General features: G+C 71.3%; 37 protein-coding genes and 2 pseudogenes (1 of these 39 only partly in view). 13 read left to right on the top strand and 26 right to left on the bottom strand.

Going from position 1 to position 41,157, the window contains the following annotated elements; genetic code table 11:
* Positions 1 to 69 precede the first annotated feature (69 nt).
* From RMT89_RS21235 to RMT89_RS46015, 14 genes are all read right to left on the bottom strand, one after another.
* Positions 70 to 1,245 (bottom strand): hydroxymethylglutaryl-CoA synthase, encoded by a 1,176-nt coding sequence (locus RMT89_RS21235; protein ID WP_315885328.1) that lies wholly within the window; start codon positions 1,243 to 1,245, stop codon positions 70 to 72.
* A gap of 4 nt (positions 1,246 to 1,249) precedes the next feature.
* Entirely contained in the window at positions 1,250 to 2,308 is a 1,059-nt protein-coding gene (locus tag RMT89_RS21230; protein ID WP_315885327.1) for a hydroxymethylglutaryl-CoA reductase, read from the bottom strand.
* Positions 2,305 to 3,396 carry a type 2 isopentenyl-diphosphate Delta-isomerase gene (gene fni, locus RMT89_RS21225; RefSeq protein ID WP_315885326.1) on the bottom strand — a complete coding sequence of 364 codons (1,092 nt, stop codon included), beginning with the start codon at positions 3,394 to 3,396 and terminating at the stop codon, positions 2,305 to 2,307. Before fni ends, RMT89_RS21230 begins: the two co-directional genes overlap by 4 nt.
* Positions 3,393 to 4,466, bottom strand: coding sequence for a phosphomevalonate kinase (locus RMT89_RS21220; protein WP_315885325.1), 1,074 nt, complete (start codon positions 4,464 to 4,466; stop codon positions 3,393 to 3,395). The genes fni and RMT89_RS21220 overlap by 4 nt, the downstream gene beginning before the upstream one ends.
* Positions 4,463 to 5,509, bottom strand: a complete 1,047-nt coding sequence (mvaD, locus tag RMT89_RS21215) for a diphosphomevalonate decarboxylase (RefSeq protein ID WP_315885324.1) — start codon at positions 5,507 to 5,509, stop codon at positions 4,463 to 4,465. The genes RMT89_RS21220 and mvaD overlap by 4 nt, the downstream gene beginning before the upstream one ends.
* Complete coding sequence (gene mvk / locus RMT89_RS21210; protein WP_315885323.1) at positions 5,499 to 6,494, bottom strand: mevalonate kinase; 996 nt, start codon at positions 6,492 to 6,494, stop codon at positions 5,499 to 5,501. Before mvk ends, mvaD begins: the two co-directional genes overlap by 11 nt.
* 20 nt (positions 6,495 to 6,514) lie before the next feature.
* Positions 6,515 to 7,783, bottom strand: coding sequence for a cytochrome P450 (locus RMT89_RS21205; protein WP_315885322.1), 1,269 nt, complete (start codon positions 7,781 to 7,783; stop codon positions 6,515 to 6,517).
* A gap of 5 nt (positions 7,784 to 7,788) precedes the next feature.
* Positions 7,789 to 8,685, bottom strand: coding sequence for an aromatic prenyltransferase (locus RMT89_RS21200; protein WP_315885321.1), 897 nt, complete (start codon positions 8,683 to 8,685; stop codon positions 7,789 to 7,791).
* 113 nt (positions 8,686 to 8,798) lie between these two features.
* The gene (locus tag RMT89_RS21195) at positions 8,799 to 10,385 is read right to left on the bottom strand and encodes a class I adenylate-forming enzyme family protein (protein WP_315885320.1); all 1,587 of its coding nucleotides are present in this window, start codon (positions 10,383 to 10,385) and stop codon (positions 8,799 to 8,801) included.
* Positions 10,386 to 10,423: 38 nt separating this feature from the next.
* Positions 10,424 to 11,419, bottom strand: a complete 996-nt coding sequence (locus RMT89_RS21190; protein ID WP_315885319.1) for a class I SAM-dependent methyltransferase — start codon at positions 11,417 to 11,419, stop codon at positions 10,424 to 10,426.
* The gene (locus RMT89_RS21185; protein ID WP_315885318.1) at positions 11,416 to 12,567 is read right to left on the bottom strand and encodes a DegT/DnrJ/EryC1/StrS family aminotransferase; all 1,152 of its coding nucleotides are present in this window, start codon (positions 12,565 to 12,567) and stop codon (positions 11,416 to 11,418) included. The genes RMT89_RS21190 and RMT89_RS21185 overlap by 4 nt, the downstream gene beginning before the upstream one ends.
* Positions 12,568 to 12,572: 5 nt before the next feature.
* A complete protein-coding gene (locus RMT89_RS21180) occupies positions 12,573 to 13,124 on the bottom strand; it encodes a cupin domain-containing protein (RefSeq protein WP_315885317.1) in 552 nt (183 codons plus the stop codon).
* 31 nt (positions 13,125 to 13,155) lie between these two features.
* Positions 13,156 to 14,226 carry a type III polyketide synthase gene (locus tag RMT89_RS21175; protein ID WP_315885316.1) on the bottom strand — a complete coding sequence of 357 codons (1,071 nt, stop codon included), beginning with the start codon at positions 14,224 to 14,226 and terminating at the stop codon, positions 13,156 to 13,158.
* Between the two features lie 354 nt (positions 14,227 to 14,580).
* A complete protein-coding gene (locus RMT89_RS46015; protein ID WP_399498451.1) occupies positions 14,581 to 14,721 on the bottom strand; it encodes a BTAD domain-containing putative transcriptional regulator in 141 nt (46 codons plus the stop codon).
* A 100-nt stretch (positions 14,722 to 14,821) separates the two neighbouring features.
* Here RMT89_RS46015 and RMT89_RS46010 point away from each other — a divergent pair, with 100 nt between their 5' ends.
* The gene (locus RMT89_RS46010) at positions 14,822 to 15,136 is read left to right on the top strand and encodes a hypothetical protein (RefSeq protein WP_399498450.1); all 315 of its coding nucleotides are present in this window, start codon (positions 14,822 to 14,824) and stop codon (positions 15,134 to 15,136) included.
* 247 nt (positions 15,137 to 15,383) lie between these two features.
* Here RMT89_RS46010 and RMT89_RS21165 read toward each other — a convergent pair.
* Positions 15,384 to 15,647, bottom strand: a pseudogene (locus RMT89_RS21165) (serine hydrolase); the annotation flags it as partial.
* Between the two features lie 451 nt (positions 15,648 to 16,098).
* Between RMT89_RS21165 and RMT89_RS21160 the strand changes: the two are divergent.
* Positions 16,099 to 16,923 carry a methyltransferase gene (locus RMT89_RS21160; RefSeq protein ID WP_315885315.1) on the top strand — a complete coding sequence of 275 codons (825 nt, stop codon included), beginning with the start codon at positions 16,099 to 16,101 and terminating at the stop codon, positions 16,921 to 16,923.
* Positions 16,924 to 16,937: 14 nt separating this feature from the next.
* On the opposite strand, the gene RMT89_RS21155 is transcribed toward RMT89_RS21160, so the two are convergent.
* Entirely contained in the window at positions 16,938 to 17,330 is a 393-nt protein-coding gene (locus RMT89_RS21155) for a VOC family protein (protein WP_315885314.1), read from the bottom strand.
* A gap of 287 nt (positions 17,331 to 17,617) precedes the next feature.
* Between RMT89_RS21155 and RMT89_RS21150 the strand changes: the two genes are divergently transcribed.
* A complete protein-coding gene (locus RMT89_RS21150; RefSeq protein WP_315885313.1) occupies positions 17,618 to 18,988 on the top strand; it encodes an MFS transporter in 1,371 nt (456 codons plus the stop codon).
* A gap of 63 nt (positions 18,989 to 19,051) precedes the next feature.
* Here RMT89_RS21150 and RMT89_RS21145 read toward each other — a convergent pair whose 3' ends face one another.
* The 4 genes from RMT89_RS21145 to lnt form a co-directional block, all read right to left on the bottom strand.
* Positions 19,052 to 20,974 (bottom strand): GAF domain-containing protein, encoded by a 1,923-nt coding sequence (locus RMT89_RS21145; RefSeq protein WP_315885312.1) that lies wholly within the window; start codon positions 20,972 to 20,974, stop codon positions 19,052 to 19,054.
* A gap of 233 nt (positions 20,975 to 21,207) precedes the next feature.
* Positions 21,208 to 22,008, bottom strand: a complete 801-nt coding sequence (locus RMT89_RS21140; protein ID WP_315885311.1) for a 3-hydroxybutyrate dehydrogenase — start codon at positions 22,006 to 22,008, stop codon at positions 21,208 to 21,210.
* A gap of 55 nt (positions 22,009 to 22,063) precedes the next feature.
* Positions 22,064 to 22,543, bottom strand: a complete 480-nt coding sequence (locus tag RMT89_RS21135; protein ID WP_315885310.1) for an NUDIX domain-containing protein — start codon at positions 22,541 to 22,543, stop codon at positions 22,064 to 22,066.
* Between the two features lie 10 nt (positions 22,544 to 22,553).
* Entirely contained in the window at positions 22,554 to 24,164 is a 1,611-nt protein-coding gene (gene lnt, locus RMT89_RS21130; RefSeq protein WP_315885309.1) for an apolipoprotein N-acyltransferase, read from the bottom strand.
* Between the two features lie 221 nt (positions 24,165 to 24,385).
* Here lnt and RMT89_RS21125 point away from each other — a divergent pair, with 221 nt between their 5' ends.
* A complete protein-coding gene (locus RMT89_RS21125; RefSeq protein ID WP_315885308.1) occupies positions 24,386 to 25,453 on the top strand; it encodes an O-antigen ligase family protein in 1,068 nt (355 codons plus the stop codon).
* 2 nt (positions 25,454 to 25,455) lie between these two features.
* On the opposite strand, the gene RMT89_RS21120 is transcribed toward RMT89_RS21125, so the two are convergent.
* Positions 25,456 to 26,001, bottom strand: a complete 546-nt coding sequence (locus tag RMT89_RS21120; RefSeq protein WP_315885307.1) for a hypothetical protein — start codon at positions 25,999 to 26,001, stop codon at positions 25,456 to 25,458.
* 77 nt (positions 26,002 to 26,078) lie between these two features.
* The gene (locus RMT89_RS21115) at positions 26,079 to 26,864 is read right to left on the bottom strand and encodes an aspartate/glutamate racemase family protein (protein ID WP_315885306.1); all 786 of its coding nucleotides are present in this window, start codon (positions 26,862 to 26,864) and stop codon (positions 26,079 to 26,081) included.
* A 39-nt stretch (positions 26,865 to 26,903) separates the two neighbouring features.
* Here RMT89_RS21115 and RMT89_RS21110 point away from each other — a divergent pair, with 39 nt between their 5' ends.
* Positions 26,904 to 28,085: a glycosyltransferase gene (locus RMT89_RS21110; RefSeq protein WP_315885305.1), complete on the top strand. Its 1,182-nt coding sequence runs from the start codon at positions 26,904 to 26,906 to the stop codon at positions 28,083 to 28,085.
* Here the strand turns inward: RMT89_RS21110 and RMT89_RS21105 are convergent, their stop codons facing one another.
* Positions 28,086 to 29,366 (bottom strand): TerD family protein, encoded by a 1,281-nt coding sequence (locus RMT89_RS21105; RefSeq protein ID WP_315885329.1) that lies wholly within the window; start codon positions 29,364 to 29,366, stop codon positions 28,086 to 28,088.
* A gap of 300 nt (positions 29,367 to 29,666) precedes the next feature.
* Between RMT89_RS21105 and RMT89_RS21100 the strand changes: the two genes are divergently transcribed.
* From RMT89_RS21100 to RMT89_RS21085, 4 genes are all read left to right on the top strand, one after another.
* Positions 29,667 to 30,095 carry a DUF6643 family protein gene (locus RMT89_RS21100; protein ID WP_315885304.1) on the top strand — a complete coding sequence of 143 codons (429 nt, stop codon included), beginning with the start codon at positions 29,667 to 29,669 and terminating at the stop codon, positions 30,093 to 30,095.
* Between the two features lie 41 nt (positions 30,096 to 30,136).
* Positions 30,137 to 30,964, top strand: a complete 828-nt coding sequence (locus RMT89_RS21095; protein ID WP_315885303.1) for an MOSC N-terminal beta barrel domain-containing protein — start codon at positions 30,137 to 30,139, stop codon at positions 30,962 to 30,964.
* 161 nt (positions 30,965 to 31,125) lie between these two features.
* Positions 31,126 to 31,734 (top strand): hypothetical protein, encoded by a 609-nt coding sequence (locus RMT89_RS21090; protein ID WP_315885302.1) that lies wholly within the window; start codon positions 31,126 to 31,128, stop codon positions 31,732 to 31,734.
* 142 nt (positions 31,735 to 31,876) lie between these two features.
* Positions 31,877 to 34,318 carry a right-handed parallel beta-helix repeat-containing protein gene (locus RMT89_RS21085; protein WP_315885301.1) on the top strand — a complete coding sequence of 814 codons (2,442 nt, stop codon included), beginning with the start codon at positions 31,877 to 31,879 and terminating at the stop codon, positions 34,316 to 34,318.
* On the opposite strand, the gene RMT89_RS21080 is transcribed toward RMT89_RS21085, so the two are convergent.
* Complete coding sequence (locus tag RMT89_RS21080) at positions 34,288 to 36,621, bottom strand: hypothetical protein (RefSeq protein ID WP_315885300.1); 2,334 nt, start codon at positions 36,619 to 36,621, stop codon at positions 34,288 to 34,290. The genes RMT89_RS21085 and RMT89_RS21080 overlap by 31 nt on opposite strands.
* 289 nt (positions 36,622 to 36,910) lie before the next feature.
* Between RMT89_RS21080 and RMT89_RS21075 the strand changes: the two genes are divergently transcribed.
* Together RMT89_RS21075 and RMT89_RS21070 are read left to right on the top strand one after the other, a co-directional pair.
* Positions 36,911 to 37,741, top strand: a complete 831-nt coding sequence (locus RMT89_RS21075) for a DeoR/GlpR family DNA-binding transcription regulator (RefSeq protein ID WP_315885299.1) — start codon at positions 36,911 to 36,913, stop codon at positions 37,739 to 37,741.
* 52 nt (positions 37,742 to 37,793) lie between these two features.
* Positions 37,794 to 38,270 carry an SRPBCC family protein gene (locus RMT89_RS21070; protein WP_315885298.1) on the top strand — a complete coding sequence of 159 codons (477 nt, stop codon included), beginning with the start codon at positions 37,794 to 37,796 and terminating at the stop codon, positions 38,268 to 38,270.
* A gap of 1 nt (position 38,271) precedes the next feature.
* Here the strand turns inward: RMT89_RS21070 and RMT89_RS21065 are convergent, their stop codons facing one another.
* The gene (locus RMT89_RS21065; RefSeq protein WP_315885297.1) at positions 38,272 to 39,396 is read right to left on the bottom strand and encodes a PLP-dependent cysteine synthase family protein; all 1,125 of its coding nucleotides are present in this window, start codon (positions 39,394 to 39,396) and stop codon (positions 38,272 to 38,274) included.
* 325 nt (positions 39,397 to 39,721) lie between these two features.
* On the opposite strand from RMT89_RS21065, the gene RMT89_RS21060 reads away from it, so the two are divergent.
* The gene (locus tag RMT89_RS21060) at positions 39,722 to 40,045 is read left to right on the top strand and encodes a hypothetical protein (protein ID WP_315885296.1); all 324 of its coding nucleotides are present in this window, start codon (positions 39,722 to 39,724) and stop codon (positions 40,043 to 40,045) included.
* A 185-nt stretch (positions 40,046 to 40,230) separates the two neighbouring features.
* A complete protein-coding gene (locus tag RMT89_RS21055) occupies positions 40,231 to 40,770 on the top strand; it encodes an ATP-binding protein (protein WP_315885295.1) in 540 nt (179 codons plus the stop codon).
* Between the two features lie 292 nt (positions 40,771 to 41,062).
* Here RMT89_RS21055 and RMT89_RS21050 read toward each other — a convergent pair.
* Positions 41,063 to 41,157 (bottom strand): annotated as a pseudogene (locus tag RMT89_RS21050) (FtsX-like permease family protein) (its annotated part continues 190 nt past the right edge of the window); the annotation flags it as partial.

Here is a 41,157-nt window from a genome sequence, read left to right as displayed (position 1 = left end):
TCTTTGGCCGGTGCGGCGAGGGTGCGTGCCGGGCGCCGTGGGTGCTGTGCGGGACTTTCAAAACACCCCCTAGCGCGTCTCGTACACGCGCTTGTGGTCGCGCAGGGCCGCCAGCCGGTAGGGGCCCGTGGTCTCGCACGGGGTGCGGTGGTCTCCCCCGTCGGGCGGGAACGCGTACGCGTGCAGCCCTCGGTAGCGGGCGTAGTCGACGGGTGTGCGCCGGTCGACCGCCTCTCGGTGCGCCTTGGTGCGCAGGTGTTCCCGGTAGCCCGGTACGGGGGTGCCGGCGAAGAACTCGGCGACGCTGCCCGAGCCGTAGCTGAGGAAGCCGATGTGCCGGTCGGTCAGGTCGTCGGCCTGGTCGAGCAGCGCGGCGAGTGCCAGGTACAAAGAAGCGGTGTAACTGTTGCCGATGACGTTGTTGTAGGCCGTGGTCAGTCCGAGGTCCCGGGTGACACGGTCCTCGTCGACGCCGTGCCCGCAGTAGTTGAGCAGCTGGCGGTGGGCCTTGTACGCCATCTTCGTGAAGGGCTGGTGGTAGCAGAACGCGGCGAACTCGTCGAGCGCGCGCCCGCCCTGCTCGGTGTAGTCCTTCCAACTGCCCTGCACCGCGAGCAGATACGCCCCGATGGACTCCTGGCCGTCGACCAGGGCGGCCTCGCGGTAGTTCGGCCGCCAGAAGTCCATGACGTCGGCGGTGAACACGCCCGAGGGCTCCTCGATGCGCACGAGTGCGGGATCGGCACCGACCAGCATGGCTACGGCGGCGGCGCCCTGGGTGGCCTCGCCGGGGCTGTCCAGCTCGTACTTGGAGACGTCGGCGGCGACCACGAGGACCCGCTGCGCCGGATCACGGCGCACCAGACCGAGGGCGAACTGGAGGGCCGCCGTCGCCCCGTAGCAGGCCTGCTTGAGTTCGACGACCCGGGTGGCGGAGGGCAGTCCGAGGAGTGTGTGGACGTAGATCCCGGCCGACTTCGCCTGGTCGATCGAGGACTCCGTGGCGAGGATGACGGTGCGGATCCCGTCGCTGCCGTGTCGCTCGACGATCGGCGCGGCGGCGGTCGCGGCCATGGTCACGATGTCCTCGTCGGCGGCGGGCACGCTCATCGACCGCTGGCCGATGCCGTGGTGGTACTTGCCGATGTCGGTGCCGTTGTGCTCGGCGAGGACGGTGTGCGCAAGGACGAACTCGGTGGTCGCGAACGACAGATCGTGCAGTCCTACGGCAAAATCGTTGGCCATTTCCCTAGACACCGGCCTTCGCTGTCTCGTTGGCGCGCTCCAACTGGACGTGTGCGCGCATGAGTTCGCCCGGGTTGGTCTGGGCGGCGAGGAGGGAGAGTTCGCCGCAGAGCACTGTCGCCGCCGCGAGGACGGCGAGCCGGCGGGCGTTTTCGCCGGGGGCGCGCTCGGCCCGGCAGCCGAGCCGGGCCAGGTTCGACTCCACGAAGTCGAGGCCCTTGCCGTTGCCGACGGAGCCCACGATCAGGTTGGGCAGGGTGCAGGCGAAGTAGAGGTCCCCGTCCCGGTCCTCGGCCATGACGACGCCCTGGGAGCCCTCGACGATGTTGGCAGCGTCCTGGCCGGTGGCGAGGTAGAAGCCGAGCAGCATGTTCGCGAAGTGGGCGTTGGCCGAGCGGATGCCGCCGGCGAGCAAGGTCCCGAGCAGGTTCTTGCGGATGTTCAGCGCGACGACGTCGGCGGCCGTGGTCCGCAGCACGCCCTCGACCACGGCACGCGGTACGAGCAGCTCGGTGACCACGTTCTTGCCGCGGCCGAGGATGCCGTTGACGGCGGTCGCCTTCTTGTCGGTGCAGTAGTTCCCGGAGATCGATCCGTAGGAGATGCCCGGGATCGTCTCCAGCAGGTGCCGCAGCAGCGCGTCGGAGGCGAGGGTGGCCATGTTGTGTCCTGAGGCGTCGCCGGTGCTGAACTCGAAGCGGATGAACAGCAGGTTGGCGTTGATCTCGTGGCGGACGCCGATCAGTTCGGCGTACCGGCTGCCGGTGCGCACCACGTCGCGCAGCTCCCCGATGCGGGCGTCGATGGTCCGCGCGGCCGTCAGCGCGGTCTGCGCGTCCAGCGCCTCGACGAGCACGGACCGGGTCATGCGCTCGTCGACGAGGGTGGCGACGATGCCCCGCTCGGACAGCATGGAGACCTTCGCGCCCCGGCCCACGGAGGGCCACAGCGGCGACTCGTAGGTGGCGAGCGGGACCGGGGTCTCGGTGGTGGCCACGTTTCCCGAGATCCGCAGGGGTCCCACCCATCGCATCGGAACCCCGGCGGTCGCGTTGTCGGTCATCGTGTGTTTCCCGTCATCTCGTGGCGGACGTCAGGGCTGCTGGAACGTCGGGCGAGGGACCCGGTGTCGATGCCCCGGTCGGCGCAGAAGTCGCGGAGCTCGCCGTGGATCAGCAGGTCGCAGTGCGTCAGTGCGGCGGGGGTGTGCGCGCCGAGCAGGGTCTGGAGGGCGGCCAGTTGGTCGAGCCACGTCCGTATCCGTGCGATCAGCGCGGTCACCCCGTCGTCGAGCAGCGTGCGCAGGAAGGTGCCGGAGACGCCGACGCCACCCGCACCGAGCGCCAGCGCGCGGGCCACGTCCAGCGGGTGGCGCACTCCGCCGGAGGCGAGGACGGGGATCGGGGCGTCCCGCGCGTCCAGCAGACAGGCGGCGGTGGACTGTCCCCAGCCGTTGAGGCAGGCGTAGTCGGCGAGTTCGCGGCGGCCGTTCTCGATGCGGGCGAAGTCGGTGCCGCCCCGGCCGCCGAGGTCGGCGATCCGGACGCCCAGCCCCTCCAGCAGACGGACGGTCTCACGGCTCAGCCCGAAGCCGACCTCCTTGACGATCACGGGGACGTCGACACCGGCCGCGATCTTCTCGATCTGCGGGGCCCAGGACGCGAACGACCGGTCCCCTTCCGGCATCACCGTTTCCTGCACGGTGTTGAGGTGGATCTGAAGGGCATTCGCCCGGAGCAGGTCGATGGCCCGCCGTGCTTTGTCGACGGAGGCCGTGGCGTTGACGTTGGCCATGACGAACCCGTCCGGGTTCTCCTTGCGCAGCACGCTGAACGTCTCCGCGCAGTCCGGGTCCTTGAAGTAGGCGCTCATGGACCCGGACGCGATGGGCACGCCGGTCTCGCGGGCGGCGATGCCGAGGTCCCGGTTGATGGCGCCGGTCCGCTCGCTGCCGCCGGTCATCGCGTTGATGTAGAGCGGCACCGGCCAGGACAGGCCGGCGAAGGTGGTGGCGAGTGAGACGTCCGGCCGGTCGAGCCCGGCCAGGGCGTGGTGGACGAACGAGATCTCGTCGAACTGGTTGCGTCCGCTGTGCTGTTGCTGTTGTTCGACAGCGAGCCGGACGTGGTCGTCCTTGCGTTGAGCGATCATTCCTCGTTCCCTTCCGCGGCGGGACGGATCGGCAGGGGCACCACCCCGGCCGAGGCCCATCGTTCGCGCAATCGGGCGATGTCCCGCGTGGCCGAGGCGTCCAGCAGCGCGATGCCGCAGTCACCGCCGCCCGCCCCTGAGGGCTTGGCCGCGCCTCCGACGGCTTCGGCGGCCTCGCACAGCGCGGTCAGCCGGGGCGTGAAGACACCGAGGGCGACCGCGTCGTCCAGCAGGGCCAGCTCCTGCCGGGCCTGCCGGACGCGGTCCATCAACTCCTGGCCGTCGCCGCGCTCCAGTGCCGTGATCGCCGCGCGCACGCAGTCGGTGGTGGTGCGAACGAACCTTCGGTGGGCGGCCGTTCCGCGCCAGGGACGCCGGTGCAGCTCGGACACCAGGGACACGGTGGAGGCGGGGTGCCCGGTCCAGCCGACCTCCAGCCAGAGCCCCTCGGGCGCCGGCAGCCGTCGTATCGCGAAACCGGGCCAGGGTGCGCGCAGGGCCTCCGCTACGCCCTCGCTGCGGGCGAGTTCCAGCACCGCCGGCCGGTCGGGCGCCCGGTAGGCGATCCAGCCGCCCCAGGTGCTGGCGGCGAGGTCACCGCCGGATCCCTTGGGGTCGAGCTCGGCGGTGGCGAGCAGGGCCAGCCGGAACCGTTCCTCGGCGGACAGGGTGAGACCGCAGTACGCGGCGACCGCGGCCACGGTCGCCACGGTCACGGCGCCGCTGGACCCCAGGCCGTATTTGGTGCCGTTGTCGTGCAGGCCGCTTTCGACCGACAGGCTGAACTCCGGTGTGGCAAGGCCGCGTTCGGCCGCCAGCCGGGCCACCGTCTCGATGGCGGACACCACATGAGCGAGTCCCGTGTGCGGGCCGAGCCGGCCGTTCCGCCACCCAAAGCGCTCGCCGCGCGGGCCGAGGTCGGAGGAGATCTCGACGCCCGCCTCGACCGGGGCGGTCACCGTGACGGTGACACAGCGGTCGACCGCGACGAGAATCGCCGGGTTGCCCGGCTCGACGACCGCGTACTCCCCCGCGACGAACAACTTGCCCGGAGCGCACCGCCGGATCACCGACCGTCCCCGGGCAACAGGCGGGCGCCCGGGCCCGGTTCGGCGATGTGCACCGAGCCGTCCGGTACGGCGTCGCGCACCGCCTCGGCCACCCGGTCGGCGTCCGCGCGGCGACACAGCACCTTCACGTTGGGCCCGGCGTCCATGGTGGCGTAGGCCGGGATGCCGTCCTGTCGGAGCCGGAGCACGCGGTCGAGGGCGGTGAGCGTGGCGGGCGCCAGATAGCGCACGGCGGGGCGTGCCGCGAGCATGGTCGCGTGCATACCGAGCGCGTTGCGTTCCGCGATCTCCCCGACCGTCTCGATGTCCCCGGCGAGCAGAGCCGCCCGCATCTCGTCCAGGTCGGCCTTGCTGGAGACGGCCCACGGTTCGTACAGCGGGGAGGTGTCGACGGTGCGCCGCATGGCCGCCCGGCTGGACACGGGCTTCGGGCCCGCGTCGACCACGGCGATGACCAGCGCCGGATCGAGGTCACCCACGCGCAGGGGCTCGGCGTAGGAGCGGAGGTCGGCCTCCTGCGCGGTGCCGGAGGCCGGGCCCGCGTGCCACACCGCGAAGCCGCCGAAGACCGACCGGGACGCCGATCCGGAGCCGCGCCGGGCGAGCCGGGACAGGGCGGTGGCGTCGAGGGGAAGACCGTACGCGGCGGCCGCGGCGACGGCGAGGGCGGCGAATCCACTCGCGGACGAGGCGAGGCCCGCCCCGGTCGGGACGGTGTTCTCGCTGTCCACCACGGCCCGGTGCGCTTGCCCGGCCCGTTCCCGCACCACGTCGAGGAAGTGGACGACGCGGCGCAGCGCTTCACCCTCGGCGGGCTTGCCGTTGAGGGTCACCACGTCCCGCGCGGCGTCAGGGTCGAGGCGGACGGAGGTGGTCGTAGGGAAGACGTTCAGGGTCATCGACAGGCTGTCGACGCGGGGCAGAACCAGGTGCTCGTCCCGCTTGCCCCAGTACTTGATCAGCGCGATGTTCGGGTGCGCGACGGCCGTGGCACTGCCGGCGGCGCTCGGCTCCGGCGCAAGGACCTGGGGTTCAGGGCGCATGCTCGGCACGCCCTCTCAGCGGTACGACCCAGGTCTGTACGGCGCCTGCCGCGTAGAGCTCCTGGCTGACCTCACCGGCCTGCTCCATGCGCGTCAGGGCGAGGACGCAGCCGCCCAGGCCACCGCCGGTGATCTTGGCTCCGAGGCTGCCCGCCGTGAGCGCGGCTTCCACGAGGGCGTCGATGGGGTTGGTGCTGAGTCCGGCCGCCCGCAGCAGATCGTGATAGTCCGTCAGCCGCGCGCCGAGCTCCTCCGGCCGACCGTCGGCGAGGGCGTACCGGGCCTCCTCGGTCAGCCGCGAGGCCCGGCGCACGAATCTCTCCTTCGCTCCGGCGTGCCGCTCGAATCCTTCGCGCAACAGCTCGACCGCGTCCTTGGTACGGCCGACCAGGCCGCTGTCCGCGATGACGAGCAGGCCGTAGCAGCCGATGCTCAGTTCCTGCACCTCGCCGTTGTGGAACAGCAGCGGGGCGCGGGCGCCCACGGTCCGTGCGTCGACGCCGCTGGAGCGGCCGTGCGCCATGTTCTCGGCCGTCTGCACCAGGTCGAAGGTCTCGTTCTCCGTGACCTCGCGGTCGTGGAGATCGGCGAGGGCATGGACGACCGCACGGGCGCAGGCGGCGCTGGAGCCGAGGCCGCGGCCGTGGGGGATGGCGCCGTCGATGGTCACGTCGAGGCGGGGGCTGTCGTCCACGCCCATGGCCGAGGTGAACTCCGTGATCAGCCGGCGCAGTCCGTCGGAAGCCTGCGTCACCATCGGCCGCGACGGGGAACCGGTCATCGTGAAGGACACCTCGCCCGGCCCGCCGGTCGCCCGGGCGGTGGCCGTCACCGTCAGCTGGGGAAGGGGGACGGCGAGCGCCGGAGCCCCGTACACGACCGCGTGTTCCCCGAGGAGCACGGCCTTGGCGTGAGCGCGGCCGATGCCGGCGGAACGGCTCCGTCGGTCTGTTGGCACCCCCTCCGCCGACGTCGAAAGAGTCACAGCACTCAACTCCCTTGTCGTTACCGGGGCCTCGGGACCATGAGAAGGCGGCGTGGATGGAGCGTGGTCTCCGGCGCCGTGCGAATGTGGTGGTCGGGCTCGGTGCCGAGTTTCCATTCCTGGGTCACCACATCGAGGATGGCCTGGAGTTCCTGCCAGGCGAACATCTCCCCGACGCAGCCCTTCGATCCGATGCCGAAGGGAATGTAGGAAGCGTCGACCTTGCCGGGATTGAGGGAGAGCCATCGGTCGGGATCGAAGCGTTGCGGATCCGGATAGCAGTCGGGGTCCCGGTGCAGCAGATAAGAGCTGAAGACCACATTCGTCCCCGCGGGGAGCGAGTGGTCGCCGAGCGTGACGTCCACAAGGGTCTTTCGGCAGGAGATCCATACCGGCGGATAGAGGCGCAGAACCTCCATCAGGAACCGGAGCGTGTAGCTGGACGTGTCCAGCCCCTGGGCGGCGCTTCCCCTGCGCATCAGGTCCTTGAGGAGCCGCTCCTCGACGAGGGGATTCCCGGAAAGCACATACAGCGCCCAGGACATGACGGAAGCCGTGGTGACCGTGGCCGCGGTCATCATCATGACCGCTTCCTCGCACACCTGCTCCGGCGTGAGGAGGCGGTTCCCCTCGTCATCGCAGTCCATCAGCAGCACCGAGAGGTAGCCGCCCGCCGAGTCGGGATCATCCGGGAGGCCGGCAATGCATTCCGCGAGCAGGTCCCGGAACTCCTTGCGCGCCTGGGAAAGCCTCTTGGACGCGCCCGGCCGGGCCGCTCGGGCCGCCGATCTCCCGTACAGCGGCTTCCTGATCATTTCCCAGGCCAGGCAGGAAAGGCGCTCGCTCAGCGCATCCGTCATCCGGGGCGAGAGCCCGGGTATGAGTGTGCTCACCGAGATGGCACAGGTGATCCGGCACATCTCGGCCTGAATGTCCACGGCATCGCCGACGCGCCACGAGGACACGACGTCACGGACGATGTCACGCATGGTGGGAACGTATGCGTCGACCTTCGTCGACCGCAGGAAGGGATTGGCCAGCCGCCGGTAGTGCCGGTGCATGGCCTCGTCCTCCGAGAGCATTCCGACCCGGCTGAGGTTCCTGGCCTTCCGGAACAGCTCACCCTTGCCGTAGTTCCTGCTCTCGCTCACCAATATCCTGCGGACCAGGACCGGATCCCTGACGAACACGGCGTCGACGCCGTCCACGGTCAGACGGCGCAGCCGGCGGCCTCGCAGGAGGCTCTCCATGCGGCTGAACTGGAAGACTGGACTGCCCTGCTCGCTCATCGCGGTTACCCCTCGTGCACGGTGTCGCGAGCGGCGATATACGCGGCATTCAGACGGCTGACAGGGCGCCAGCGGTAGTAGGACTGGAGTTTGTAGTACTCCTCGCCGGACGACGTCACGGCCGCGTAGACCATCTTGGGTTCGTCGACACCGTAGGGAACGCTCTTCACGAAGTGCTCGATCTTGGTGCCGAGCCGGGCGAAGTAGGCCATCGGGTTCTCGGTCTTCACCCCGTAGGAGATCCGCTCGATCTCGGTGGAGTCCCAGTTGTGGGTGGTGTAGATCCCGAACGCCTTCTCACAGAAGGCGAACATCTCCTCGCTCGGGCTCGGCAGCCCGATGTCCCGGTGCATCGCCAGGACGGTGTCTTTCTCGTAGCACTCCGCGGGCGCCCTGAGGTAGGCGTTCATCGTGCGGCTGCGGTAGTCGATCCCGATGACGTCCACCTTGTCGGCCAGGCCGTACCGGGTGAAGAAATCCATGTTCTCGGCCAGGCTCGCCGGCAGCGACGGCAGACCGGTGAGCCGGGCCAAGGTCTCGTGCTCTCCGGCCGGGAAGTACACCCAGATCTTCTTGAACCCGGAGGTGACGCCGAAGTCGATGCCGTAACTGTCGATGGGGCAGAGCTGCTGGATGTCCTCAAGCAGGCTGCCGATGGGGTGGTCCGGCTTCTCCATCAGGCCCTTCGACAGGGCGACGGCGTACGGGTCGACCTCCTTGGGCAGCGTGAAGCGGGCGTCGAAATCTCCTTCGTGCTTCGCGTTGGTGGCCACCCTGAAGGCGATCACGGCCTGGGCGAGTTCCTCCTCGAACGCGGCCAGAATGGGCCGGACGACATCACGCGAGGCGGTCACGTCCAGCAGGCCGGCTGACTTCTCGATGGCGGAATAGAAACCTGCCACAGAGACATCGACTGCACCCGACATCATTGCTCCAAAGAGTCAGTCTCGGTTCCTGTTTGCCTTGCACATGCGAGAAGCGGCGGCACCGAGGCCGCCGCTTCTCGGTTTCTGGATCAGGCCCCGTGCTTGAACTTGTCCTTGAGCCGGTCCGCCAGCGCCAGGCGCTGCACCTTGAGCGTGCCGGTGCGCGGGAGTTCGGCCTCGGGGATCTGGACCGGGTCGGCCAGCTGGGGGAAGTCGGCGACGGCCGCGCGCCAGCGCTCCAGGTCCAGCGGCCGGTCGCCGTGGGTGCACAGCACCGGGACGGCCTCGGAGTCCGGGCCGTGGACCACGACGAGTTCGCTCAGTTCCTGCATCTTGGCGAGGACCAGATCCTCGACCTCAAGGGAGCTGCGCACGCCGGGGATCATGTCGACCTCACGGTCGAGCATGTGCAGACAGCCGAACCGGGTGAAGTAGCCGACGTCTCCGGTCGGCCACCAGTCGCCCTCCCGATTGCTGTCGTAGCGCTCCTGCTCGCCGAAGTACGTCTTGGCCAGACCGGGCCAGGCGACCTGGATGCGGCCGGGGTTGTGCTCCGTAGGCCGCTTTCCGTCGCGGCTGACGACCCGGACCTTCGCCGAGCCCAGGGGCATCTGCCAGCCGACGCAGCGGCCGTTGGCCTTGTGGGCGGAGTGGCGGAAGTAGGCGCGGCCGACGGCGGGGCCGACCTCGCTCTGTCCGTAGATCTGGAAGAACAGGGCGCCCTGCCGCTCGGACGACTTGAGCAGCCGGCTCATCGTCCTCGGGTGGATCGCGTCGAAGGTGCTGCTGAAGTACTTCACCGAGGCGAACGGCTTGCGGGGGTCCTCGGCCAGACTCTCCCACGCCATCAGCGAGTTGGGCAGCGCCTCGATGAGCCCGGGCCGGTTCTCCAGGAGCAGCTCGGCGACCGTGTCGGGCTCCGACCCGTTCATGAGCAGCACCGGCATCTCCCGCAGGAGGGCCAGGGCCATCGCCGCGACGATCCGGGAGTGCACGAAGGGGATGGCGATCGCCACGTTCTCCCGCTGCCGCATGAGCGAGAGCAGCCGCCACTGCGGTTTGAGCCGGATGCCCTGGGTGCGGGGCGTGTGCACGACCAGCTTGGGCACTCCGGTGGTGCCGGAGGTGTGGGTGATGACGGCGGCCTCGTCGATGTGCCGCACCACGGGCTTGACCCGCGGCGCCCTGGCGAGCCCGGCCAGCGAGACGGTCTGTGGCCGCTCGCCGTTGACGAGGATCACCTGCCGGGTCAGCTGTGCCAGGGGCAGTTCGGCGAGCACATCGAGCTTGTGTTCATCGGTGAGCAGGTTCGGCCGGTCGACCCTCTTGAGCAGTGCGCCGACCGTCACCGCGTCCAGGCTCGGCGAGAGCAGCACGGGCACCGCGCCGATCCGGGACGTGGCGCAGGCCAGCACCCACACATCGGCGTTCGCCTTCTTGTGGATCACGACATGCTCGTCGGGCCGGACACCGGCGGCCCACAGCCGGCTGGCCAAGTCGTCGGCCAATTCAGCTATCTGAGCGATCGTCACATTCCGGCCGACCTCGGGAAGTACGTCGAGATCGTGGTCGAGCGTGAGGGGCGTCGTCCCGTTGACGGCCGCGGCCATGGCCGGCAGCAGGCCGATGTGCAGACCGCGCTTCTGGATCGATCGATAGGCCACGGAGCCCTTCATCGGGCTGCCTCCTTTACCGGCTGGGTGGATGGCGTCGCTCATCGGGCGATGACCAAGGTGGCGGGCGGCGCCGAGTGGAAGGAGACGCTCGTGAATCCGGCCTTGGTCAGCCACTCCTGATAGTCGGAGCGACGCCAGGTGCTGCCCTGCTTGCTCTTGAGGAGCATTTCGGCGGCGAAGATCAGCGGGAAGGCCGGGCCGCCGCGGTCGTCGTCGACGACGTAGTCGTTGACGACCAGAGTGCCGCCGGGCTTGAGGGCCTGCCGGAGTCTGGTGAAGACCTCGACGTTGCTCTCCGGCCCCTCCTGGTGGGCGATGTGGGAGTACACCGCGACGTCGAACTCGGCGGTGCCGAAGTCGGTGCTGTGGAAGTCGCCGTCGACGGTGGTGAACCGGTCGGCCACGCCGCGCTCCGTCAGCAGCCGGCGGGCGATGGCGTTGATCGGCTCCCAGTCGAGCTGGGTGGCGCGGGCCTCGGGGTTGGCCTCCAGCCAGATGCCCGAGTAGATGCCCGAGCCGCCGCCCACGTCGAGGATGGAGATCTCACCGGCCCCGGCCAGGCCCAGCATCTCGGCTGCGATCGTCGCGGCGGGCCTCGACTGCGCGGCGATGGCCGTGACGATCCCCTCCCAGTGCGGGTTGTTGGCCACCTCCACCACCGACTTCGCCACCGGTCCCCCGACCCGGACCACCTCGGCCAGGTCGGCCAGGCTGCCCATGTGGGTCAGCTTGAGCTTGGCGAAGCCGCTCAGCGAGGCGGGCTTGCCGTCGACGAGGTAGGCGGACGCCTCGGCGGTGTTGCGGTACCGGCCGCCGGACACCTCGACCAGGCCCACGCTGACCAGCCCGTCGAGCAGGGTCTGCGCGCCCCGCTCGGAGATCCGGGCGCGGCCGGCCAGTTCGGCGGCCGTGTCCGCGCCGTTCTCCAGGTGGGTGAAGAGCGAGTGGGTCGCCGAGGCGGCGAGGATGCCGGTGGCCCAGTAGCCGTTGATCAGCCGCATGACGGTGTCGGGTGACGGCTGAGGGCTCGTCATGCTGCCCCTCCCAGGGTCCGGCCGGAAGCCGAGCGGAGCGCGCCGCGCAGCGTCCCGGCGACCCGTTCGACCTGGTCCGAGGTGAGTTCCGCGTGCATGGGTATGGCGAGGTTGCGCGCGAACAGGTCCGCGGAGACCGGGCACTTCTGCTCCGACCGGAACACCGGCTGCGCATGGGTCGCCCACGCGCCCTGACCGCAGCCGATGCCCTGCCCGCGCAGTTCGGCGGCGACCGCCGAGCGGTCCACGCCCGCGTCCAGCGTCACGATGTACGACTGCCAGGCATGAGTGCGGTCCTTTGGCACGTACGGCGGCGTCAACAGCTCCTCGTCGACGAGGAGTTCGGCGTACTGCGCGGCGACGGCGTTGCGGCGCGCCAACAGCTCGTCGATCCGGCCCAGTTGCACCTGGAGGATCGCAGCGGCGATGTCGGAGAGCTTGTAGTTGAAGCCGATCTCGGTGAACTCCGGGATGGGCAGGCCGACGACCTTGCCCAGGTCGAAGATGCTGCCGATGCCGAAGGAGGAGCGCAGCCGCGCGTCGGCCCCGATCCTCGGGTCCCGGGCGAGCAGCGCGCCGCCCTCACCGCTGGTGGCTCCCTTGCGTCCGTGGAAGGACAGACAGGCCACCTCGGCGAGCGCACCCGCCTGCCGGCCCTGGTAGGTGGCGCCGACCGCGCAGGCGGCGTCCTCGACGACGAACAGGCCGTGACGGTCGGCGATCGCCTGCAGTTCCGTGTAGTCGGCGGGGAGGCCGAGCGTGTCCACCGCGATCACGCCGACCGTGCGGGATGTGATCAGGTCGGCGACCGCCTGCGGGTCGACGGTGCCGGTGTCGGCCCGGACGTCGGCGAAGACGGGTACGGCGTCGACGTAGCGCACGGCCTGGGCGGGTGCCGGGAAGGTGTAGTCGGCGACGATCACTTCGTCGCCCGGCTCCACGCCGAGCGCGAGCAGGGCCAGGTGCAGCGCGGCACCGCAGTTGCTCGTCGTGACGGCGTCCCCGGCACCGTACTTCTCGGCCAGCTGAGCCTCCAGCGCCTTGCCCCGTGGGCCCTGCCCGGCCGGCCAGCCGGAGGCGAACACCTCGGCGACGGCGGCGAGTTCACGCTCGCCGAGGCTTGCGTGGACGAGGGGAATCGGTTGCATCACGGTCACCTCTCGCTCTGGCTGGGTATGCCGGCCGCCGACGGCGGCTGGAAGCGCAGCGGCGTGATCTGTCCGACGTCGTACCGCCGCCGCATCGCCTCCACGGCCGCGGGGTCCACCGCGGTACCGCGCGACCAGATCTCGGCGATCTCCTCGAAGTAGGCCTCGTGTTCGGGCGAGGGGTAGCTCTGGAAGAGCATCTTCACCGGCTTGTCCGTGGCGTTGCGGAACGCGTGCGGGATCCCGGGCGGGACGAACATGCAGCTGCCCTCGCCGGCTCGCACGACCCGGTCTCCCTTGGGCGACTCCCAGTGGTGCCAGGTGTCCGCCGTGCGCTCGGCCGGCTCGAAGCACAACAGGTCCAGCTCGCCCTGAAGGACGTAGAAGAACTCCTGGGAGCGTTCGTGGACATGGGCCCCCACATCGAATCCGGGCGGCACGATCACCTCGAAGACCGATACGGAGGAGCCCATCTCGTGGGTGGCCTTGAAGGTCACAGACTGGGCCGGGGTGACCAGCTTTCGCCCGGCACCGGCCGGGATGATGAGGTCGGTCATGTGATCCGCTTCCTGTGTTCGCGCGCTGCGTTCAGGCGAAGGTCTGCGGGACGCCGTCGGCCGCCCAGGTGCCGAGCGCCATCTCGGCGGTGATCCCGGGACCGAACCCCGCGATCAGACCGGTGGCACCGGGCGCGGGGGGCTCCTCCTCGAACAGCCTTCGGGCGGCTTCGAGTACGACGGCGCTGGCGATGTTGCCGTACTCGTTGAGGGTCGACCAGCTGTGCCGGAACACCTCACGGTCGACGTCGAGGAACTTCGCGAGGTCGTCGAGGATGCGCGGACCGCCGGCGTGAATGATGTAGAAGTCGAGCTTTCCGGCGTCCCAGCTGTGGTCCTTGGCCAGTTCGCGCAGGACCGGAGCGAGTGGCTCCATGGTGCCGGGCACCCGCCGGTCGAGCCGGAAGTGGAATCCGGTGTCCTTGACCGCGTACGAGATCCAGTCCTCGGTGTCCGGGATGAGATAGGAGGCGTTGCGCTCCAGGTCGATGCCGACCCCGCCTTCACCTCGTACGACGGCGGCGGCGACCGCGTCGCCGAACAGACCGTCGGAGAGCAGCGAGCCGATGTCGTCCTCGTCGGGCTGGTAGCAGAGCGAGCACAGTTCGCAGGAGACGATCAGGACGTTGCTGCCGGGGTGGGCGACGCAGAAGTCGTGGGCGCGGTTGATGGCCGCTCCGCCTGCCGCGCAGCCCAGTTGGGCGATGGGTATCTGCCGGGTGTCGGAGCGGAAGCCGAGGGTGTTGATCAGCCATGCCGTCAGCGACGGCATCAGGAACCCGGTGCAGGACACGTAGATGATCGCGTCGATGTCACGGGTCCTCAGTTCGGCGTTGGCCAGGGCCTGTTCGATGACCTGAGGGGTGCGCTTCTTCGACTCGGCCTCGTAGATGCGGTTGCGCGCCTCGAAGCCGGGATGGTGGAGCGTCTGCTCGATGGGCTGGACGATGTGCCGCTTCCTGACCCCGGTGTTCCGGATCAGCCGGAGCGCCAGGGCGAGTTGTGGCTTGCCGGCGTGTGCTCTTGCCGCGAATTCCAGAGTCTCTTCCAGGGTGATGACGTGTTCGGGCGCGTTCATCGCCGGCTTGCATAGCCTCGGCATATCTGGGATCCACTTCCTCAGAGTCTCGACAGCAAGGGCAGTGGAGCGTCGCGCTGAAGGCAGACCGGCCCGCCGATATGTCAGGCGGGCAGCGCTGACTCCCGGTTGCTGCCGGACAGCACCGGTCACGGCCGCGATGGCCGGGCTACGGGAGGAAGCGTGGGTGGTGACGGCCGGTCAGACAGAGAACGCTGACGGCGAGTTGCGCCTGTCCTTCAACGGAAGGGGACTTCAGCTGCTCGGACCAGACAGCCGTGCGGGCTGTTTTCGGGCAGGGAAGGCGTGCGGAAATCGTGACACGGGAGGGGTGTTGACGCCAAGGAGACCCTGGGGTGACTCAGGTCACACCCTCCGCTAGGCCGTCGTCAGCTCGCGGATCAGCTCGGTCATCCGCTGGGACGGCGAGACCCTCAGTTCCTGCTGCAGGAGTCTGCGGTAGTCCAGGTAGTGCTTGACCGCGCAGGCGACATTTCCCTCCGCCGCAGGGACCTCGATGGCGATGCGGTGGGCGGTCTCGCGGTAGGGGTCGACGGCGGTCCATCAGCCGGGCAAGGATCAGCTGGCTGAGGATGCCGTTGCCGAGGTCGTCACACCGTTGGGCGGTCACCACGGCGTCCCGTCGGTCCGGCGGTACGAGGAGCCGGCCCACCCGCAGCGCGGGCTGACGCTGACCGTTCTCGGGGTGACGCTGGAAGGGCCTTCGGCCGTGCGGGAGGTGGCCGGATCCCCGTGGGCGGCTGTCGCCTCCGCCGCGGCGGGTACCGGCATGCCGGGGCCGTGGGTCTGGCAGGGCATCGCCCTGGTGATCGCCGGCCTGGTCGTCGGCCTGCGGCCGGGAGGCGCCCCGGAGTCCGCTCCCGCGGTCGCCAAGTCACCTCTCCCCATCCGGGCATGGCGGCCGCACACATAGCCACAGCCCGAACCATGGTGCTTGGGGTGGTCGGGGCAAGCGCGGCGGCGATGCGCTGGGCGATCGTATGGGCCGTGTGGCCGTCCTGCGCGCTGGGGCCCTCAGTGGTGGAGACCGCGATGGACAGGCGCTCGGACGGGAGGTAGGCCATGGAGGCGGAATAGCCGAAGAAGAGCGGGTGCTGGGCGATCCAGTCGTCAAGGACCACACGCGACTTCGAGGAGCGGTCAGCCCGCCCCCCGGGTGGCTAGCGCGTCGGGAACGGGCGGTCGTACACGTTCTTCGGGGTCACGATCTCGGTGATCGCCCGGGCGACCAGCGAGGACGGCTCCTGGCCCTGGTGGGTGATGTCCGTGTTCATCATCAGCACCAAGGTCGCCTTCTTCGAGGGCAGGTAGACGGTCACCGTCTCGTAGCCCGGGATGGAGCCGTTGTGCCCGATCCAGCCGCCGCTGTTGAGGATGCCCAGGCCGTAGCTGGTGCCGGGGAAGCCCGTCGGCAGCGTTCTGAGCAGCCCGACGACCAGGCCGGGGATGTCGGCCTTCTTGCGGACGTCCTCGATGGCCTTGTCCAGCCGGGCGGTGAGGTCGGGTCCCAGACCGTGCTGAGGGGAGTCGTCGTTGTCGTACCGGGGGGCGTTCGCGGCGGGAACGGCTGCAGCGGGCGTCACCGCGAAGGGGGTGAGCATGGAGGCCACGAGCAGGGCCGTGGCGAACAGGCGGCGGGAGGGTGATCGCCGCACGGCGGGGCCACCTCTTCTGGTTCAGGGGGGATCTGACGGGAACATCACCCATCGGTTACCGGGCTGAGGCCCGGCCGCAGCACCCGTTCAGGCGAGTCCACTCAATCGGAGCCGCCCAAGTCGCTGAGGCGGCCCTGCCGGGCCCGGCAGACGGCCCCGCCATGCCGTGACCCTCCAGGCCCCGATGGCCGCGCCCCGGCGGCGGCTCTAGCGTCGGATCATGCACTCGACCGACCCCTCGGCCCACGGTGGCGCGGATGCCGCACACGGCCGGTACGGCGAGGCCCTGTTCGCCCCCGAGCACCCGCGCGAGACGGAGCGGATCGACGATGCCGCGGTGGTCTACGACCCCGTCACCACCCACCGGCTCCGGGCCCTGGGAGCCGGGCCCGGCCTCCGCTGCCTTGAGGTGGGGGCCGGCACCGGCACCGTGGCGCGCTGGCTGCTGCGGGAGGCGGGCGCCGCGGAGGTGGTCGCCGTGGACCGGGACACGGGCGCACTGGAGGGACTGGCGGAACCCGGCCTGCGGGTGGTCACCGCGGACCTCACCGACGAAACCCTGGACCTGGGCACCTTCGATCAGATCCACGCCCGGTTCGTGCTGATGCACCTCCCCGAACGCCGCCGCCTCGTCTCAAGGCTGGCGGGTTGGCTCAACCCAGGTGGCAGGCTCCTCCTCGGCGACGCCGTGGACCTGCCCGACGGCCTCGACGCCTCCTCCGCCTACCGGCGGACCATGGACGCCATGTGGGAGGCGCTGCGCACGACGATCGGCACCGACATCTCCCGCGTACCGGCCTACCCGCATTTCCTACGGGAGGAAGGCCTGGCGGACGTCGCCGCGGAACTGTACTGTCCGCCCCTGGTCGCCGACGGCCCACTCGCCCGCTTCTGGTCCCAGACCTGGCAGCGGATGCGCCCCGCGCTGGAGGCGACCGGCCAGGTGGACGCCGCCACCGTCGACGCGGCCCTGGCCTACTTGGCCTCGCCCGGGCTCGCCGAACTCGGCCCGGGCATGCTCATGACCTGGGGGCGCCGACGCTGACACTCAACGGCCCGTCAGTTCTCCTGGAGCACGGAGAGAACGTTCCCCGCGGGGTCGGTGAACCACGCGATCGCCGCGGGGCCGCCTCCGCCGACCCGGACGATGCCCTTCGCGTCGTGGTCGAATTCGGAGTAGCGCTCCAGGGTCACGCCGCGCCGCTCCAGGTCATCGACTGCGGACTCGATGTCGTCCACCGGGAAGTTGAGGATCGTGAACGACGCGGGGGTGTGCGTTTCCTTGGGATAGACGAAGACCTGGGCGCCGCTGCCGAGCTTGATGATCAGCATCTCCATGTCCCCCTGCCCGGCGTTCTCGACCTGGAGACCGAGGGTCTCGCCATAGAACTGGCGGGCCTTGCCGAGGTCGTCGACGGAGAAGCCGCTGAACGCCTTCGATTGTCCGAGCATGCCGTGTGTCTCCTTCACGCGTGAGCCGTCCTGACGTCTCAGAGCACCCCACCCCCGCCACGCCCGGACACGCGCCGCGCGGGCGACGTCCGGATGACCGCCCGAACTTCACCCTCACGATGCGATGGCCGACCGCCGCTGGTACGCCGCGGGGCGAGCAGGCATGGCGGCCGGACGCATAAGCTGGCCCCGAACTATGTTGTCCCGCCACATGTGCGCCTGACCTGCGTGTTTCTACGGTGTGCCGACACGTACCCGTCCCCACCGCACACGAGGAAGTGGCGCACATGGCCTCCGCAGCATCCGCTCCCCCAACTCCCGCCAGTCTGAAGCGCATCGTCGCCGCCAGCCTCATCGGCACCACCATCGAGTGGTACGACTTCTTCCTCTACGGTGCCGCCGCCGCACTGGTCTTCAACACGCTCTTCTTCCCCGATTCCGACCCCCTCGTCGGCACCCTGCTCTCCTTTCTCACCTACGCCGTCGGCTTCGCCGCCCGGCCCATCGGTGCCCTTGTGTTCGGGCACTACGGCGACCGGCTGGGGCGCAAGAAGCTGCTCGTTCTCAGCCTGCTGCTGATGGGCGGCGCCACTTTCGCCATCGGGCTGCTGCCCACCCACGACACCATCGGCACCGCCGCTCCCGTGCTGCTGACCGTGCTGCGCCTCGTCCAGGGCTTCGCGCTCGGCGGTGAGTGGGGCGGTGCCGTGCTGCTGGTCTCCGAGCACGGGGACGCGCGGCGGCGCGGCTTCTGGGCGTCGTGGCCGCAGACCGGGGCGCCCGCCGGTCAGCTCCTCGCCACCGGCGTGCTGGCCGCCCTGACGGCGCTGCAGAGCGACGCCACATTCGAGTCCTGGGGCTGGCGGGTGCCGTTCCTGCTCTCCGGTGTGCTGGTGATCGTCGGGATGTGGATCCGGCTGTCGGTCGACGAGTCGCCGGTCTTCAAGGCGGCGCTGGCGCAGGCCGAGGCACGCAAGGCCGAGCAGGTCGTCGAGAAGATGCCGCTGGTCGCCGTGTTGCGGCACCACTGGAAGGACGTGCTCATCGCGATGGGCGCGCGGATGGCCGAGAACATCTCGTACTACGTGATCACGGCCTTCATCCTGGTGTACGCCGTCGAACACACCGGTCTGGAGAAGCAGACCGCCCTGAACGCCGTCCTGATCGCCTCCGCGATCCACTTCGCGGTGATCCCGGGCTGGGGCGCGCTGTCCGACCGGTGGGGCCGGCGTCCGGTCTATCTGCTGGGCGCGCTCGGGATGGGCGCGTGGGCGTTCCCCTTCTTCGCCCTCGTCGACACCGAGAGCTTCGGCCTGCTGATCGTCGCGGTGACGGTGGGCCTGATCTTCCACGGGGCGATGTACGCGCCGCAGGCGGCGTTCTTCTCCGAGATGTTCGCGACCCGCATGCGCTACTCGGGCGCGTCGATCGGCGCGCAGTTCGCCTCCGTCGCGGCCGGCGCTCCGGCACCGCTCATCGCGACGGCGCTGCTGGTGGAGTCCGACGGCTCGACGCTGATCTCGCTGTACCTGCTGGCCGCGGTGGCCATCACGCTCGTCGCCCTCGCCGCGGCCCGCGAGACACGGCACCGCGACCTGTCGCAGATCGGCGCCACCGACTCCCCGCAGGACGCCACGGACCCGGCCTCGGTCCGCTGACGTCGAGCGGCTCAGCCCCCAACCATCACCACGGTTGGGGGCTGAGCCATGTGCGCGAAGCGCTCAGCCCGCCAGCCGGTGCAGCCGCAGCGCCAGCTGGATCTCCAGGGCGCGGGCCGGGCTCTGCCAGTCGTCGCCGAGCAGGCGGCCGACGCGCTCCAGGCGCTGGGCGACCGTGTTCACATGGACATGGAGGTCGTCCTTGGTGCGAGCGGGGCTCATCCCGCTGGCGAAGTAGGCGTCGAGGGTGCGCACCAGGTCGGTGCCGCGCCGTTCGTCGTAGGCCACGACCTGGCCGATGGTGCGGTCGACGAAGCCGGTGATGTCCCGGTCGCCGGCCAGGAGCAGGCCGACGAAGCCGAAGTCCTCGGCCGCGGCGCCGTCCCCTCGGCGCCCCAGGAGCCGTAGGGCGTCAAGGCAGCGGCGGCCCTCCTCGTAGGCGGGGGCCACGGCGTCGGGGTAGGTGGCGAGGTCCTCCACCGGGGCGGAGGCGCCGACGGTGACCGGCTCGTGGACGGCGGTGCCCAGATGGTGGGCGGTGCGGCGGGCTGTGTCGGTGGCGGTGTCGCCCGCTTCCAGGGGCAGCAGCAGGACGGTGCCGCCGTCCCGGGCCGCGGCCAGGCCGTGCCGGGTCGCGGCGAGATGCGAGGCGGCGGACCACAGCCGCCGGCGGGCGGCGGCCTCCGCGTCGGCGCCCGCCTTGGGGCCGTCGAGGCGGGCGGCGAGGACCACGTGGGTGGCGTCCAGGTCGGCGTCGAGGCGGGCGGCGCGCTCGCGCAGCAGGCGCGGGTCGCGGTCACGTCCGTCCAGAAGGTCGTCCAGCAGCTCGCCGCGAACCCGCTGTTCGGCCTCGGCGGCCGAGCGCCGGGCGAGCAGCAGCAGCGAGGTGACCATGGCGGCGCGCTCCAGCGTGCGCTGGTCGACGGGGTCGAGCCCGGGATGGCCGCGCAGCACCAGCGCGCCGAGCAGTTCGCCGCCCGCGGCGACGGCCGCGATCCAGTCTTCCTGGTGCCGTACGGCATGTCCTTCGGCGCGGGAGGTCTCCAGGGCACGGGCGGGGGCGCTCTCGGTGAACTCGACGGTGCCGTCGAGGACCTCGGAGACCGCCGCGGCCACGTCGTGCACCCCGCCGCCGCGCAGCACGAGCTCGGCGAGCCGGTCGTGGACGTCGGAGGCCCGCTCGATGACTCCGCTGCGGTCCCGGATGATCTCGTTGGCCCGCTCCAGGTCGGCGAGGGCCGAGCGGGTCTCGGTGAGGAGGTTGGCGGTGTCGATGGCGGCGGCGGCCAGGGCGGCGAAGGAGCCCAGCAGAGCGATCTGCTCTCGCTCGAAGACCCGGGCCCGCCGGTCCGCCGCGAAGAGCACGCCGATGACGTGGTGCCCCAGCATCAGCGGCACCCCGCAGATCGCCACCAGGCCCTCGTCGCGGACACCGGCGTCGATGCTGAGGGTGTGCCGGAACCGGTCGTCCTGGAAGTAGTCGTCGGTGACGTACGGGCGCGCCGTCTGGGCGACGAGGCCGCCGAGCCCCTCCCCCATACCGAGGCGCAGCTGCTGGAAGCGGGCGGCGACCGAGCCCTCGGTCACCCGCATATAGGTGTCGCCGCGCTTGGGGTCGTTCAGGCTGAGGTAGGCGACATCCGTGCCGAGCAGCGACCGGGCGCGCTGCACGATCGCCTGGAGTACGGCGTCCAGGTCCCGCAGGCCCGCCAAGTCGTGGGCGGTCTCGAAGAGCGCGGACAGTTCGGCCTCGCGGCGGCGCCGGCCCTCCAGCTCCGAGCGGACGCGCAGCGCGAGCCGCTTCGCCGCTTCGAGCGCGGCGATCCGCTCGGCGGGCTGTCCCTCGGCGCGCGCGAGCAGCACCGGCTGCTCGTAGGCCTCGGCCGAGGCGCCTCGGGCCAGCAGTTCGAGGAAGGGCGCCTCGGTGCCGCCGTCCGGCGGAAGGCCGGCGGAGCGCTCTGCGGACTGCACGTGATCGCGGGACATGCTCACAGGATTCCTCATCACACCGCCACCGGGTCAGCCCCTGTGGACAACCCGGGGCGCGCGATCGCCTAGGGGGTGTTTTGAAAGTCCTGTGCGGTGCCCGCGGTGTTCGGTGCGTGCCCTCGGCGTGCCGGACGAAGGCCCTCGTACTGGACGTACTTGGGTCTTTGGCCGGTGCGGCGAGGGTGCGTGCCGGGCGCCGTGGGTGCTGTGCGGGACTTTCAAAACACCCCCTAGTGCGCCGTCCAGCCGCCGTCGAGGACGAGCGACGTACCGGTCACGAAGGAGGCCTGCGGACTGCACAGATACGCCACCGCCTCGGCGACCTCGTCCGGTTCGATGAGCCGCTTGAGCGCGCTGTCCTGGAGCATGACGTCGCTCAGGACGCGTTCCTCGGGGATGCCGTGCGCCCGGGCCTGGTCGGCGACCTGCTTCTCGACGAGGGGGGTGCGCACATAGGAGGGGCACACACAGTTCGAGGTGACGCCATGGGGGGCGCCCTCCAGGGCGGCGGTCTTGGAGAGGCCCTCAAGACCGTGCTTGGCGGACACGTAGGCCGCCTTGTAGGCGGAGGCACGCAGCCCGTGCACGGAGGACACGTTGACGATGCGTCCCCATCCCTGGCCGTACATATGGGGCAGGGCGCCGCGGATGAGCCGGAACGGCGCTTCCAGCATCACGGTGAGCACCGTGTGGAAGACGTCGGGCGGGAACTCCTCCAGGGGCCGTACCAGTTGCAGTCCGGCGTTGTTGACGAGGACGTCGGTGCCGGCCGCGGCTAGTTCGGCGGCGTCGAGGTCGATGAGGTCGAGGGGGTGCGGCTCGACGGTGCCCGCGAGGCCCCGGCACAGCTCGGCGAGCGCCTCCAGGCCCTCGGCGTCCCGGTCGACCGCTCTGACCTTGGCCCCGGCGGCCGCGAGCCGCAGCGCGCAGGCGCGGCCGATACCTCCGGCGGCGCCGGTGACAAGGGCGGTGCGGCCGCCGAGGTCGAGCGAGGGGGCGGGGGTGGCCGGGAGGGCGTTGGACGCGGTCATGCCCCCGACCCTAGGCAGCGCTTTCGCCCCGCCCCATGTGGTCACAACCCATACTTCAGGCGGAGCTCGTGGGTTCGAACCATGTGGGTTCATCGGACAGGGCCTGTTTGATGCGGAACAGTTGGCGCTCGCCCATCTTCGGCAGCGCATCCACCTCGAACCAGCCGACGTCCAGCGATTCGTCGTCGTTCACGCGCGCCCCGCCGCCGACGGCTCGGCAGCGAAAGGTGATGTCCATGAACTGGCATCTGTCGCCGTTGGGGTAGGCGACTTCCTTCCCGGACCGGATGAGCACGACCCGCTCGACGACGCAGCGCACTCCCGTCTCCTCGTACACCTCCCGGACGGCCGCGGTCGCGGGCTGCTCACCGGGGTCGGGGATGCCTGAGATCACCGTCCACTTGTGGTTGTCCGCGCGCTGGCCCAGCAGGACCCGCCCTTCGTCGTCGAAGACGACGGCGCTGACGCCGGGCAGCCACAGGAGCTGGTGCCCCGCGGAAGCCCGGATCGTACGAATGAAGTCAGGTGTAGGCATGGCCCCGACCCTAACGGGCCGGTGCGGCCTGCCTCTTGCGCACACCGGCGCCGATCGCCCAGCCCAGCCCGCCTGCGGCGATCAGCACGAGGGCGATCTCCGGCAGGATGCCGAGCCGCGTGGCGGGCGTCTCGGAGGAGCGCAGGGGAACCTTCTGCACCAGGGAGTCGGCGACGAACATGCCGGTCTTCTGGGTGATGGTCCCGTCCGGCATGATGATCGCGCTGACACCGCTGGTCACCGGGACCGTGACGGTCCGGCTGTGCTCGACGGCCCGCACCCGGGACATGGCGAGCTGCTGGTAGGTCATCTCGCTGCGGTCGAAGGTGGCGTTGTTGCTCGGCACGGTGATCATCTGCGCGCCGTCGGTGACGGTGTCACGCACCGCCCAGTCGAACGCGGCCTCGTAGCACGCGGCCAGTCCCACCTTGGTGCCGTCGATGGTGAACACACCCGGCTTGCTGCCCCGGCTGAAGTCCTGGCGGACCATTGACGTCCAGTCGGAGTTGATCGCCCCGATCATCGACCGCAGCGGCAGGTACTCGCCGAACGGCTGGATCTGCCGCTTGTCGTAGGTCTGGAGCGGGCCCTTGACCGGGTCCCACAGGATCTGCTCGTTGAGCAGCTTGCCGTCGCGTTCCACGACTCCGCCGACCGAGATCGGCGCACCGATGGCCTTGGCCGCGGTGTCGATGACCGTGCGCGCGTCGGGGTTGGCGAAGGGGTCGATATCGGAGGAGTTCTCCGGCCACAGCACGAAGTCGGGCTTGGCGGCCTTGCCCGCCTTGATCTCGGCGGCCAGCCGCTCGGTCTCCCGCGCGTGGTAGTCGAGCACGGCGCGGCGCTGGGAGTTGAAGTCAAGCCCCGCGCGCGGCACGTTGCCCTGTATGACCGCCACGGTCACCGTGCCGTTCTCGGCCTTGTCGCTCACCAGCGGCCGGGCGGCCAGGGCGCCGACGACGGGGACGGCGACGCTCAGCAGGGCCACGGCCGCGGCGGACCGCTGCACGGCCCGGGTGCGCCGCCGGCCCACGGCGAGCCGGACGATCTCGAACAGGCCGAAGCCGCACAGCACGACCGCGAAGCCGAGCACCGGGGTGCCGCCGACCGCGGCGAACGGCAGGAAGACGCCGTCGGCCTGACCGAAGGCGATCTTGCCCCAGGGGAATCCGTTGAACGGCGCACGCGCGCGTGCCGCCTCTCCGGCGATCCACAGCGCCGCGGCCCACACGGGCCAGCCCGGCAACCGGGAGACCGCGGCTACGCCGGCGCCGACCAGCGCGACGAAGACCGCCTCGATGACGACCAGCGCGATCCAGGGGCCGGGGCCGACCTCCACGCCCGTCCACACCAGCAGGGGCAGCAGGAAGCCCAGGCCGAAGAGGTAACCGAGACCGAGGCCCGCCTTCCAGCTGCGGCCGCGCAGCACCCAGCCGAAACCGGCGAAGGCCGGGAGGGCCAGCCACCACAGGGTGCGCGGCGGGAAGCTGATGTAGAGCAGCACTCCGAAGAGCGCCGCGGCGAGAGCCGGAAGCAGGCGCGCGAGCCACGCCCGGCGCGGGGCGGGCGCGAGCGGATTCACCTGGTCCGACTCATCCACGGAGGTTGCGGTGACGGTCACGGTGGGAGTGTACGGCGGTTGACCTTGACGCCGACAGCGCGGTCCATGGGCGGCGGCACCGTGTAGCGCATCGCTCCTGCCCAAGACGTCCACAAATCGTCCATCAGCCGTTACGGTGTGCCGGAGCAAGTGTCGTACGAGCCGGTCAGGGCCGTGTCGGAACGTTTCGCCATGGTTCGGGGGCCGACCGGGTAGCGGGGGTCGGGGTGGGTGCCACGGGGATGACGTCTGCGGCCGGTTCTGAGGGCACCAGAGACATCGGCGAAAGACGAAACGTTTCTGACGCGGCGGGCGTCGTCGTGCTCGGCGCCTGCGCCACCTGGTCCCTGGTCACGGCCGCGGTCCAGGACGGCCGGCCCGAGGGCGTGCTGCTCGCGATCCTGGCGGTCGCCGCCGGTTACGCGGCGGGCCGGATCGGCGGAGCGCTGCTGCCGGTCGCCGCCCCGTGCGCCGCGGCGCTGGCCGGAGTGGCCCTGACGGTCACCCTCCCCCGTCTCGGCCCGGACCCCGAGATCATCCCGCCGCTCGGCCACGCCGGTGCCACCGCCGCCCTGCTCACCCTCTCCGCGGGCGCCGCCTGCTGCGCGGCCTGGGCCGCCACCGCACCCGCCCTGCGGCTCACCCTGCGCCTGCTGGCCGCCGCGGTCGCGGTGACCGCGGCCGCTCTCGGCTCCACCACCGGCCTCGTCGCCTGTTCCGCGGTGCTGCTGTGCTCGCTGGCCGCCGGCCGTATGCACCACCGGGGTGTCGGCATCGCCGGGCTGGCCCTGACCACGGCCCTGGTGATTGGCCTGACCTGGGCGGTTGCCGGACGGGCGGTGCCGGACGGGCTCGCCGCCTCGCTGGAGGGCCAGCTGACCGGGCACCGTGTGGACCTGTGGCACGACGCCTTGGACCTGGCGCGGGAGGACGCCGCCCTGGGCGTGGGCCCGGGACGGTTCGGGGAGCTCAGCACGACGGCGACCAGCACCCTGCTGTCCGACGGCAAACCGCACTCGGCCCCCTTGCAGCAGGCGGCCGAGCAGGGAGTCGTCGGAGTGGTGCTGCTGGCGGCGGCTTTCTGCTGGGTGCTGTTCGCGCTCTGGCGCGCGCCACGACCCACACCGGTCGTGCTCACCGCGGGTGCGGCGCTGACGGGTCTCGCGGCGATCGCCGCGGTGGGCAACGCGCTCAGCTTCACCACGGTGTCCGTGGGCGCGGGACTCGTGGCCGGGCTGGCCACGGCCCGCCCGATGCCCGACGCGTCAGCCGCAGCCGTACCGGAGGCGCGCCCCCACCGCGCGGTATGAGGTCAGTGCGCCGTGCCGGGGGTGCCCGCGCGCAGCCGGTCCCTGATGACCCGTACCGCGGCCTCGGCGTCGTCCACGGTGATCGTGAACGTGTGCCCGTCCCACAGCCGCAGCACCACGCCCTCCCCACGCCGTACGACGACCGCGGTGCCCTTCTCGGGCCGCCAGCGGTAGCCCCAGCCGCCCCAGTGGCGCGGGGTCACCAGCGGGGCGAAGTCGGCGCCCGCGACGTGCGACAGCGGGATACGGCGACGCGGCACACCCATGTGGCCGCAGCGCACTTCGAGGGACTCCTTGTCGACCTTCAGGGCGACATGCACGAACGCCAGGGTGCCGAAGAGCACCAGCAGGCCCGCCGCGATGCAGCCGACGACGGCCATCGCGAGCGGGGCGACGCCGGAGGTCCAGGCCGAGTCGACGGCCAGCTCGATGCCCAGCGCCATGCAGGCGGCACCGACCAGCGCCAGCAGCCATTGGACGCGGTTGGTGGCGCGTCCGGTCCAGACGTCGGGGTGCGGCGCGTGTTCGCCCTGGGGGTGCTCCCTCATGCCAATGAGGTTACTCAGGTTTCGCTGCGCGGGTACCTCGTTGCGCAGGGTGACTGGTCCGGGTGGGCGTCCCCTGGTCACCTCACAGGGGTGACCGCCTGGAGCAGCTGCCCTTCCTCGTAGGCGAGGGCCGGCTCGGGCAGGGAGCCCTGGCGTCCGCTCAGCAGCACCGTGACGGTGCCGCTCACGTCCGCCTCGGGCGCGGGCTGCTCACCGATCCGGCGCAGCGCCTGGGTGGCGACCGCTACGGCGGAGCCGTGCAGGACGAGCGGCGGGCGGCCGGGCTGCTGCACGGCGGCGCGGATGCGCTCGGCGACCAGCTCGTAGTGGGTGCAGCCCAGGACGACCGTCGTCACCTCGTCCGGAGTCAGGGCGGCGGCCGCGGCCACGGCGGCGGCGATGGCGTCCTCGTCCGCGTGCTCCACGGCCTCGGCGAGCCCGAAGCAGGGCACCTCGGTGACCGTCACGCCGTCGGCGAAGTCCTCGATGAGGCCCCGCTGGTAGGCGCTGCCGGTGGTGGCGGGTGTCGCCCAGATCGCGACGTGTCCGCCGCCGGCCGCGGCGGGCTTGATCGCGGGGACCGTGCCGATCACCGGAATGCTCGGCTCCAGTCGGGCGCGCAGGGTGGGCAGGGCGTGCACGGTCGCGGTGTTGCAGCCGATGATCAAGGCGTCGGGGCGGTGCGCCGCGGCAGCCTCGGCCACGGCGACGGCGCGCTGGATGAGGTCCTCAAGGGTCCTCAGTCCCCACGGCATCCCGTCCGGGTCCAGGGAGAGGACGAGATCTGCGTCGGGCCGCAGCCGTCGTACCGCGGCCGTGGCCGCCAGCAAGCCGATTCCGGAGTCCATCAGCGCGATCTTCACCCGGCCACGATAGTCGATGGCCCCTTGTGGGCCGGTCCCGTGGGGCAGACTGCGCGGGTGAGCGCCTTCGTGTGGATCGCCGTCGGATCACTCGCCGCCTGGCTGTGGCTGCTGCTCTGTCAGGGCTTCTTCTGGCGCACGGACGTCCGGCTGCCGGCCCGGCTCGAACCGCGCGCGTGGCCGTCCGTCTGTGTCGTCGTACCGGCGCGCGACGAAGCGGCGGTGCTGCCCGGCAGCCTGCCCTCGCTGCTGGCCCAGGACTATCCGGGGCGGGCGGAGATCTTCCTCGTCGACGACGGGAGCTCCGACGGCACCGGGCAACTGGCGCGCGAGCTCGCCGAGCGGCACGGCGGACTGCCGCTGACCGTCACCTCCCCGGGCGAACCGCCCGCCGGCTGGACCGGCAAGCTGTGGGCGGTGCGCCACGGCATCGGCCTGGCACGCGCGCGTGAGCCCGAGTATCTGCTGCTGACGGACGCCGACATCGCGCACGCGCCCGACAGTCTCCGACAGCTCGTCGCCGCGGCCCACACCGGCGGTTTCGACGCGGTCTCGCAGATGGCCCGGCTGCGGGTGGAGAGCGTCTGGGAGCGGCTGGTCGTGCCGGCTTTCGTCTATTTCTTCGCGCAGTTGTATCCCTTCCGCCGCATCGGAAAGAAGGGGTCGCGCACGGCGGCCGCGGCGGGCGGCTGCGTCCTGCTGCGCACGGACACCGCCGAGCGGGCCCGGATCCCGGATGCCATCCGGCACGCGGTCATCGACGACGTGGCGCTCGCCCGGGCGGTGAAGGGCGGCGGCGGGCGCATCTGGCTCGGTCTCGCCGACCGGGTGGACAGCGTGCGTCCGTATCCCCGCCTGCACGACCTGTGGCGGATGGTGTCCCGCAGCGCCTACGCGCAGTTGCGCCACAACCCGCTGCTGCTCGTCGGTACGGTCGCCGGGCTCGCGCTCGTCTACCTGGTGCCTCCGGTGGCCCTGGTGGCGGGGGATACGGCGACGGCGATCGTCGGCGGCCTCGCATGGCTGGTGATGGCCGGGACGTACCTGCCGATGCTCCGCTACTACCGCCAGCCGCTGTGGCTCGCGCCCCTGCTGCCGTTCACCGCGTTCCTGTATCTGCTGATGACGGTCGATTCCGCGGTGCAGCACTACCGGGGGCGCGGTGCGGCCTGGAAGGGCCGCACCTACGCACGTCCGGACGCCGTGCCCGACGAGGGCTGACTACTTGCGGCCGGGCGTCCAGTTCATGCCCCAGCCGTACGCGTAGTCGACCGTCCGCTGCGGGCTCACCCCACGCTCGGGCACCAGGTAGCGGGCCTCGCGCTGGACCATGAGATCACTTCCCGTGTTGGTGATCAGGGCCAGCGCGCACACCGTCGAGGGGACCGTGCACTCGTCGAGCGAGAAGTCGATCGGGGCGCCGAACTGGGGCGTGAGGGTGACCGTGGCATGCAGGTCGGCGAAGGAGCGCGCCCCTTCGTAGATGGTCACGAAGACCAGGATGCGCCGGAAGGCGCGCTGCTGGTCCAGGTTGACGGTGAGGTTCTCCCCCGTGCTCACCGCTCCGGTGCGGTCGTCGCCGTCGAGGTGGATGTACGGCGGCTGGTGCAGGGAGCCGTAGGCGTTGCCGAGGGCCTGGACGACACCCTTGCTGCCGTCGGTGAGCTCGTACAGGGCGCACAGGTCGAGGTCGAGGTCGTTGTGCATGGCCACGGGGCGGCCCAGCTTGCTCGCCCAGCCCGAGAACTGCTTGCGCACCTCCCAGTTGAGGTTCACGCGCAGCGCGCCCGAGGTGCCGCCCTGCTTGGTCAGCGAGACCGCGGGGGCCGCCTTGGTGAGCGTCACCTTGCTGAGGCTGACCGGGGGTGCCTGCGGCGGGGGCGGGGCGGCCGGCGGCATCGCGAGCGGGGGCGGCATCGTCGCCGCGGGGGTGATGTGCGGTGCGGCAGGGGTGATGGGCGGCGCGGCGGGGGCCGCCTGCTGGGGCTCGTCCACCGTGATCCCGTAGTCGGTGGCCAGGCCCTCAAGGCCGCTGCTGTAGCCCTGGCCGACGGCGCGGAACTTCCACGCGCCCTGGCGGCGGTAGAACTCGCCCAGCACGAAGGCCGTTTCGACGGTGGCGCCGGTGCTGTCGAAGCGGGCGACCGAAGTGCCCTGGGCGGCGTCCTTGACCTCGATGGCGAGATCGGGGACCTGGCCGAAGGAGCCGCCGTCCGAGGAGGCGGCGAGGATGACGGTGTCGATCGCGGGCTCCACGCGCGCGAGGTCGACGAGCAGGCTGTCGGTCACCCGGCCGCCGGCGTTCCGCTTGCCCTCGTGCCGGACCGCGCCCGCGGCGTGCACGGGCTGGTTGTAGAAGACGAAGTCCGCGTCGGAGCGGACCTTCCCGCCGACCAGCAGCAGCGCCGAGGCGTCCGCGTCCGGGATCCCCGGCCCGGAACGCCAGCCCAATTCGACGCGAAGCGCCGTCGTCGGCACCGGAACGTTCGATCCTTTCGGCATTGACATGTCCGCCCTCATCACGTGTCAGCGCGCCAGGTCATGCCCCGGCCGGTTTCCTTCGGTTCCCTACAGGGTCAACCTATTCCCCACGCGCGGGGAAGTGGCACCGGAGCCCACGAAGATCGCTGGCCAACCGCCGGTAACCCTCTCGGAACTCGGCCTTTACAGGATCCGAGCCCCGAACGGCGCCCCTTTTTGCCAAGTTCGCTCGCATTGGGTATCCCACGTCACCGCCGACACGGAAAACAACCCTCTTATCGGTCTCCCCAACCAGCACATCGTGGGCTTAACTTATGTGCCATGACCTCCCCCCGCTCCACTTATGGCGGCGGCTACTACTCCGCCTCCTTCCCGGACACCCCGATCTACGACTCGCTCGTGGCCGAGCGGGGCACCCCGCAGATCGCCCCGATCCGGGTCCCCGCCGCCTACGACACGGGCGGCAGCCATCTGCCCGCGCTCCCGTCGGCCCTCCCCGCCCTGCCGGCGGCTCCCTCCCAGCCCTCCTACGGCTACCCGCACGCGGCGCAGCCCGCGCCGCTGCAGCAGGCCCCGGCGGCGTACATCCCGCAGCAGGCGGCCGCGCCCCGCGGTTATCCCGGTCCGCAGCCCCAGCAGCCGCGCCCGGCGGCTCCCCAGGGTTACGAGGCGATGCGTCCCGCGGCGCCCCGGCCCGCGGCGCCGGTGTACCAGGACCCGTACAACAACCAGCAGTACCGCGGCTACTGAGCCGTTCCCCGGCCGGTCGTGCCACCTGGCACGATGACCCCATGGGGAATGCGCAACTGCAGTCGATACACGTTCATCCGGTCAAGGCGTTCCGGGGCACCGCGCCCCGGGAGGCCGTCGTGGAGCCCTGGGGGCTGGCCGGTGACCGTCGCTGGATGCTGATCGACGACGGGGGAAAGGTCGTCACGCAACGCCAGCAACCGCGCCTCGCGTTGGCCGCCGCCGAGCTACTGCCCGGCGGCGGCCTTCGGCTGTCCGCGCCCGGGACGGACCCCTTGACCGTGCCGGTGCCGAAGCCGGCCGTGACCGTCCCGGTGGAGATCTTCCGCGACAAGGTCGAGGCCGTCCCCGCCGAGGACGCCGCCGTGCACGCCTGGTGCAGCGCCTATCTCGGCGCCGCGGTCCGGCTCGTGCACATGGACGACCCGGCGACGCGCCGACCCGTCGACCCGGACTACGCACGGCCCGGTGAGACCGTCAGCTTCGCCGACGGCTACCCGCTGCTGCTCACTTCGACCGCCTCCCTGGACGCCCTCAACTCCCTGATCGCCGAGGGCGGTCACGCGGGCGAGGGTCCGCTGCCCATGAACCGCTTCCGGCCGAACGTCGTCGTGTCCGGCGCCGTCGCCTGGGCCGAGGACGACTGGTCCCGCGTCGCCATCGGCGATGTCACCTTCCGCGTCGCCAAGATGTGCGGGCGGTGCGTCGTCACCGCCACCGACCAGCTCACCGCCGGGCGGGGCAAGGAGCCGCTGTACACCCTCGGACGGCACCGCCGCATCGGCGGCAAGCTCGTCTTCGGGCAGAACCTGGTGCCGGTGACCGGCGGCACGATCCGGGTCGGGGACCCGGTCAGGGTCCTCGCCTGACTCCTCCGGCGGGAACCCCCGGCACCGGCCTGCGCGTTGAGCGTTTCGCGAGTAGTTCCTGAGAGGCTCGGGCGCAGGTGATTTCGCTCTCTCTTCGGCCGAGATCGCGCGTGAGCGGCTCCCCGGGGGGTTATCACGGAGCGGGAGGGGGGTGCGGGAGAGTGCGAGCGATCAGCGGGCTCTGGCGCTGGCGGCACAACCCGCTGCGCCGGGCGACCGATCTGGCCGAGGCGTGGGTGGCGCTGACCGCCCTGCTGCTCATCCTCGCCCTGGCCCCCCTGACCGGCGCCCTCGTCGGCACCGTCGCTCAGGACGCGCTGCAGGAGTCGGTCCGCGAACAGCGTGCCTCCCGGCACCAGGTGAAGGCCACCGTCGCCGACACCCTGGGCGACTCCCCGCTGAAGACCGATCCCGAGGCCGCCGCCTCCGGCCGGGAGGTCCGCACCCGCGTGCTGGCCGACTGGACCGCTCCGGACGGCACCGAGCGGCACGGCACGGTCACGACACGGATCGACGACCCGCAGCCGGGCGACCGCTTCCCGATCTGGACGGACCGTCAGGGCCGCATGGCGGCCCGCCCGCTGGACTCCGCGACGGCCACCACCCATGCCGTACTGGCCGGGGTCGGCGCGGCTCTGCTGCTCATAGGACTGGTCGAGTGCGGCAGACGGCTGATCGTCTGGCGCATGGTCCGTCGCCGGTACGCCCGTTGGGACCAGGCCTGGGACCGGGCGGGACCGGACTGGGGCAGGACCGGAGCCGGCAGCTGACCGCCTTCCGCCTCTGGTCAACCCGAGACCTGCGCGCACGCTACGGTGGACCGGCCGAGTCTTCGGCGACGACCCGCGTGGCCGACGCGCCCCGAAGGCGAACGAGCCATCAGCACGACCGAGGTGGGGGCACGACAACGCCATGGCACAGGGCACGGTCCAGGTGACGCACACCGGCACGTCGCGGTGGCGGCGCCGCACAGGTGAGTACGCATCGCTCGCCGCAGCTCTCCAGGCCGCGGCCGACGGTGACGTCCTCACCGTCGCGCCCGGTACCTATCGGGAGAACCTCGTCGTCCAGCGCCCGGTGACCCTGCGCGGCCCCGAGGGCTCCCCCGGCTCGGTGCGGATCGCTCCCCTGGACGGTGTGCCGCTGACCGTGCGGGCCTCGGCGGTGATCCAGGACCTGCATGTGGAGGGCCAGGACTCGGCCGCGCCCGCCCTGCTGGTCGAGGAGGGCGCGCCGGAGCTGGTGGACATCCGTGTCGTCACCCGTTCCGCGGCCGGTATCGAGGTGCGCGGCGGCGCCCGGCCGACGGTGCGGCGCTGCACCGTCGACAACCCCGCGGGTATCGGCATCGCCGTACTCGACGGCGGGGGCGGCGTCTTCGAGGAGTGCGAGGTCGTCTCGGCCGGCCAGTCCGGAGTCGCGGTGTGCGGCGGGGCCCATCCCCGTCTGGAGCGCTGCCGGGTGCACCACACCTCGGGCGCGGGCCTGACCGCGACCGGTGAGAACTCCGCGCTGGAAGCGGTCGGTTGCGAGGTGTACGAGGTGCGGGGCAGCGGTGTGCAGATCACCGGCCGGGCCACCGCGCACCTCACCGACTGCGATGTGCACCGCACCACGGCGGACGGCGTCACGCTCGACACGGACGCCGTGCTGACCCTCGCCGACTGCCGGATCCACGACATCCCGGAGAACGCGGTCGATCTGCGCTCCCGCTCCGTGCTCACCCTGACCCGCACGACGGTGCGGCAGTTCGGTCGCAACGGCCTGTCGGTGTGGGACCCGGGCACGCGCGTGGACGCCAACCAGTGCGAGATCTTCGACAGCACCGGCGACTACCCGGCCGTCTGGGTCAGCGACGGCGCCACCGCCGTACTGGACTCCTGCCGGGTGCACGACGTGCCGGACGCCCTGTTCGTCCTCGACCGCGGCTCCCGCGCGGACGTCGTCGACAGCGACCTCTCCCAGGTGCGCAACACAGCCGTGTCGGTCAGCGACGGCGCCACCGCACAGCTCGACGACTGCCGGATCCGGGACGCGGCCACCGGCGCCTGGTTCCGCGACCACGGCAGCGGCGGCACCCTCGCGGGCTGCACGCTGGACGGCGTGCAGACCGGCGTGATCGTCACCAAGGGCGCCGACCCCACCATCGAGCGCTGCACGGTCGACTCCCCCGCGGAGGCCGGCTTCTACGTCTCGGCCGGTGGCCGGGGCAGCTTCCTGAACTGCCGGGTCACCGGCAGCGCCGGCTACGGCTTCCATGTGCTCGACGGCTGCCGTACGACGCTGAAGAAGTGCCGTACCGAGCGCTGTGCGCGCGGCGGTTACGAGTTCGCGGACGGCGGGCCGGACGCCGGCTCCGGGACCGGGCCCGTGGTGGAGGACTGCACGAGCGACGAGAGCGCGGGCCTGCGGCAGCCCACCGCGCCCCGCGAGACGGCCGTGCAGACGACGGGGCAGTCACCGGGCCTGCTCGGCGCGATCCCCGGCCAGCGAGCCACCGAACAGGAGCCGCTGATCACCCCGGTGGCGCCGGAGCAGCCGGCGCGGACCTCCAAAGCCGTCCTCGGTGAACTGGACGCGCTGGTGGGCCTGGACAGCGTCAAGCGCGAGGTGCGGGCGCTCACCGACATGATCGAGGTGGGCCGGCGCCGCCAGCAGGCGGGACTGAAGGCCGCCTCCGTCAAGCGGCACCTGGTCTTCACCGGCTCCCCCGGCACCGGCAAGACGACGGTCGCCCGGCTCTACGGCGAGATCCTCGCCTCCCTCGGCGTGCTGGAGAAGGGCCACCTCGTCGAGGTGTCCCGGGTCGATCTGGTGGGCGAGCACATCGGCTCCACCGCGATCCGCACCCAGGAGGCCTTCGACAAGGCGCGTGGCGGGGTGCTGTTCATCGACGAGGCGTACGCCCTCTCGCCGGAGGACTCCGGCCGGGACTTCGGCAAGGAGGCCATCGACACGCTGGTGAAGCTGATGGAGGACCACCGGGACGCGGTGGTGGTGATCGTCGCGGGCTATACGGCGGAGATGGAACGGTTCCTTTCCATCAACCCCGGTGTGGCCTCCCGCTTCTCACGGACCATCACCTTCTGCGACTACAGCCCCGAGGAACTGCTGCGGATCGTGGAGCAGCAGGCCGAGGAGCACGAATACCGGCTGGCGCCGGGCGCCGCCGAGGCGCTGCTGAAGTACTTCACGGCGCTCCCCAAGGGTCCCGCGTTCGGCAATGGCCGCACCGCGCGGCAGACCTTCGAGGCGATGGTGGAGCGGCACGCGAGCCGGGTCGCCCAGCTGGAGGAGCCCAGCACGGACGATCTGACGCTGCTCTACGCGGAGGACCTGCCCGAGTCGTCCTGAGCGCGCGGGGCGGGCAGGCCGGGCCGCAGCCGGGCCAGCAGGAGTTCGCGTTCCTCGGCGAAGGCCGGGTCCGCCTGGTAGTCGGAGTGGCCGAGGATCGGCGCGGGCAGCGGATGCAGTTCGGTGCGGCCATACGCGAGCGGGTCCTTGAGGGCCTCGCGGTCGACCTCGGGACCGCATGCGCCGGGCAGCAGGACGGGGCCGCCGATCGGGTCGGTGGGCCGGTGGAGATTGCGCCAGCAGTCCACGTCGTGGTGCAGGGCGCTGAGCGCGGCCGGGCCGAAGTGGGCGGGGAACCAGCGGCCGTAGAGGCGCTCCAGCGGGGAGCCGTAGGTCAGCAGGGCGACGCGTTTGCGGACGGACGGTTTCAGCTGCCAGGCGGCGGCCGCGGCGAGGACGCTGCCCTGGGAGTGGCCGGACAGGACGAGCCGTCCGCCCGTGGCCTTCGTCCAGGCCGCCATCCGCCAGGTCAGGTCGGGCACCGCGCGCTCGGCGTAGCAGGGCGGGGCGAAGGGGTGGGCGGCGCGCGGCCAGAAGGTGCCGACGTCCCAGAGGATGCCGATGGTGCGGCGGGCGGAGGCGTCCTTGTAGGCGCGCCGGCCCCAGGTGACGAACAGTATGAAGCCGAGGCCGATCAGCCAGGAGCCGAGGGCCTGTGCGGTCTCGGCGGCGCCCTGGACGAAGGCGTGCGCGGGTTCGGAGGCCTTGGCCGGGGTCTTGTCGGTGGTCAGCGCGCCCACCAGGGCTCCCGCGCCCAGCAGCAGGGTCGCGGTGGAGACGACGGCCACGAGGAGCGGGCCCCGGTCGGTGAGGGTGGCCATCGCGCGCGTGCGGGCGATACGGCGGCTGCGGGTGCTGTCCCTGGGCTCGCCCCTGTAGTCGTGTTCCACGGTGGCCCGTTCGGTACGGGCGAGCCGCAGGGTGCGCCACCCGAGCCAGCCGCACAACAGGAGTACCAGGACGAGCAGCGGCGGGATCACGGATGCCTGCCAGGTCAGCAGGACCGGCGGACCGGGGATCGACGCGCGCGTGCCGTCCAGCCAGTCGGCCACGCGCTGGGCGACACCGCCCGACATCACTCCGCCGAGGGCGCAGGCCAGCATCGCGACGGCCGGTCCGCCCAGGCCCCGCATCGCGGCCCGCGGGTCGGGGTGGGTGCGGTGCAGGGCGTAGGCGATCACGCCGAGGACGATGACGAGCAGACCCTGGACAAAGGCGAGGGCGCCGAAGGTGGCGTCGCCGGGGAGCCGGCCGCTCGATGTCCACCCCGGCCGCTGCCAGGCGGCGTAGCCCAGGGTGAGGGCCAGCAGGGCGAGGCAGGCGAGCGGCAGGCGCCGTACGAGATGGCCGTCGAGGTGCTGGTCGAGGCGGTGCTCGCTGCGGCCCCGGCGGCAGACCACCCAGACCACGACGGCCGCCGCGACCAGCAGCAACGCTTCGAGGAGGCGGCCGAGGGCGTCCAGGGCCGCGGGGCCGCCGGCGGCGCGGTCGAAGCGGACCGCGGGAAGACCTGCCGCGGCGGCGACCGTGAGCAGGCCCGCCGCGGTGTGCGCGGCGCGCAGGCGGGCGACCAGACGGCGGCCGTACCAGAAGCCCGGGCGGCCCAGCGCGGTGCGGTCGGTCTCCTCGTCGGGCTCCCGGCCGCGGCTCAGGGGCTCCTGGGACTCGTACGCGCTCCAGGTGCGGTGGGAGAGGTACCAGAGCAGGCCGGTGAGGGCGAGGGGCACCAGGGCGGCCAGGGCGAGGCGGCGGCCGGGCAGGCTCCACCAGCCGGCGTTCGAGGCCTCGGGCGACAGGAAGCCCAGCCAGGAGTGCCGCTCGGCGCACGCGCGTGTGCCCGCGCACTGCCAGGCCGCCAGATCGAGGGCCACCTCGCAGGCCGCCGCGACGAGCAGCACCGTCAGGGAGAGTCCGGCGAGCCGCACCAGCAGGCCGTAGAGGCGGACCGTGCGGGCCCGGCCGCGGGCGCTGGGGCGCATCCAGTGGGCCAGGTTGACCACCATGAACGGCAGCAGCAACAGCCACAGGGCGCGGGCGCCGTTGCCGGAGGTGAGGTTGCACCAGACGTAGGCCTCGGGGACCGGTCGCTCGCGGTAGTCGTCGGGGCGGGACTCGGCGTCGATGTCGTCGGCGCGCCGGAAGACGGCCGCGGTGTCGTCGCCGGTGACCCGCTCCGTGCGGGGATCGCCGAGCATGTCCTCGGGCGTGGTGCCGCCCACTCCATGGACCAGGAGTTCCAGGGCGATGTCGGCTTCCTCCGGCCGCGCTGCGGCGGTCGAGGCACGTTCTGGCGCGCGCTCCACTGTTCGCACTTCCCCCGTGACGAGCCGTCGGCTTTGGTCCGTGCGGGCACCAGGATCTCCGCTCGGCGGGCCGCTCACACCCCTCGTCACGGAATCTCCCCGATCCGGGTGACATTCGGGGGACGGATGAAGCGCGGGTGACATGCGCGCGTCGGGGCAATCGGTGGCGCATGCCGTGCGACGGCGTGCGAGGATGGGACGTCCGCGCACCGGGACGGGGTGAACGTCCTCGTCGGAGCGGGTGCACGAGGCGGCGAGACGGCTTGAGGCGAAAGGAACCGGAGCGTACGTGAGTGAGAATCAGAACCTCCTCGCGGAGCAGCGGCGCGCCCTGATCCTGGACGAGGTCCGGCGCCGCGGCGGGGTCCGGGTCAACGAGCTCACCCGCAAGCTCGGCGTGTCGGACATGACCGTGCGCCGCGATCTCGACGCGCTGGCCCGGCAGGGCGTGCTGGAGAAGGTGCACGGCGGCGCGGTCCCGGTGATGGAGGCCAGCACCCACGAGCCGGGTTTCGAAGCCAAGTCGGGCCTGGAGCTGACCGCCAAGGAGGACATCGCGCGCGCCGCGGCCGAACTGGTCGCCCCCGGCGCGGCGATCGCGCTGTCCGGCGGTACGACGACGTACGCGCTGGCCCATCAGCTGGTGGACGTGCCCGACCTCACCGTCGTCACCAACTCGGTGCGGGTGGCCGATGTCTTCCATGTCGCGCAGCGCACCTCGGGCCCCCGGCAGGGCGCGGCGACCGTCGTGCTGACCGGCGGAGTGCGCACCCCCTCCGACTCGCTGGTCGGTCCGGTCGCCGACCAGGCCATCGCCGCGCTCCACTTCGATGTGCTGTTCCTCGGGGTCCACGGGATATCGGTCGAGGCCGGTCTGTCGACGCCGAACCTCGCCGAGGCCGAGACCAACCGCCGTCTGGTGCAGTCGGCGCGCAGGGTCGTGGTGGTCGCCGACCACACCAAGTGGGGTGTGGTGGGGCTGAGTTCGTTCGCGGCGCTGCACCAGGTGGACACGCTGGTCACCGACCGGGGACTGGCGGCCGAGGCGCGTGCGCAGGTGTCGGAGCATCTGCGGCGGCTGGTCGTCGCCGGTGAGCCCGAGGACACTACAGACAGCTGATGCGCCGTCAGCTAGGGTGACGCCTCCGGCCATCGCCAAGGGGGTTGCGTCCATGCTCCGCCGACTGCGGCACGAGAGGCTCGACTTCGTCGGGACCGCTCCGGTACGGCTCGTCTTCGCCCGGGAGATCTCCGCCCCGCCCGACACCGTCTTCCACGCCCTCGCCGAGGACGTGCCCGGCTGGACGGAGTGGTTCTCGGCGGTGACGCAGGCCGAGCCGGTCGAGGACACGGTGCTCGGACGCCAGATCCGGCTGCGGGGAGGCGTCCGGTTCCAGGAGACGATCCTCGCGGCGAACAAGCCCGAGGTGTACGCCTACCGCGTCGACGCGACCAACGCGCCGGGCCTGCGCGCGCTGGTCGAGGAGTGGCGCCTCGACCCGGCCGGCACGGGCACGCGCGTGCAGTGGACGTTCGCGGCGGACGGCTCGGCGCCCTTCCGTATGGTGCTCAAGGCCGCGCGACCCGGGCTCGGGCGGGCGTTCCGCGACGCGGTCACCGCGCTGGACCGGCGGCTGGTGAAACGCTGAGTCAGCACGGCCAGACGCCCGTCTCCAGCAGCGACTCGATCGCCTCCGTGTACGGCTGGATGTCCAGGCCCTGCTCGGCGAGCCAGGCGTCCGAGTAGTACTTGTCGAGGTAGCGGTCACCCGGGTCGCACAGCAGCGTCACCACGCTCCCCTGCCGTCCCTCGGCCACCATCTCGGCGACGATCTTCAGCGCGCTCCACAGCCCGGTACCGGTCGAGCCGCCCGCCTTGCGGCCGATGGCCTTCTCCAGCGCCCGTACGGCGGCCACGCTCGCCGCGTCCGGGACTTTCATCATGCGGTCGATCGCGCCCGGCACGAAGCTCGGCTCCATCCGCGGCCTGCCGATGCCCTCGATCCGCGAGCCGCAGTCACAGGTGACGTCCGGATCGCCGGTGGTCCAGCCCTCGAAGAAGCAGGAGTTCTCCGGGTCGGCGACACAGATACGGGTGTTGTGCTGCGTGTAGTGGACGTAGCGGGCGATGGTCGCCGACGTACCGCCGGTGCCGGCCGTGGCGACGATCCACGCGGGCTCCGGGAACCGCTCCAACTCCAGCTGACGGAAGATGGATTCAGCGATGTTGTTGTTGCCGCGCCAGTCCGTGGCCCGTTCCGCGTAGGTGAACTGGTCCATGTAGTGGCCGCCGGTCTCCACCGCGAGGCGGACGGACTCCTCGTACATCGTGCGCGAGTCGTCCACGAAATGGCACTGCCCCCCGTGGAACTCGATCAGACGGATCTTCTCGGCACTCGTCGTGCGCGGCATGACCGCAATGAAGGGCACACCGATCAGCTTCGCGAAGTACGCCTCGGAGACGGCGGTGGAGCCGCTGGACGCCTCGATCACCGGGCAACCCGGACGGATCCAGCCATTGCACAGGCCGTAGAGGAAGAGCGATCGGGCCAGACGGTGCTTGAGGCTGCCCGTCGGGTGGGTCGACTCGTCCTTCAGATAAAGGTCGATGCCCCACTTCTCCGGCAGCGGGAAGCGGAGCAGATGGGTGTCGGCCGACCGATTCGCGTCGGCCTGGACCTTGCGGACGGCCTCTTTGAGCCAGTTCCGATAAGCGACGTCGGTGTGGTCGACGTCGAGGGTTTCGCCGGTCCGGGTCTGCTGGGGGGTGCTCACGGCGGGCTCCTTACGCTTCGCGCCGACGGCGCCGCGCGCGGCCGACGCCCCGATCATAGACACCTTCCGCACGCTTCTCACCTGCATAAACACACCTTTGGGAGCCTCAAAGACCACCCTGGGGACAGCGCGTACGGACCCATGGGGGCGCATTCGGCCGAGTGCTCCGGCCCCGCCCGTCCACCTCGCCGTACGCACTGGTGCTCCACGCCGGGTGCGGGCAGACTGCAGCGAGGGCGCACACTGGATCACGAACACCAGCCGGACCTCGCCCACGCAGGCCCTACGGTCCGGCAGACCGACACGCGCAAGGGGGCGGGGCGGCATGGCGGAGCCGGAGTTCACGGCCACGGGCGTGCGGATCGGGAAGCGGCTGCGCTCGCTCACCCGGGCCGGACAGGTCCGGATCAGCGGCGGGCGGCTCGAACTGCTCACCAGTTACGGCAGCGAGATCGACAGCGCGCCGGTGCAGGCGGTACGGGCGTCCAAGCCCTGGTTCGCGCCGGACGACCGGGCGCTGGCGGACCTCAACGGCAAGCGCTACCTGCTGACCCTGGGCGATCACGACCCGGCGCCCGGCGAGCCCGGCCCGCCCGCGGCACGCCGGTTCATCGAGGCGGTACGGAAGGCAGCGGGGGGTAACCGCTGACGTACGGCGAGTTGCGGTACCGCACCCCCTGCGTCACGCTGGTCTCACGTCACTTAGGGTTTACCGGCGATAACGCTGCGAACCAGCCGCCGGCCACGACAGCAGGCGGCCGTTGTACGCAGGCACTCTGCTGGATCGATCCGAATCCCGTGTTCTTCCGGACCTCAAGTCGGGGAGTCGCAGCCGTGATCAGTCACCCAAGCAGGCACTGCACGGTGGAGCTCCAAGCCCTGCCGTCGCGGATCGGCCAGGTCCGCAGAATCGTATCGGCGCAGTTGCGCTACTGGCATCTGGATCCCCTGATAGACCGGGCGGCGCTCGGTGTGACGGAGCTGTTGACCAACGTCCACCAGCACGCACAGCCCGACAAGACGTGCACCGTGGAGATCGAGCTGCTGCTCGACCGGCTCATGGTCTCCGTGCGCGACCACGACCCGCGTCTGCCGGTCGTGGAGGACATCGATGCCGTCGCGCCGCTCGCCACCTGCGGGCGGGGTCTGGCGATGGTGGCCGCGGTCAGCGACAGCTGGGGCGTGCGGCCGGACGGCGAGTCGGGCAAGGTCGTGTGGTTCACGCTGCCGACGACGGCGTCGGCGCGAGCGGCGGCGCGTCCACTTCGGCGGGCGGTGCTGGAGAAGCCCGCCCACCGATTCGCAGACCTCGGGCCGCGTGTCGACCTGCGTCGGCCCGAACATGCTCCCGCCCGGTCGGCCGTTGCCGGCTGATCGGGCGGTGAGAGGTTTTGCCGGCGTGAGTTGTTTTGGCTGACGGTGAGAAATATTGCCGGCGGTGAGAGGTTTTGGCCGGCCGTGAGATGTTCTGCGGGCCGTCAGTGACTTTGGGTCGGTCGCCTTCGGGGCGCTTTTTCCGGTGTCGAGAGGGCGAGCGTGCTCAGCCCGTCGGGCCTCCGCGCTCCCCCAGAGGGGGTGCACCCAGCCCTCTCGACACCGGCGCGCCCCTGCGGCTCCCTCCCGGCCGGAGGCCTGGGTGCAGGCTCGCTTGGTTGGCTTCTTGGCCTTACTCCGTGGCTATTGCACTCAGTACGTTCAGTCGTGCCGCGCGGCTTGCTGGGCGTAGGCCTGCCAGGGCCCCTGCCGTGAGGCCTACCAGGG

Origin of the sequence: Streptomyces sp. P17 (assembly GCF_032436805.1) — a bacterium.
In the GTDB taxonomy this organism is placed as follows: Bacteria; Actinomycetota; Actinomycetes; order Streptomycetales; family Streptomycetaceae; genus Streptomyces.
The sequence above is the reverse complement of the archived record's forward strand: the minus strand, read 5'-3'. Positions and strand labels throughout refer to the sequence as shown.

Bases quoted from the DNA above. Each gene is read 5' to 3' on its own strand.
- RMT89_RS21235 (WP_315885328.1), bottom strand. From the start codon at position 1,245: ATGGCCAACGATTTTGCCGTAGGACTGCACGATCTGTCGTTCGCGACC.
- RMT89_RS21160 (WP_315885315.1), top strand. From the start codon at position 16,099: ATGCACTCGACCGACCCCTCGGCCCACGGTGGCGCGGATGCCGCACAC.
- RMT89_RS21175 (WP_315885316.1), bottom strand. From the start codon at position 14,226: ATGCCGAGGCTATGCAAGCCGGCGATGAACGCGCCCGAACACGTCATC.
- RMT89_RS21070 (WP_315885298.1), top strand. From the start codon at position 37,794: ATGCTCCGCCGACTGCGGCACGAGAGGCTCGACTTCGTCGGGACCGCT.
- RMT89_RS21180 (WP_315885317.1), bottom strand. From the start codon at position 13,124: ATGACCGACCTCATCATCCCGGCCGGTGCCGGGCGAAAGCTGGTCACC.
- RMT89_RS21140 (WP_315885311.1), bottom strand. From the start codon at position 22,008: ATGACCGCGTCCAACGCCCTCCCGGCCACCCCCGCCCCCTCGCTCGAC.
- RMT89_RS21195 (WP_315885320.1), bottom strand. From the start codon at position 10,385: ATGAAGGGCTCCGTGGCCTATCGATCGATCCAGAAGCGCGGTCTGCAC.
- RMT89_RS21085 (WP_315885301.1), top strand. From the start codon at position 31,877: ATGGCACAGGGCACGGTCCAGGTGACGCACACCGGCACGTCGCGGTGG.
- RMT89_RS21150 (WP_315885313.1), top strand. From the start codon at position 17,618: ATGGCCTCCGCAGCATCCGCTCCCCCAACTCCCGCCAGTCTGAAGCGC.
- RMT89_RS21125 (WP_315885308.1), top strand. From the start codon at position 24,386: ATGACGTCTGCGGCCGGTTCTGAGGGCACCAGAGACATCGGCGAAAGA.
- RMT89_RS21135 (WP_315885310.1), bottom strand. From the start codon at position 22,543: ATGCCTACACCTGACTTCATTCGTACGATCCGGGCTTCCGCGGGGCAC.
- mvaD (WP_315885324.1), bottom strand. From the start codon at position 5,509: ATGCGCCCTGAACCCCAGGTCCTTGCGCCGGAGCCGAGCGCCGCCGGC.
- RMT89_RS21230 (WP_315885327.1), bottom strand. From the start codon at position 2,308: ATGACCGACAACGCGACCGCCGGGGTTCCGATGCGATGGGTGGGACCC.
- RMT89_RS21145 (WP_315885312.1), bottom strand. From the start codon at position 20,974: ATGTCCCGCGATCACGTGCAGTCCGCAGAGCGCTCCGCCGGCCTTCCG.
- RMT89_RS21190 (WP_315885319.1), bottom strand. From the start codon at position 11,419: ATGACGAGCCCTCAGCCGTCACCCGACACCGTCATGCGGCTGATCAAC.
- RMT89_RS21100 (WP_315885304.1), top strand. From the start codon at position 29,667: ATGACCTCCCCCCGCTCCACTTATGGCGGCGGCTACTACTCCGCCTCC.
- fni (WP_315885326.1), bottom strand. From the start codon at position 3,396: ATGATCGCTCAACGCAAGGACGACCACGTCCGGCTCGCTGTCGAACAA.
- RMT89_RS21120 (WP_315885307.1), bottom strand. From the start codon at position 26,001: ATGAGGGAGCACCCCCAGGGCGAACACGCGCCGCACCCCGACGTCTGG.
- RMT89_RS21105 (WP_315885329.1), bottom strand. From the start codon at position 29,366: ATGCCGAAAGGATCGAACGTTCCGGTGCCGACGACGGCGCTTCGCGTC.
- RMT89_RS21155 (WP_315885314.1), bottom strand. From the start codon at position 17,330: ATGCTCGGACAATCGAAGGCGTTCAGCGGCTTCTCCGTCGACGACCTC.
- RMT89_RS21060 (WP_315885296.1), top strand. From the start codon at position 39,722: ATGGCGGAGCCGGAGTTCACGGCCACGGGCGTGCGGATCGGGAAGCGG.
- RMT89_RS21205 (WP_315885322.1), bottom strand. From the start codon at position 7,783: ATGAGCGAGCAGGGCAGTCCAGTCTTCCAGTTCAGCCGCATGGAGAGC.
- RMT89_RS21095 (WP_315885303.1), top strand. From the start codon at position 30,137: ATGGGGAATGCGCAACTGCAGTCGATACACGTTCATCCGGTCAAGGCG.
- RMT89_RS21185 (WP_315885318.1), bottom strand. From the start codon at position 12,567: ATGCAACCGATTCCCCTCGTCCACGCAAGCCTCGGCGAGCGTGAACTC.